The sequence below is a fragment of the Spirillospora sp. NPDC047279 genome (assembly GCF_040643285.1).
Taxonomy (GTDB): domain Bacteria; phylum Actinomycetota; class Actinomycetes; order Streptosporangiales; family Streptosporangiaceae; genus Spirillospora.
The window spans coordinates 56,197-112,429 of sequence record NZ_JBEYUA010000013.1; the positions used below are offsets into that span (position 1 = coordinate 56,197).

The window sequence follows — 56,233 nt, forward strand, 5'->3', positions numbered from 1 at the left end:
CACGCCCCGTACTGGTGGATCAAGTGCGCGGTCGGCGTCGACAACAACGAGCACCCGCTCGTCAAGGCCTACCACCAGGTCCTGGTCTGGGACATCATGAAGCGCCCGCTGGCCACTCGGCTCGCCGAGCGCGCGCTCAACCCGCTCATCGGCAAGAGCGTGGTCGTCTACTTCACCAAGCCCGCAACGCCGAGCACGCCGGTCGCCGACCGGGAGAAGGCCGACGCGGTGGAGACGGCCGATGCGGTCTGAGGGCCCCGCGCACGTGTCCCCACCGCACTCGATCGTGGCTCCCTCGGTCTCCGGCGTGGTGACCTCGGACGACGTGCTGGCCACCGCGCGGAGCATCGTGGCGCAGCAGGAGGAGTCCGGGGCGATCCCGTGGTTCTCGCCCGTCGAGGGCGTCCCGGGCCACGTGGACGCCTGGAACCACGTCGAGGCCGCGATGGCGCTGACCACGGCGGGGCTCTCCGCCCCGGCGCGGCGCGCCTACGAGTGGCTGCGCTCGGTCCAGCGGCCGGACGGCTCCTGGCCCGCCAAGTGGATCCTCGGCGAGGTCACCGAGCCGGGCGGCGAGTCCAACCACGCCGGCTACGTCGCGGTCGGCGTCTGGCACGAGCTGCTGATGACCGGCGACGAGGCGTTCGCCCGCGCGATGTGGCCGACCGTGCGGCGCGCGATCGAGTTCGTGCTCACCCTGCAGACCCGCCGCGGCGAGATCCTGTGGATCCGGCACGAGGACGGGCGGGACGCCGACCACGCGCTGCTCACCGGCTGCTCGTCGATCTACCAGTCGCTGCGCTGCGCGGTGGCCCTGGCCGAGCACCTGGGCGAGCCGCAGCCGGACTGGGAGCTGGCCGCCGACCAGCTCGGCCATGTCGTGGCCGCGCACCCGGAGGCGTTCGCCGACAAGAGCCGCTGGTCGATGGACTGGTACTACCCCGTCCTCGCCGGTCCCGTGCGCGGCGACGACGCCGCCCGCCGGCTGGCCGCCTCGTGGGACACGTTCGTGGTCGACGGCCTGGGCTGCCGCTGCGTGAGCGACCAGCCCTGGGTGACCGCCGCCGAGAGCTGCGAGCTGGTCATGGCGCTGGACGCCGCGGGCGACCGCGACCGCGCGCTGGAGCTCTTCCGCACGATCCAGCACCTCCGCCACGACGACGGCTCCTACTGGACCGGCTGGCAGTTCGAAAACCAGCGGCACTTCCCCGGGGACCGCTCCACCTACACCGCGGCGGCCGTCGTCCTGGCCGCCGACGCGCTGGAGGGCGCCTCTCCGGGGTCGCGCCTCTTCAAGGAGATCGCCGGGCGGCCGCTGGGCCCCTCGGCCGCGGCCGATCCGGTCGCCTGCGGCTGCGGCCTGGTCTCGGTCGCCAATCCCGTCCGCACCCGCCTCTAGAACGGGCACCACCTGGCGGGGCACGCCCCCCAGAACGGCGACGCCGCCCGGGCAAAGGCGCCCAGGCGGCGGCCGAAGGCCCGCGACGGTCAGCGGGCTCCGTCCTCCGTCAGGCGGTCGTCAGGGGGTCTCCAGCGGGTCGGCGTCACCGACCCGCTCCAGGACGCGCAGGGAGCCCTCCACGCGGCGTTCCTCGAACGCTCCGCTCGCCAGTGCCCGCCGGTAGACGTGGTACGGCGCCTGGCCGCCGTCCGCCGGGTCGGCGAAGACGTCGTGGATCACCAGGGCGCCGCCCGGCGCCACCCAGGGCGCCCAGCCCTCGTAGTCGCCCTGCGCGTGCTCCTCGGCGTGCCCGCCGTCGATGAAGAGCAGCGAGACCGGCGTGCGCCAGAGGCGCGAGACGGTCCGCGACTGGCCCACGATCGCCACCACGACGTCCTCCAGGCCCGCGGCCTGGATGTTCTTGCGGAACGTCGGGAGCGTGTCCATGCGGCCCGTACAGGGGTCGACCAGGGACGGGTCGTGGTGCTCCCAGCCCGCCTGGTTCTCCTCCGAGCCGTGGTGGTGGTCCACGGTGATCACGGTGGCGCCGGCCAGCCTGGCGGCCGCGCCGAGGTAGATCGCCGACTTGCCGCAGTAGCTGCCGACCTCCAGGAAGGTGGCATCGGGCGACCCGTAGGCGACGGCGGTCTCGTACAGCGCCTGGCCCTCGGGGAGGGGCATGAAGCCCTTGGCGGACTTCGCGGCGCGCAGCAGGTCACCGGGCATCGGGGCGGTGGTCGTCCCCGCGGGGGTGGACGCCATGGTCTCTGTCATTGATCTCCTCCGCCGCGCACTTTATCCGTACTCGCACACCTCTGGTCCAGCCCGTCCCCACTCGGGCGCGACGGCACGCTCACCCGGGCGCGTCATCTTGATCCCCCAGATGAGACGCGAGTCTTGCCCGAGCATACTGAAACGTGTTCTACTTTTGCGATGGGCGAGGGCACCCGATCGCCACAGGCGGGCGGGGCGCTCATTTACGGACAGGCTGAAGTAGTGACCGATCCGAACCGGGTTCGGTAAGGTCACCGGCAACCAGGCCCGGAGAAACGGAGAACCAACGATGCCGACCGTCCGAGTCGATCCGCTCGTGTGCGAGGCCAACGCCGTGTGCGTCGGGCTGGCCCCGGAGGTCTTCGACCTCAACGACGACGACGAGCTCACCATCCTGCTGCCGGAGCCCCCCGCGGACCAGCTCGACAAGGTCCGGCACGCGGTCCGTTCCTGCCCCAAGGCCGCGCTCACCCTCGACGAGTAGCGGGCACCCGCCCAGGCCGCCCGTCGTCACGCACCACCCCAAACCACCCCTTCCAGGACGTTGACAGCCCGCTGCCGGCGTCCGCCCCTCAATGTGGAGGCAGCCATGGCACGCGCCGCGGTCCTGCATGCGGTCGGCGACAAGGAACTCGACCTGCGCGACGACGTCACCGCCGTCGACCCGGGTCCCGACCAGGTGAAGGTGAAGATCAAGGCGACCGGGGTCTGCCACTCCGACCTGTCGGTCATGACCGGCGTGCTGCCGATGCCGATCCCGGTCATCCTGGGGCACGAGGGCTCCGGCGTGGTCACCGAGGTCGGCGACCACGTCACCAACGTCCAGGTGGGCGACCACGTCGTCGTCAACTGGAGCCCCGACTGCGGCAGCTGCGCCGAGTGCCTGCGCGGCGAGCCGTACCTGTGCATGACCTTCATCGGGCAGACGTTCACCGAGCCGCGGTTCACGAACGACGCGGGCCCGGTCTTCGGCATGGCGGGCTGCGGCACCTGGGCCGAGGACATCGTGGTGCCCTACCAGGGCGTGGTGAAGATCGCCGAGGACGTGCCGTTCGAGTACGCCGCGCTGCTCGGCTGCGGCGTCCCGACCGGCATCGGCGCGGTCTTCAACACCGCGAAGGTGGCGCCCGGCGCCAAGGTCGCGGTGGTGGGCGCGGGCGGCGTGGGCCTCTCGGTCATCCAGGGCGCCAAGATCGCCGGTGCGTCCACGATCCTGGCGATCGACCCGAACGAGGCCAAGCACCCGATCGCCGAGCGGTTCGGCGCGACGCACACCACGACGCTGGACGACCTCGACGAGACCAAGGGCCTGCTGACCCTGGGCCAGGGCTTCGACTACGTCTTCGAGGTCGTCGGCAAGTCCGCGGCGATCCAGACCGCCTGGGCCGCCACCCGGCGCGGCGGCGACGTGATCGTGGTGGGCGCGGGCGCGGCCGACGACAACTGGCAGCAGAGCGCGTTCTCGCTGCTGTTCGAGGGCAAGAGCCTCAAGGCGTCCCTGTACGGCGGGTGCGACCTCAAGCGCGACATCCCGCTCTTCGTCGACCTGTGGCGGGCCGGCAAGCTCGACATCGAGGGCCTCATCACACGGCGCATCGCGTTCGACGACCTCAACGACGCCGTCCGGGCGCTCAACGACGGCGACGTGATCCGCCAGGTCGTGCTCTTCGACTGAGATCCGCGCCTGAGATCCGCGCCTGAGATCCGCGACTGAGATCTCCTCCCGAGATCCCCGGCGAGATCGTCCCCCGCACCCGGCCACGGTGGTGGCCCGGAGATTTTTCCGAATCGGGCCGGGTGCGGGACTCCGGTGGCGCGCCCGGCGTGGGATCCTGCTGCGGTGTTCGATGGGACTTTCGCGTTCCGGGCATTCACGGTCGGAACGGTCCTCGCCCTGCTGCCCGTGCTCCCGGCGCACGCGGCCGCCGCGGCGGCTCCGCGCATCCGTCACGTCCAGGGCGCGGGCCACGAGTCGCCCCTCTCCGGACGGACCGTCGCGGGCGTCACCGGCGTCGTGACGGCGGTGACGGGCAACGGCTTCTGGATGCAGGACCCCTCCCCCGACCGCGACGACGCGACCTCCGAGGGCGTCTTCGTCTTCACCCGCACCCGTCCCACGGCGGTCGCCGGCGACGCGGTGCGCGTCGCCGGGAAGGTCAGCGAGTTCCGTCCCGGCGGATCGTCCTCGGCCAACCTCAGCCGCACCGAGATCGACGCCTCGGCCACGGTCGTCGAGGCCCGCGGCCGGCCGCTGCCGGCGCCGGTCCTCGTCGGGCCCGGCGGGCGGCGCGCGCCCGGCGCGGTCAAGCGGGCCACCGACGCCTTCGAGCCCGGACGCGACGCCCTCGACTTCTACGAGTCGCTGGAGGGCATGCGCGTCCGCGTCGCCGACCCGGTCGCGATCGGCCCGACCCGCGACGGCGAGATCCCGGTGCTGCCCGCCGGCGGCGCGGGCGCGGGGCCGCGCAGCAAGCGCGGCGGGCTCGTCCTGCGGCCCGACGACCCCAACGCCGAACGGCTGCTGCTCACCGACTCGCTGGCGCCGCTCCCGGCGCTCGACGTCGGCGACCGGCTGCCGGGCCCGCAGGACGGCGTCCTCGACTACGGCTACGGCGACTTCACGCTGCTGCTCACCGCCACACCGCGCGCCGCTGCCGGCGGCCTCGCCCGCGAGACCGCGCGCCCGGCCCGTCCCGGCGAGCTGTCGGTGGGGACGGCCTCCATGGAGGGCCTCAACCCCGACACCCCGCCCGAACGGTTCCAAGCCTTCGCCGCCGACATCGTGGAGGGGCTCCAGTCCCCCGACCTGGTCACGGTGTCGGGCGTCCAGGACAACACCGGCCCCGACGACGACGGCACGGTCGTCGCCGACCAGACCGTCGCCGAGCTGATCGCCGCGATCAGCGCCGCGGGCGGGCCCGCCTACGACTGGCGTTCGATCGCGCCGCGCGACAACTCCGACGGCGGCGAGCGGGGCGCCAACAGCCGGATCGGCTTCCTCTTCCGCACCGACCGCGGGCTGGGCTTCGTCGACCGGCCGGTGCTCGACGGCGCCGAGGGCGCTGACGGCACCGGGGGCGCCGGCGGCGGTGACGCCACCGGGCTCGACGACCCGGCGGGCCAGGCCGCCGCCGAGCGGGCCACCACGGCCACCACCGTCCTCAAGGAGGACGGCGGGGCGCGGCTGTCGCTGAGCCCGGGCCGGGTCGCCCCGGGCGACCCGGCGTGGGGCGGCACGCGCAAGCCGCTCGCGGCGGAGGTGACCTGGCAGGGCAGGCGGCTCATCGTCATCGCCAACCATTGGTCGCCGCGGAGCGGCGACGACCAGCCGGTGTTCGGCCGCCGGCAGCCGCCGCTGCGGCCGACAGAGTGGCGGCGCGAGGCCCAGGCGCGCGTCGTGGCGAACTTCGTCAAGTCGCTGCGCGCCACCGACAAGGACGCGGGCGTCATCGTCGCGGGCAACCTCAACGAACGCGACTTCGCCGCTCCCGTCACGGTCCTGACCGAGGGCACCGGTCTCACCGACCTGCCCGCCACGCTTCCGCAGGACGAGCGCTACACCGCCGTGACCGGTGGAAACTCGCAGGTGCAGGACCACGTCCTGCTGAGCCCGTCGCTCGGCGGACGCCCGCACGAGTTCGACGTCGTGCACCGCGCGTCCGAGTTCGCCGACCGGGCCGGCGACCACGATCCGGCCGTCGTGCGCATCGAGTTTGGGCACGCCCCATAGATCGTCACAGAGCCCCACCGAAAAGTGCCGGTGTTTCCTTTTGTCCGCTGTGGGCACCGCTCAGGCGTCAGTCAGCACATTGGAAGGAGACGCCCCCATGGCGTACCGATACGGCGGCCGCGGCATCGGCCTCATCGGGATCATCTACATCATCATCGGCGTGTTCGTCGCATGGGACCGCGGCTACATCTACGAGGACCTGCTCCGGCGCGTCGGCAGCGCGCTGCTCGCCATATTCCTGTGGTTCCTCGTCCTGCTCGAGGTCGATCTGCACATCAACGCGTGAGCCGAACCTCGCGTTCGGGCCATAGTCCCCGAGTCCGCCCGGAGGTACGTTCCGTCCATGGCCAAAGGTGGATGCAGTTGTGGACACGGCGGTAGTTGCTCATGCCCGAAGGGATGCTCCTGCGGCTGCAACGGCTGACCGCTACCGCCCGGTGAAGACGTCCGGATAAACGAAGAGCCCGGGCGAGCCCCCCGTGTGCCAGAACACGACGGTCTCGCCCGGGCCGATCTCTCCCGACCGCACCATGCCGACCAGGGCCGCCGCGGCCTTCCCCGAATAGACCGGGTCCAGCAGGACCCCCTCCGTACGGGCGAACAGCCGCACGGCCTCGGTCATCTCCGGCGTGGGCACGCCGTAGCCGGGGCCGAACCAGTCGTCGCGCACGCTCCGGCCGCCGGCGCGCGGTTCGACGCCGAGCAGGGCGGCGGTCTCCCCGAGCAGCGTGTCGAGCTCGGCGGCGGTCTCGTCCGCCGGCCGGTAGACGCAGGCCGCCTCGACGACGGCCGGCAGCCGCGCGTGCTCGAGGCCGAGCAGCAGCCCGGCGACGGTCCCGGTGGTGCTGGAGGCGACCACGATCCGGTCGACCCCGCCGATCTCCGGGCTCCGTTCCGCCTGCCCGGCGAACTCCAGCGCGGCGGCGACGTACCCGAGGGTGCCGACGGCGTTCGAGCCGCCCGGCGGGATCACGAAGGCGGGCCCGATCTCCTCCAGCGCCGCCAGCGTCTCGTCCATGCCGTCCACCACGCGCACGCGGGCGCCGAGCACCCCGTCGAGCAGCACGTTGCCGGACGTCTCGTACAGCGTGTCCGTGCGCGGCACCGAGCGGCTGAGCAGCAGCTCGCACCGCAGGCCCAGGCGCGCGCACGCGGCGGCGGTCTGCCGTGCGTGGTTGGACTGCACCGCGCCGAACGTGACGACCGTCGTGTGCCCCTCGGCCAGCGCCTGCCCGAGCAGGAACTCCAGCTTGCGCGTCTTGTTGCCGCCGAGCGCCAGGCCGGTGCAGTCGTCGCGCTTGATCCAGATCCGGGTGCCGCCGCCCAGCTCCGCCGCGAGCCGCGGCGCCGGCTCCAGCGGGGTGGGCCAGTGCCCGAGGACGGTGCGCGGATGCGGGGCGAGCAGATCGATCATGGCGCCATTCTGCGCCACAGGGTCGGCGTCTCGCCACGGTGCCCGGCGGTGACGCCGACGGCGACGATCTCGGTGGCGTGCGTGGTCAGCACGTTGATCCGCTGGTCCCCCGGGCCGTCCAGCCCGGTGCCGGTGGCGGGCACCCGCGTCCAGGCGGCGCCGTCCGGCGAGCTCCACACCGTCACGTCCCGGCCGCCGGGCTCGCCGGTGACCCCGGCGAGCACGAAGCCCCGGGCCGTGCTCACGACCGCCGTGGCCCCGGTCGCGGCGGCCCCGGCCGGCGCGGTGGTCTGCCAGGTCAGCCCGCCGTCCGCCGAGACGACCGCGCCGCCCGCCGTCGTGAGCGCGACCAGGCGGGCGCCGTTCGCGGCCACGTCGGTGAGCACTCCGGTGCCCTCGGGCGCGCGCCGCACCGTCCACTTCAGTCCGTCGGCGGAGGTCCAGACGGCCGCCCGGGCGGTGCCCTTGCCGTCCATGGAGCCGCCGACCGCCGCGTAGCCGGCGGGCGTCGCCGTGACGTCGCGCATCCACATGCGGCGGTCGAGCCCGGCGGCCGGCGTCCAGGTCCTGAGGTCGGCCGACCGCCACGCCGCCGCCGACCCGCGCGACGCGCCGACCACGACATAGCCGCCGGCACCCGCCGCGGCGGCCATCAGGCTGCCGTCGCCAGCGATGGTGGCGGGCCTCCAGGCCGTCCCGTCCGCCGAGGTCAGGGCCAGCGGACGATCCCTGTCGCCGCGGCCGACGGCGACCCAGCCCGCGCCGCCCGACGCGACGTCGCTCAGCGCCCCCTTGCCGAACGTGCCCTGCGCGCGGGCCCAGCCGTCCGGGGTCGCGGTGGTCCAGACGGCCGCCCCGCCGTTGGTGCCGCCGACGGCGACCAGGCGCCCGGCGGCGCCGGACGCGATGGCGGCGACCGAACGTTCCGGCTGGACCGCTCCCGCCACCGGCCGCAGATCGACGGCCTGGCCCGACACCGCCAGGAAGGGGTCGTCGCCGCGGTGCCCGGCGACGACCGGGACGCCGCCGTCGGCCACGGTGACACCGTTCGCGGCGGCGCCGCGAACGTCCCCGGCCGGCTGCCACGCCCTGCCGTCCGTGCTGCGCATCAGCCTGCCGCCGGCGAGCGCGGCCAGCCCGGCGGCCGAGCCGCCGGCCAGCCGGTCGAGCACGCCGGTCCGCGCCAGGGCGGTCCAGGACGAGCCGTCCGGCGAGTGGAACACGACGGTGAAACGTTCCGTCCTGCGCTTCTTCTTGGGCCCGGTGACGCGCTTGCCCGCCCGGATGGCGAAGAACCCGCCCGGTCCGGTGACCAGGCCGGAGGCCGCTCCGTACGAACCCTGGCCATGAGGGACGTAGGCCCGCGCCCACGTCCTCCCGCCGTCGGCCGACCGCCAGAGCGCGGGCTCGCGGACGGTGGTCCTGCGCTTCTTCGCGCCCTTGCCCTTGGTGGCCGTCCGGCTGATCTCGCCCCGCGCCAGAACCGTGTCGCCGGAGGCCACGACCCGGTCGAAGGCCACCACGCCGGGCACCCTGGGACGTTCCAGGCGCTGCCAGGAACGGCCGTCCACCGACGTCCACAACACCGCGTGGTCGCCCGTGCGCCCGACCGCGACGAAACCCGACGCGGCGCGGGCGAGCCCGGTCACCTCGTCCTTGGGCTGGACCGGGATCGTGGCGCGGGTCCAGGTCCGCGCGTCGCCGCTGGACCAGGCGGCGCCGCCGTCGCCGAGGGCCGCCCAGGCGCCCTGCCCTCCCGCGACGTGGCGGGGACGGTCGCCGGGCGCGGGCTCGCCGCCGTCCGCGGCGCGGATGCTCGCGAGCCGCCAGGTCCGTCCGGCGTCGGCGGAGACCAGGAACTGGGCGCGGGCCGCCGCCTCGGTGCCCTCGGCGCCCGCCGCGACCACGGTCGGGCCCGCGGCGGCCACGGCCGCGAGATCCTGAACGCGGCCGTCGGTGGTCGCGGCCGGGTCGACGGCGAAGAACCCGTCGGCGAGTTCGGCACCGGGGATCGCGGCGGCGCGCCCTTCCTCCTCGCCGCCGGTCACCGCGTACACGCCGCCGCCCACGACCACCACGGCGGCAACGGTCACCGCTGCCGCCCTGCCGACCCGGCGCTTCCTCCGCGCCGGAGCCGCCTCGGCGGACTCGACCGGTCGGGCCGGGGTCGCGGGCTTGGCGGAGGCGGCGGCTCTGGGCGCGGCCGAGGGCTTCGCGGCCTTGGGGGCGGTCGCCGCGGGCTTGGCGGGGCCGGGCTTCGCCTTGACCGTCTTGACGGCCTTGGACGCCTTGGCGGGCTGAGCCTGCTTCACCGGCTTCGGCTTGGCCTTCTTCGCGGGCTTGGCGAGCTTCGCGGACTTGGCGGGGACGGCCGGAGCGGCGGCGGCGGCGCCCGGCCAGGGCACGTCGGCCTTGCTCCAGGCCTGGTCGGCCTGCTGCCACGACGACCCGGCCGGTGTCGCCCGTACCACCGCGTCCGTGGTCCGCGCGGCGGCGTCGGCCGCCCGCGCGGTGTCGAACGTCAGCCGCCGCCGGATCTCCCGGGAGCCCTGCGGGTCCGAAAGCTCAGGGGTCCTCGCCGTCACTCGCGCTCCTTCGCCTGTGCGATGGCTCACCATCAAACCGTGCCGCATCCACCTTCGTGCGGAGATCGGTCCGATCGGCAGCCGATCAGGCTGCGGGAGCGTTCATATCACCTCATGAACGTTCATGGCCGGGCGGATAATCTTTTACATCGATCCGTCCCTTATAGGCGATTCCGCGCACCTGCACGACCTGCGGATCCGCGTCGGCCGGACCGCTCAGGTCGGCCGAGACGCCGACGCCGCCGACCTCGACCCGGACGCCCGGCGGCACGATGATCTCGACGGTCGACTTGTAGGCGACCACGAGGAGCGTGGTGACCCGGCCCGTCCACTCCGCGTCGCGCAGGTCGAGCAGGCAGCCGCCCTTGTAGGCGGCCGACGCGTACGTCTCGGGCACCCGCCAGCGGCCCGACCGCCGGACGGACTGCTTGCAGGCCAGCTGGAACCGTGTACCGAGACCCGTGCGGGCCACCGGCACGGGGCTCGGGCCCTTCGCGGTGCCGGGCGCCGGCGGCAGGTCGGCGGCCAGCCGGTCGAGCTCCCCGTGCGTCCTGGACGCCAGGACCAGGTCGATGCGCTCGTCCAGCTCGCGCTCGGTGAGGCGCCCCTCCGCGTACGCGGTGTGCAGGCGCACCAGCAGGGCGTCCCGATCGCGGTCCGATGCGCGCAGGGCGGGTTCCGCCCGTTCCTGGCCCATGGTTCCTCCCTCGCGGCGGAGGCGAATCGAGATGTATCTTAACCTGCTCATCGCTCGCTCTTCGAGAGGTACGGCACATTCCGGCCAGGCCGCCACGTCACCCCGTCTCCCCCGGCGGACTCGCCCTCGGCGCCTACCGGCCCGGCCAGGGCTTTTCCACTAGATTCGGCCTCGTGGTGAGCAGCATCGTCGGGCACGCCCACGGCCCCTACACGCTCTATGACCTGGACGCCATGCCGGACGACGGCAGGCGGCACGAACTCGCCGACGGCTGGCTCACCGAGCTGCCCGCCGACATGTGGCACGACCACGCCGCCGAGCGCCTCAAGGAGATCCTCAAGGAGGCCGCCCGGCAGGCCGACGCGGACATGCACGTCGCGGGCTTCCCGCAGGACGTCACCACCCCGGCCGGGGTCCGCAAGCCGGACGTCTTCGTGGTCAACAGGGACGTCGCCCGCACCGCGCTCGAGAGCCGGACCCGCCGCACCTACTACGGCCCCGACCTCCTGCTGGTCGCCGAGGTCGTGTCGCCCCGTACGGGCAGCGAGGTGACCGACCGGGTCACCAAGGTCGGCGAGTACGCGGGGATCGGCATCCCGCACTACTGGCTCATCGACCTGGAGCCGCGCCCCAAGCTGACGGTCCTGGAGCTCACCGCGTCGGGATACCGGATCACCGGGCGGGTCAAGGCGGGCGAGCCGTTCGTCACCCGGACTCCCTTCCCGGTCGACTTCGACCCGGCGCGGCTCTCCGAGATGGAGTGAGCCGGGGGACGGAACGAGCGGGGGCCGCCCGCTGGCCGGATCCTTTCGGTCAATGACGATCAGGCCGCTGTCGGGCGGCCGCCGGGCGCGGGCAGGCTGGACGGCATGACCACTCTCATGCGCGCCATCGGCCAGGACGTCCTCGGCGGCCCGGACGTCCTCGAGGAGATCGAGATCGACCGTCCCGAACCGGGGCCGACGGAGGTCCTGGTGCGCGTGCGCGCCGCCGGGGTCAACCCGACCGACTGGAAGCACCGCGCCACCGGAGGGCTGCTGGGCGCGCCGCCGTTCGTGCTCGGCTGGGACGTCTCGGGGGTGGTGGAGCGGACCGGGCTCGGCGTGGCGCTGTTCAAGCCGGGCGACGAGGTCTTCGGCATGCTGACGTACCCCGGCGGCCACGGCTCGCACGCCGAGTACGTCGCCGCGCCCTCCCGCCACTTCGTCCGCAAGCCCGCCGGAATCGACCACGTGCAGGCCGCGGCGCTGCCGCTGGCCGCGCTCACCGCGTGGCAGTCGCTGGTCGACGTCGCCGGCGTCCAGGCCGGTCAGCGGGTGCTGGTGCACGCCGCGGCGGGCGGGGTCGGGCATCTGGCCGTCCAGATCGCCAAGGCGCGCGGCGCGTACGTCATCGGCACCGCCAGCGCGGCCAAGCACGGCTTCCTGCGCCGCGTCGGGGTGGACGAGCCGGTCGACTACCGGACGGCCGACTTCGCCGAGACCGTCCGGGACGTGGACGTCGTGCTCGACACGATCGGCGGCGGCTACGGGCCCCGCTCGGTGCGGACCCTGCGGCCGGGCGGCCTGATCGTGTCCCTCGTGCTGAGCGCCCTGGAGGAGTTCGACACCACCGGCGTCCGGGCCGAGAACGTGCTGGTCGAGCCCGACCACCACGCCATGAAGGAGGTCGCCGCGCTCGCCGCGGCCGGCCGGCTGCGGGCCGAGATCGACACCGTGCTGCCGCTCGCCGACGCCGCCAGGGCCCACGAACGCGGCGAGACCGGCGCGGTCACCGGAAAGATCGTCCTGACGGTGTGAACGTGTGAACATGTGATCGCGCCACCGGAAGGCCCCGCGGCCGTGGGAGGAAGAGAAAGAAGGAGGGCTGGGCGGGTGACCCGGGCACCCCGCTCCCGTGCCACCCGCCATGGGCACGGGCCAGACGACGCCCCGTCCTGAACCGTGCCGGAGACCAGCATGACCGGCCCCGATCAACAACCGATCAGCAGCGGATGAATAGGCTCGTACCGTGCTGCTGCTCACCACGCTGGAAGCCTGGCGGAACGGCGAACCCGATCCGCGCTTCGTCCTCGCCGACGCCGGGGCCGTCTGGGCGCCCGACGACGGCGCGGCCGCCCTGGCCGTCGCCGACGACGTGTTCCCCGCCGGGCAGGTCGTCGCGGTCACCTTCGACGGCCCGCCGCACGGGACGGTCGACCGCACCGCCGCGTCGGACGTCCGCTACCTGCGCCGCGCGCCCGGCGGCCGCCACAGCGCGCTGCTCGAACGCCCGGAGACCGCCGCCGCGCTCGACCTTCTCCCCCACCCCGAGGGCGGGTGGTACCGCGAGACGTGGAAGACCTCGGCGTCCTTCGCCCCGGACGGCTACCCCGGCGAACGCGCCAGCGCGACCGGCATCTACTTCCTCCTGCCGCCGGGCGAGGAGTCGATGTGGCACGCCGTCCGGTCCGACGAGGTCTGGCTGTGGCACTCCGGCGGCCCGCTGACGTTGCTGCTCGGAGGTGACGGCGATCGTCCCGACGAGACCCGTCCCGGCGGGACGACGGCCGTCACCCTCGGCGCCGACCTGCGGGCGGGTCAGGTCCCGCAGGCCGTCGTCCCCGCCGGAGCGTGGCAGGCGGCGCGTCCCGCCGCCGCCCGCGAAGTGCTGGTCAGCTGCGTGGTCTCCCCCGGATTCGACTTCGCCGACTTCCGGGTCTGAGGCCGCGTCCGCACCTGCCCGGCCGGCGCCTACTCGCCGCCGAACGCCGCGTCGAACGACGTGGTGGGCGGCGTGATGGAGTTGAGCGCGCGGACGTACTCCAGCGCCTCGGGCGCGCCCTGGAGCCGGTCCATGCCCGCGTCCTCCCACTCGATCGAGATCGGGCCGTCGTAGCCGATCGCGTTGAGCGCGCGGAAGCAGTCCTCCCACGGCACGTCGCCGCGTCCGGTGGACACGAAGTCCCACGAGCGCCGCAGGTCCGCCCACGGCAGGTGCGACGACAGCCGGCCCCGGCGCCCGTCGCGGGCGCGCAGCTTGGTGTCCTTGCAGTCGACGTGGTAGATCCGGTCGCTGAAGTCGGCCAGGAAGTTCACCGGGTCGACGTCCTGCCACACCATGTGCGACGGGTCCCAGTTGAGCCCGAACGCCGGGCGGTGGCCGATCGCCTCCAGCGTGGCGACGGTCGTGTGGTGGTCGTAGGCGATCTCGCTGGGGTGCACCTCGTGCGCGAACCGCACGCCCACCTCGTCGAACACGTCCAGGATCGGGTTCCAGCGGGCGGCGAAGTCGGCGTACCCGCGTTCGATCATCCCCGGCGTGACCGGTGGGAACATCGCGACCAGATGCCAGATGGACGAGCCGGTGAAGCCGACGACCGTGTCGACGCCGAGCTTCGCGGCGGCCCGCGCGGTGTCCTTGATCTCCTCCGCGGCCCGCCGCCGCACGCCCTCGGGCTCGCCGTCGCCCCAGATGCGGGCGGGCAGGATCGCCTCGTGCCGCTCGTCGATCGGGTCGTCGCAGACCGCCTGCCCGACGAGGTGGTTGGAGATCGTCCACACCTTCAGGTCGTGCTTGGCCAGCGTCTCCAGCTTGCGCGGCACGTACGAGTCGTCCGCCAGCGCCTTGTCGACCTCGAAGTGGTCGCCCCAGCAGGCGATCTCCAGCCCGTCGTACCCCCACTGGGAGGCGAGCCGGCAGACCTCCTCGAACGGCAGGTCGGCCCACTGCCCGGTGAACAGGGTGATCGGCCGTGTCATCTCATCAGCTCCCCTCGACGGCGGCCCAGCCGCTGCCGCGTTCCGCGCTGTCCTGGACCGCCGCCAGCACTCGCTGCACCTGGAGCCCGTCGGCGAACGAGGGCCGCGGGTCGGTGCCGTCGGCGATGGCGGCCAGCAGGTCGGCGATCTCATGGGTGAAGGTGTGCTCGTACCCGAGCACGTGTCCCGGCGGCCACCACGCGCCCGCGTACGGGTGCGAGGGCTCGGTGACCAGGATGCGGCGGAACCCGGCGGTCTCGCCGTCGTCGGTCCCGTCGTGGAACCACAGCTCGTTCAGCGACTCCAGGTCGAACGCGAGACTGCCGCGGGAGCCGTTGACCTCGATGCGCAGCGAGTTCTTGCGGCCGGTCGCGAACCGGGTCGCCTCGAACACCGCCGTCGCGCCGCGCCGCGTCCGCCCGATGAACAACGCCGCGTCGTCCACGGTCACGCGGGCGGTGCCACCGTCCGGGTGGGGCCGTTCCGGCACGAACGTCTCGGTCAGCGCGGAGACCCCGGCGACGGTGTCGCCGGTGATGAACTGCGCGGTGTCGATGATGTGCGCCCCGATGTCGCCGAGCGCGCCCGACCCGGCGCGGTCGCGGTCCATCCGCCACGTCCACGGCGACCGCGGGTCGCTGAGCCAGTCCTGAAGGTACTGCGCCCGGATGTGCCGGATGGTGCCGAGGCGCCCCTCCAGCACGAGCTTGCGGGCGAGCGTGACCGCCGGCACCCGCCGGTAGTTGAACCCGACCATCGACTTCACCCCGCGGGCGGCGGCGCGTTCGGCGGCGGCGACCATCGCCTCCGCCTCGGCGACCGTGTTGGCCAGCGGCTTCTCGCACAGCACGTGCTTGCCCGCGTCGAGCGCGGCGACCGCGATCTCGGCGTGGCCGTCGCCCGGCGTGCAGATGTCGATCAGCCCGATGTCGTCGCGGCGGAGCAGTTCCTTCCAGTCCGTCTCGGCCGACGCCCAGCCGAGCCTGTCCGCCGCCGCGCGCACCTCGTTCCCGGTGCGGCCCGCCAGCGCGGCCATCACGGGCCGCACCGGCGGGTCGAAGAACGGCACGACGCTACGCCACGCCTGGGAGTGCGCGCGTCCCATGAACGCGTACCCCACCATCCCGACCCCGACCGTGGTCATACGTCTCCCTTCCAGTACTCGCCCTCAGGACACCGCGTACGGAGACCGTCAGGACTCGAAGCCGAGCGGCAGGTAGCGGTCCACGTTGTCCTTGGTGATCGTCTCCGATGCCAGGGTGATGGACTGCGGGACCTGGAGCTCGACCAGGTCGCCCATGCCGCGGCCCTGGCCGAGCAGGCGGGCCACCTTGATGGCCGAGCCTGCCATGGTCGGGCTGTAGGTGACGGTCGCCTCGAGGACGCCGCCGGCCTTGATCTCGCGCATCGCGTTGGCCGAGCCGGCGCCGCCGACCATGAAGAACTCCTTGCGGCCCGCCTGCTTGATGGCGGCGAGCACGCCCACGCCCTGGTCGTCGTCGTGGTTCCAGAGAGCATCGATCTTCTTGTGCGCCTGGAGCAGGTTGCTGGCGACCTGGTTGCCGCTCTCCACCGTGAACTTGGCGTCCTGCTTGGCGGTCACGCTGAAGCCGTAGGTCTTGAGCGCGTCGGCGAAGCCCCTGCTGCGGTCCTGGGTCAGCGGCAGGGTGGCGATGCCCTGGATCTCCAGGATGACCGGCTTGGCCACGCCCTTGTCCTTGAGCTTCTTGCCGACGTAGTGCCCCGCCGCGACGCCCATGCCGTAGTTGTCGCCGCCGATCCAGGACCGGTACGAGAGCTTGTCGGGGAAGATCCGGTCGAGGTTGACGACCGGGATGCCCGCGTCCATCGCCTTGCGCGCGACCTGGTTGAGCTGCTCGCCGTCGTTGGGCAGCAGCACCAGCACGCCGACCTTCTGCGAGATCAGCGACTCGACCGCGGAGATCTGCTGGTTGATGTCGTTGGTGGGCTCGACCGGCTTGTACGTGACGTCGGAGTACTGCTTGGCCGCCGCCTGGGCGTTCTTGGCGATCGCCCCGATCCAGCCGTGGTCGGCGGCGGGCGCGGAGAAACCGATGGTCACCTGCTTGCCGGGCTTGTCGTTGTCGCCGCCCGCGTTGCCGACCTGCGCGGCCGGCGCCGGGTCCTTCTCGTCGTTGCTGGTGCAGCCCGCCGTGAGGGCGCCTGCTCCGATCATCGCGCCGCCGAACAACACTCCGCGACGGCTGAGACGGCTTTCGGTCATGTCCTGCTCCAGGGGTGGGGGGTGATCTGGCCGATCGACGGGGGGCGATATGGGTCAGGTGCGCTGGGCTATGTGGGAGTGCGCAGGGCACGGCGCTGCAGCAGGACGGCGATCACGATGATCACGCCCTTGGCGATCAGCTGGTCGCTGGTCTGCAGGCCGTTGAGGATGAACAGGTTGGTGATGAGGGTGAAGACGAGCACGCCGAGGATCGAGCCGACGAGCGTGCCGCGTCCCCCGGTGAGCAGCGTCCCGCCGATGATGACGGCGGCGATCGCGTCCAGCTCGTACAGGTCTCCGTGGGTGCTGGAGCCGGTGGTGGTACGGGCCATGATGATGATCGCGGCGATGCCGCAGCAGAGCCCCGACAGCCCGTACAACATCAGGGTGTGCCGCCGGATGTCGATGCCCGCCAGCCGGGCGGCCTCGGGGTTGCCGCCGACCGCGAAGGTGCGGCGGCCGAACGTGGTGCGGTTGAGCAGGATCCAGCCGGCGACCGCGACGGCCGCGAACATGTACACCACCAGCGGCAGGCCGAGCACCTTGGTGGTGGACAGCGCCTCGATCACGTCGTTCTCCGGCCGGATCAGCTGCGTCTTGCGGTCGGACATGCGCTGCGCGAGGCCGCGGGCGGCGACGAGCATGGCGAGGGTGGCGATGAACGGCACCATCCGCCCGTACGAGATCAGCAGCCCGTTGACCAGGCCCGCGCCGGTGCCGACGAGGACGGCGCACACCATCATCACCCACGGTCCGTACGACTGGGTGGCCACGGTGGTCGCCCACACCGACGCCAGCGCCATGATCGCGCCGACCGACAGGTCGATGCCGCCGCCGATGATGACGAAGGTCATGCCGACGGTGATGACGCCGATCGTCGCGGCGAGCGCGAGGATGCCGACCAGGTTGCTGGACGTCGCGAAGGTGTCGGGCTCGGTGATCAGCCCGACGATCGCCAGCAGCACCAGGGCCGCCACGAGCCCGACGTGCCGGACCTCGCCCATGCCCTGCCAGGCGCGGCGAGCGCCGTTGGCCGGTGCGGGGGCCTTCTTGACGGAGGTGGCGTCGTTCACGGTGTTTCGCCCCCTTGGTTGTGCCCCGCCGCCCCCATGGCGCTGCCCTCCATGAGCAGGTTGAGTACGCGGGATTCGTCGAGGTCGCCGGCCGGCGCCTCGTGGATGAGGTGGCCCTCCCGGACCACCAGAACGCGGTCGGCGAGCCCGAGCACCTCGGGGACCTCGCTCGACACGAGCAGGACGGCGATGCCCTCGTCGGCCAGCCGCCGGATGACGCCGTAGAGCTCGGACCGGGCGCCGACGTCCACGCCGCGGGTCGGTTCGTCCAGGATGAGCAGCTTGCGGCCGTTGAGCAGCCAGCGGGCCAGGATGACCTTCTGCTGGTTGCCGCCGGACAGGGTCTTCACCGGCCGGCGCGGGTCGGGCGGCCTGATGTCGAGCGCCTTGATCTGCTCGACGGCGTCCACCTGCTCGCGGCGCCGGTCCATCCAGCCCGCCTTCGCGTACCGGCCGAGCCCGGCGAGGCTGATGTTGGCGGCGACGGTCTCGTCCAGCAGCAGCGCCTGGCTCTTGCGCTCCTCCGGCGCCAGGCCCATCCCGCGCCGCACCGCCGCGCTGGTGTCGCCGTGCCGCACCGGGCGCCCGTCCATCAGCACCCGGCCGGACGTGGGCCGGCGCGCACCGTAGATCGTCTCCAGGATCTCCGAGCGGCCCGCGCCCACCAGCCCGGCGAGGCCGACGATCTCGCCGCCGCGGACGCTGAACGAGACGTTCTCGAAGGCGCCCTTGAGCGTGAGGTCCTCGACCCGCAGCACCTCGGGCCGGTCGTCGGCGGGCGCGCCCCGCCCGGGGAACGCGTACTCCACGTCCCGGCCGGTCATCAGCGCGACGACCTGGCCGGTGGGGGTGTCGCGGGCGGGCAGGTTGCCCGCCACCGAACGGCCGTCCTTGAGCACCGTGACGCGGTCGCCGATCTCGCGGATCTCGGCGAGGCGGTGCGAGATGTAGACGACCGCCACCCCGGCGGCGGTCAGCTCCCGGATGATGCGGAAGAGGTTCTCGACCTCGTCGTGGGCGAGCGCGGCGGACGGCTCGTCCATGATGATCAGGCGCGCCTCGTGCGACAGCGCCCGCGCCATGCTCACGACCTGCTGGCCCGCGGCGGGCAGCCGGCCCACCTCGCGGCGCGGCGGGATCTCCGGGTGCCCGAGCCGGGTGACCAGGTCCCGGGCCCGCCGTTCCACCTCGCCGCGCTGCGTGAAGCCGAACCGCGCCCGTTCGTGCCCCAGGAAGATGTTGTCGGCGACCGACAGGCCGGCGACCAGGTCCAGCTCCTGGTAGATGGTCGCGATCCCGGCGCGCATCGCGGCGGTCGGGTCGGCGAACCGCTGCGGGACCCCGTCCAGCTCGATCTCGCCCTCGTCGGGCCGGTGCGCTCCGGCCAGCACCTTGATGAGGGTGGACTTGCCGGCGCCGTTCTGGCCGAGGAGGCAGTGCACCTCGCCGGCGCGCACCTCCAGGTCGACGCCGTCCAGCGCGCGGACGCCGGGGAACTGTTTGACGATCCCGCTCATCCGCAGCAGCGGTGGCGAGCTGGCTTGGCCCACGGGGCCTCCTCGGACGGGGGTGGGGAACGAGGGTCGGGCGGTGCGTGTCGGGCGGTGCGTGTCAGGCGTGCGTGTCAGGCGTGCGTGTCAGGCGGCGGAGAAGACGTGGTCGCTGATGAGGCGGGTCGCGCCGACGACGCCGGCGGTCCCGGGGAGCTCGGACAGGACGATGGGCAGGTTGCCGGTCGCCAGCGGCAGCGACCGGCGGTAGACGACGCTGCGGATCTCGGCGAGCAGGGTGTGGCCGAGACCGGCGACCCCGCCCGCGATGATGACCAGGCCCGGGTTGAAGAAGCTGACGAGCCCGGCGAGCACCTGGCCGACGTGCCGGCCGCCCTCGCGGACGAGCCGGACCGCCTCCGGGTCGCCCGCGGCGGCGGCCTCGGCCACGTCGCGGGCGGTGATCTCGGCGCCGCTCTCCAGCCGCCGCGCCAGGTACGGCGACCGGCCGGAGCGGGCGGCGGCGAGGGCGTCGCGGGTCAGGGCCGCGCCGCCGAAGTAGGCCTCGAGGCAGCCCGCGTTGCCGCACGCGCAGATCGGGCCGTCGTCGTCGATGCGGATGTGGCCGATGTCGCCCGCGCTGCCGGAGACGCCGCGGTAGATCGTGCCGTCGACGACGATCCCGCAGCCGATACCGGTACCGATCTTGAGGAGCAGGAAGTCGTCCACCGCGCGGGCGAGGCCGGCGTGCAGCTCGCCGAGGGCCATGATGTTCACGTCGTTGTCGACCAGCACCGGGCAGCCGAGCTCCTGGCCGATCGCGTCCCGGACCGGGAAGCGGTCCCAGCCGGTCATGATGGGCGGCACCACCGGCATGCCGTCGCGGAAGCTGACCGGGCCGGGCACCCCGATGCCGGTGCCGTGCACCTGCGGGATCAGGCCCTCGTCGCGCAGCTTGCCGAGCAGGTCGAGCGCCCGGTCGAGCACGACGGTGGCGCCCTGCCGCACGTCGCACGCCTCGGTGACGTGCCCGAGGATCTCCAGCTCGCCGTTGGTCACCGCGACGTCGATCGAGGTGGCTCCTATGTCGAACGCGACGAAGCGCAGGTTGGGCGAGAGGCGCACGATGCCGGACCGGCGGCCGCCCCGGGAGGCCGCCAGACCGGCCGTCTCGATGAGCCCGGACGCGACCAGCAGGTCGAGCTCCTGGGCCAGCTTCGAGCGGGACAAGCGGACGACGTCACCGAGCTCGGCCCGGGACCGGGGGCCCTCGTCGCGCAGCAGCCGCAGCAGGCGTGCCTGATGCGCGTTCGCAGGCCGAGCCGTCATCCGCATCACGCCGTCCTTCCTCGGGGCCCCGCGCGGGGGTTGTGGCGAGAACGTAACGCGCTTTCGCCGGATTGAGAAGACCTTTCCGTCGATCTCGTCAAACTTTCTCCACTCGCAGAACAAAGCCGGACATGACAACGCCGGCCCCGCAGGTCACGGGGCCGGCGTCAGGAGGCGCGGATCAGTCGCGCGCCGGTGCTCGCGTCGTCGACGCTCGCGCCGGTGCGTGCGCTCGTGCGTGCGCTCGTGCGCGCGTCAGTAGCTGACGGCGCTCGGGTCTCGGCGTCCGCTCATCGTGCGCATGATGTGCTCGACGAGCGTGATGAGCACCTGCTTGGCCGACTCGCGGTCGCGCACGTCGCAGTTGATCACCGGGATGTCGGGCGACAGGTCGAGCGCGTCGCGCACCTGGTCGGGCGTGTGCAGCCCGGCGCCCTCGAACCGGTTGACCGCGATGATGAACGGCAGCCCGCGGCGTTCGAAGTAGTCGACCGACTGGAAGCAGTCGGCCAGCCGGCGCGTGTCGACCAGCACGACCGAGCCGAGCGCGCCCTTGGCGAGCTCGTCCCACATGAACCAGAACCGGTCCTGGCCGGGCGTGCCGAACACGAAGAGCACCAGGCCGTTCGGCAGCGTGATGCGGCCGAAGTCCATCGCCACCGTCGTGGTCGTCTTGTCGGCCACGGCGCTGGTGTCGTCGACGCCGATGCTCTTCTCGGTGAGGGCCTCCTCGGTGCGCAGCGGCCGGATCTCACTGACCGCGCTCACCAGGGTGGTCTTGCCGACGCCGAAACCGCCGGCCACGAGTATCTTCACGGTCAGCGCGGACTCGCCCTGAGGGGCGCCCGCGTCAGAGCGCACGTATTCCATCGATCACTTCCTTGAGTACGCGCTCGCTGGGGAACTGTGCCACCGGCGCGGGACGTCGGACGACGATGAGCGATTGGTCGAGCAGGTCACCGAGCAGCACCCGGACGACCCCGAGGGGGAGTTCGAGCTCCGACGCGACCTCGACCACCGAGAGCGGACTGCGACAGAGCCCCAAGATCATCTCATGCTCGGGCTCCGGCGCCCACCGGTTCGACCGCATTCCCAGAGGTCCGGGCCGTTCCGGCTCCTCCTCGGCGGGCTCCTGGGTGACGATCAGGGCCACCAGGTCGAACTCGGCGGCGTCATAGTGGGTGCGCCCGCCGGTGAGCGCGTACGGCCGGACCACCGGACCGGCCTCGTCGTCGAACCAGTCGGGCATCTCAGGCGCCCCCCGGTTCGGCGCCGGATCGCGGCCCGGCCGACAGATGCTGGCCGACCCGGGTCACCAGCATCGCCATCTCGTACGCGATGACGCCCAGGTCGGCGTCCGCGTCCGCCAGCACCGCCAGGCAGGCGCCGCGCCCGGCCGAGGTGACGAAGAGGAAGGCGTTCTCCATCTCGACGATGGTCTGCCGCACGGGACCGCCGCCGAACGACTCCCCCGCGCCGCGCGCCAGACTCTGGAAGCTCGCCGCGACCGCCGAGAGGTGGTCGGACTCCTCGCGCGCCAAGCCCTGGGACGCCGCGATGCGCAACCCGTCGCTGGACAGCACCGCCGCGTTCTGCACCTGCGCCACCCGCTGGACCAGGCTGTCGAGCAGCCAGTTCAGCTCCCCGTTCGGAGCCGCGGTCTCCAGACCGATCTCCTGGGCTTCCGTCATGAGTCCTCCTGCTCGGCTTGGGCGGCCTCGTCACGGCCGCGCTGCCAGCCTCGCTGCATGGCAGTCATCATCGATCGCATGGCTTCGGGGGATCGCGCCGGATCCTCGTCGGGTCTGGCCTGCTGGTCTCCTGGGGGAACGGGTGCCGCGAGCGGCTCCGCGGGCGTCCGCACGGATGCCCGCCGCTGCGCGGCCCCGTCCGCACGCCGCTGTGCGGCCCCGTCCGCACGCCGCTGTGCGGCGAGGTCGGCGTCCACCCGTTCCTTCAGCTGGGGCGCCAGGTGGGCCTGCCGTCGTCGCTTGGGGAGGCCGCCGTTCGCCAGGTCGGGCGCGGGCGGAGGCTCGGCCTCGGCCCGCGGCACCGGCTCGGACTGCGGCGCGGGCACGGGCTCGGCCTGCGGCACCGGCTCGGGAACGCGCTCCCGCTCGGCCTCGGCCGGCACCGGCAGGGCCGCGGGCGGCTCCCGCACCGGCCGGGGCGGTGCGGGCTCGGCGACCAGCCGGACGACGCCGTTGGAACCTTCCCGGCCCGGCTCCGCGCCGGCGTTCGACGGCAGGGCGCGCATCGGCCCCGTGTCGTGCGTGCGGCGGGCGCCCGGCTCGGGCTCGTCGACCTCGGCGATGAGCGCGGTGGGGATGAGCACGATCGCGGTGGTGCCGCCGTACGGCGACGGCCGCAGCGTCACCAGGACGTCGTGGCGGCGCGCCAGCCGCGCGACCACGAACAGGCCCAGCTGGGCGCTGTCGGACGGGTCGAACTCGGGCGGTTCGAGCAGCCGGGCGTTGGCCCGCTCGACCTGCTCGGGCGACATGCCGAGGCCGCGGTCCTCGACCTCGACGACGAAGCCGCTCGCGACCGGGTGCCCGGCGATGCGGACCGGCGCGGTCGGCGGCGAGTACGCGGTGGCGTTCTCGACGATCTCGGCGAGCAGGTGGATGACGTCGGTGACCGCGGCGCCGCGCAGCGCCAGCCGCGGCAGCGGCTCGACCCGGACCCGCGGGTAGTCCTCGACCTCGGCGACCGCGCCGCGGACCACGTCGACCAGCGGCACCGGACGGCGCCAGCCGCGCCCGGCCGACTTGCCGGCCAGGATGACCAGGCCCTCGGCGTGCCGGCGCATGCGAGTGGCCAGGTGGTCGAGCCGGAACAGGTCGCCGAGCTCGGACGGGTCCTCGGTGCGCCGCTCCATCGTGTCGAGCAGGCTGAGCTGGCGGTGCAGCAGCGCCTGGTTGCGCCGGGCCAGGTTGACGAAGACCTCGCTGATGCCCTGCCGGGCGGCCACCTCGCCCGCCGCGGCGACCATCACGGCGTCGCGGGCGCGGTTGAACGAGTCGGCGATCTGCCGGATCTCGTTGATCCGGTAGTCGACGTCCGGCAGCTCGTCGGCCGGGTCGGCGGGATCGCCGTCGCGCACCTGCTGGGCGAGCATCGGCAGCCGCAGCTGGGTGAAGTCGACGACGCGGGCCGCGAGCGTGCGGCACTCGCGCAGCAGGCGGCGGGCGATGCGGTAGGCGATGTAGGCCGAGGCGATGAGCGCGATCAGGCCGAGCCCGCCGGCGACGGCGAGCCGCAGGAACACCCCCACCGCGATACCGGTCGCCCGTTCGGTGACGCTGTCGAGCACGGCGTTCTCGAACGCGAACAGCTTGGCGTCGGCGGCGTCGGCCGTGGTGCGCCACGTCTGGGGGTCGACCGGGATCGCGGAACGGGCGGGCGCCTCGACACGGCCGGTGGCCGGGCGGCCCTGCGCGCCGTTCCCGCGTCCCGTTGCGGCGCCGGCGCCCGTGCCCTGGGCGGGCTCGGTGCTGGTGATCACCCGGTCTTCGAGCGCGCGCAGCCGGACGAACTCCGACGTCTGGGCGACCGCGCGGAACTTGGCCAGGTCGTCGGGCGGGAGGTTGGGCGCCGTATCGGAGTAGAGATACCGCTGGGCGCCGGCGAGCTGGGCGAACGCGCCGCGCTCGTTCGCGGTGAACCGGCCCGCGGCGATGGCCCCGGAGAGCAGCGCGTCCTCGCGGGAGAGGAACTCCCTGGCGCGGCCCAGCGTGGTGAGCGTGCGGGCGTCGGTCGCGATGGTCCCGTTGGCGGGCGCGACCGAGCTGTAGATCCCGTACCCCGCGTCGATCATGGCGTTGTACTCGTCCATGATCCGCGTTCGTTCCGGAGCGGAGGCGTCGACCGAACGGCGCACCGCGTCGAGCGCGCCCATGCGCGTCACGAAACCGTCGAGCCGCTGCCTGACCTTGGGCAGGATCGCGCCGCGCAGTCCCGAGTCGGCGGCGGACCGCTGGATGCGCGAAAGGGCCTTGTCGGTCGCCTGCCGCTGCACCGTCAGCACCGCGCGGTCGGCGGACCTGGCGCCATCACCACCCGCCTGCCACATCGACAGCCGGCGCTCCTTCTGGAGCGATCCGAGGAGGTCCTGCGTGGGCAGCACGACCTCGTCCTGGAACTGCTTGCCGACCATCAGCTGCCTGGCGTCGCCGTAGGTGATGCCGGTGACGAACGCCCACAACGCGATGAGGGCGAGCATCGGCACGAGGACCAGCAGCGTGATCCTCATCCTGATCGATGATGCGATGCGCCGGAACATCACCGCTCGCTCACCCGTCGCGCGAGCGCGGTCGTAAGCGGTCGGTGGAACGACATGCGGGGAAACCTTCCGATACGGGGGAAACGACGGAGGTCTACGGATCTGCCGGAGCCTACTACGACAGGTGAGATCACCGAGGCGGCGGACCGGTGGCGGTGCCCGCCCGGTGGGGCGTCAGCCGGCCGGCGCCGCGGCGCCCGCGGGTCCCGGCTCGGTCTCCGACCAGGACAGCACATGCTCCACGAGCGAGATCAGCACCTCCTTCGAGGAGTCGCGTCTGCGCACGTCACACAGCAGAACGGGGATGCCGGGGTCGAGATCGAGCGCGACGGCGATGTCCTCCGGCCGGTGCCGGTCGGCGCCGTCGAAGCAGTTGACCGCGACGACGAAGGGCGTGCCGCGGCGTTCGAAGTAATCGATGGACGGGAACGAATCGGTCAGCCTTCTGGTGTCGGCCAGCACGACCGCACCGAGGGCGCCGAGCGCGAGCTCGTCCCACATGAACCAGAACCGTTCCTGGCCCGGCGTGCCGAACAGGTAGAGCACCAGCCGGTCGGTCAGGGTGATGCGGCCGAAGTCCATCGCCACGGTGGTGGTGCTCTTGCGCTCGACGCCGGACACGTCGTCCACGCCGACGCCGCGGTCGGTCAGCGGCTCCTCGGTGCGCAGCGGCCGGATCTCGCTGATCGAGCCGACCATCGTCGTCTTGCCGACGCCGAACCCGCCCGCGATCAGGATCTTCGTGGTGACCAGCGGCGGATCTCCCGGCTCAGAGTGCCCGAAGGCCATTGAGCACCTCCCTCAGCACGCCCTTGTTGGGCCGATCTCCCACGGGTTCGATCGCGGCGAGCGCGACCAGGCCCTGGTCGCGCAGGTCGCCGAGGAGCACCCGGATCACGCCGAGCGGCAGGCCGATCTCGGAGGCCAGGTCGACCACCGACACCGGCTCCGCGCAGCGGCGCAGGATCCGCACGTGCTCCGGGCTGTAGCGCAGCCGGTCGCCCGGGCGTTCCCCGGTGGCCTCGACCACGGCGATCAGGTCGAACGTCTCGCCGCGCGGACGAGTCCGGCCGCGCGTCATCGCGTACGGCCGGACGACCGGACCGGCCTCCCGGTCGAACCACCGGTCACCCCGTGCGTTCATGGCGCATCAGTTTCCGTCGAAGCCCACGGCGCCGCCGGACCGCGGGGTGGCACCCCCGCCCGCGCCGGAGGCGAAGCGCGGGTGCGCCTGGAGGTGCTGGCCGACGCGCTTGACCAGCACGGCCATCTCGTAGGCGATGAGGCCGGCGTCGGCGTCCGCGTCGCTGAGCACCGCCAGGCACGTACCGTCGCCCGCGGCCGTCACGAACAGCAGCACCGAATCCATCTCGATGATCGTCTGCCGCACGTTACCGCCGTTGAAATGCCGCCCGGCACCGCGCGCCAGGCTCTGCACCCCGGCCGCCAGCGCCGACAGATGCTCGGCGTCCTCACGGCCCAGCTCCTGCGACGCCGCGATGGCCAGCCCGTCACGCGACAGGATCACCGCCTGCCGTACCGCCGGAACCCGCCCGGCGAAGTCGTTGAGCAACCAGTTCAGTTCACCGGTGGCGGTGCTGTTGTGCATCATCGGGCTTCCTCCCCGCTCAAGTCCGAGCCGCTGTTCGCGTCCCGATCGCTCGGTTCCGTCTCCGCCGGGGGTTCGCCCCCGGTCCCACCGGCGTCCCGCCCGCGCCGCCATCCCTTCTGGATGGACGACATCAGCGAACGGGCCTCCTCGGGCGAGCGCGCGACCACGCCGTGCGCGCTGTCACCGACCGCCGGAGGCGGCTGGCGGTTCTCGGCGCGCAGTTGCGGGGCCAGGTTCTCCTGCCGGCGCCGCCGCGGCAAGCCCGCGTAGGTGTCGGGTTCCTTCTCCTTCTGCGCGGACCCGTCGCCGTTGCCACCGTGGCCTGCGCCGTTGCCGTTGGTCGGCGGCTGGCTGGCGAAGTGCTCGGGACCCGTCGACTCGTCGAACCACGGGTTGCCCGCGCTCATCCCCGCGGCCGCGGCGGCGGCCCTGCCCTCGGGCGTGCCCCAGGGGCCCTCCGCGGGGACCTCGGACGGGGTCTCCGCCGGGGTCTCCGCCGGGGTCTCCGCCGGGGTCTCCGCCGAGATGTCGGCCGGGGCCTCGGGCTTGGCAGGGGGCTCGGCCGGGGGCTCCGGATCGGTCATCGGAGGGTCGAACACCGGGGGCCGTTCGAACGTCACCGCCTCGGGCGGCGCCGGGACGTCCATGGGCGGCCGCGGCGGCTCGGGCGGGACCGGCTGCGGCACCGTCGTCGTCTCCCAGGGCGCGTCGTAGAGCCCGCGCCCGGGTGAGACCGGAGGCGGCGTCCCGGGCCCGGGACGCGGCTCCTCGGTCACCGGGACCGGTATCCCGAACGGTCCGGACGACCCCGGCGACCTGGACGGCCCGTCCGGCACGGCCGGTCCGGGCGAGGCCGCCGCGGGCTCCGCCGGATCGGCGGGCGTGCCGCGGCGCAGCGCGCCCACGTCGCGCAACGGGACGACGCCGGCGTCCGGCCGCGCGTCGGCGACGAGCTCGGGCGCGGTGTCCGGCGGTTGCTTGTCGAAGTCCTCGACCGGCACGACCAGCTCGTGCGGCAGCAGGACGATCGCCGTGGTGCCGCCGTACGGCGACGGCCGCAGCGAGACCTTGATGCGGTGCCGGGCGGCCAGCCGCGCCACCACGAACAGGCCGAGCTGGTCGGTGTCGACCAGGTCGAACTCCGGCGGGGTCGCCAGCCGCGCGTTGATGCGTTCCAGGGAGGCGGGCCGGACGCCGAGGCCGCGGTCCTCGATCTCGACGGCGAAGCCGCTGCCGACGCGCTCGGCCATGACCCTGACCTCGGTGGTCGGCGGCGAGAACGAGCAGGCGTTCTCCACCAGCTCGGCGAGCAGGTGGATCACGTCGGTCACGGCCGCGCCGAGCAGTCCGTCCTCGGACTCGGTCAGCACCGCCACGCGCGTGTAGTCCTCGACCTCGGCCACCGCGCCGCGCAGCACGTCCACGATGCGGACCGGCTGCCGCCAGCCGCGGCCCGGCGTCGCGCCGGACAGGATGATGAGGCTCTCGGCGTGCCGCCGCATGCGGGTCGTCAGGTGGTCGAGCCGGAACAGGTCCTCCAGGTCGTCGGCCTCCGCCCGGCTCTCCAGCGAGTCGAGCATGGCCAGCTGGCGGTGCAGCAGCGACTGGTTGCGGCGCGCGATGTTGAGGAAGATCCGCGAGACGCCGTCGCGCAGGTCGGCCTGGCCGACCGAGGCCTGGATGGCGGTGCGCTGGACGCTGCCGAACGCCTCGGCCACCGCGGCGATCTCCGCGGTGGTGCCGGACGGGATCGGCGGCGCCTCGGCGGTCACGTCGATGCGCTCGCCGCGGACCAGCCGGGCGACCACGTCCGGCAGCCGGCGTCCGGCCAGGTCCTGCGCGGACGTGCGCAGGCCGACCAGCTCGCGCACCAGGTCGCGGCCGAACCGCACCGACAGCAGGATCGAGCCGAGCACCGCGACCAGCCCGAGGCCCGCGGCGATGACGAGCCGCGTCACGATGGCGCCGCTGGCCTCGTCCTGCTCGGCCCCGAGCAGCTTGCTGTCCTGGAGGGCGGCCTGGGTGAACGCGCCGAGCATCGCCTTGGTGTTGCCGTCCCACTGCCTGGCGTCGACGTCGATCGTGCCCTCGGCGTTCGCGACCTCCTCCTCCAGGGTCTTGAAGCCGGTGTAGGCGGCGGAGGAGAACAGCGGCTCCCAGGCTTTGGTGTAGAGCGCCGGGTCGAGGCTCGCCTTCTGCTCCGACCAGAAGGCCTGCTGCGTCGCGACGAGGCCGGCGAAGTGCCGGTGCTCCGGCGCGCTCATCCGGCCGCCGGTCACGGCGACCCCGGCGACCAGCGCGTTCTCCCGCATGACCATGTCCATGGCGCGGGCGCCGGAGACCAGGCTGGACGCCCAGTAGTGCAGGCGGGCGTCATCGGTGGGCGTCTGCTTGGCGGAGAAGTCGAACAGCGAGTCGATCATGGCGCTGTACGCCTGGAGGGCGGCCAGCCGGTCGACCGACTGCGCCTCGACCGACGCGCGGAGCTGCGGCAGCCGGTCGAGGGCACCGAGCGCCCCGCGCAGCAGCCGGATGCGCTGGGAGGCGGGGTCGGCGGCCTCGTCCATCTCGGTCCTGGCCTGCCGGCGCAGCTCGCCCAGCGCGCCGTCGGTCCGCGGGCGCACCGCGTCCAGCGCGCGGCGCGGCGCGTTCTTGCCCGCGCTCAGGTCGAGGACCGCCGCGTGCCGCTCCATCTCGAGCAGGTACGTCGCCGACTGCAGCGGCCTGGTCATGCGCGACGTCGACTTCTCGCCCCTGCGGTGGTCGAGCGCCTCCCCCAGGGTGAGGCTCGCCGCGAACGCCCACAACGCCACCAGGGACAGCAGCGGAACGAGCAGCAGGACGACGATTCTCGACCGGATCGATCGCGTGCGAGGACTCATGACACCTCGTGGCTGTACGACCCCCCGTACGGCATATGTGGGCCGATCATAGAGCGTCTTTCGGCCTCTCTGGCACAAGTTCCCGACAATTGGGGCGCACCTGTCTCAATGGTCACTGGGAGGCCTGTTCGGGCGTCTCCCACCGCATGACGTGCTCGACGAGGGACACCAGGACCTCCTTCGTCGACTCCCGGTCCCGCGCGTCGCACAACAGGACGGGCACGCCGGAGTCGAGGTCGAGGGCGATCGCGATGTCCTCGGCCCGGTGCCGGTCGGCGCCGTCGAAGCAGTTGACCGCCACCACGAACGGCAGCCCGCGCCGCTCGAAGTAGTCGATGGAGGGGAACGAGTCGGTCAGCCTCCTGGTGTCGGCGATGACGACCGCGCCCAGCGCGCCGAGCGCGAGCTCGTCCCACATGAACCAGAACCGCTCCTGCCCGGGCGTGCCGAACAGGTAGAGCACCAGCCGCTCGTTGAACGTGATGCGGCCGAAGTCCATCGCCACCGTGGTGGTGCTCTTGCGCTCCACCCCGGACAGGTCGTCCACGCCGACGCCGCGGTCGGTCAGCGGCTCCTCGGTGCGCAGCGGCCGGATCTCGCTGATCGAGCCGACCATCGTCGTCTTGCCGACGCCGAACCCGCCCGCGATCAGGATCTTCGTGGTGACCAGCTGCGGCGGGTCAGAGGGCGCGGAGGCCATCCAGCACCTCCCTCAGCACGCCGAGGTTGGCCCGGCCCTCCGACCGTTCGATCGTGGCGACCACCCGCACCAGGCCCTCGTCGCGCAGGTCGCCGAGCACGACCCGGACCACGCCGAGCGGCAGGCCCGCGTCGGACGCCAGGTCGACGACCGACACCGGCCGCTCGCAACGCCGCAGCACCCACTGGTGCTCGGGGCTGTAGCGCAGGGCCTCGCCCGCGGGCTCTCCGGTCGCCGCGACGACCGCGATCAGGTCGAAGGAGTCACCGCTCGGCCGCGTCCTGCCCTGCGTCATGGCGTACGGCCGGACGAGCGGCCCGGCCTCGCGGTCGAGCCATTGATCCCCGGACCGGCTCATCGTGGGGCGAACCTCGGATGCGCCTGAAGGTGCCGTCCCACCCGCTTGACCAGCACGGCCATCTCGTACGCGACGAGTCCGGCGTCCGCGCCCGCGTCGCTGAGCACCGCCAGGCACGTACCGTCGCCCGCGGCCGTCACGAACAGCAGCACCGAATCCATCTCGATGATCGTCTGCCGCACGTTACCGCCGTTGAAATGCCGCCCGGCGCCACGCGCCAGACTCTGCACGCCCGCGGCCAGCGCCGACAGATGCTCGGCGTCCTCACGGCCCAGCTCCTGCGACGCCGCGATGGCCAGCCCGTCACGCGAAAGGATCACCGCCTGCCGCACGTCGGGAATCCGGCCGGCGAAGTCGTTCAGCAGCCAGTTGAGCTCACCGGTCACGGTGTTGTGCGTCATCGCCCGTCCTCACCGTTCACGTCCGTACCGTTCACGTCCGTACCGTTCACGTCCGTACCGTTCACGTCCGTACCGTCCACATCGTCCACGTCCGTAGCGTCCACGTCCGTCCGGCGGCCGCGCCGCCAGCCCTGCTGCATCGACGACATCAGCGAACGCGCCTCCTCCGGGGAGCGCGCCACCGGCCCGGCCGACACCTCGGGCGCCACCGGGCGCTCCTCGCGGAGTTGCGGGGCCAGGTTCTCCTGGCGCCGCCGCCGCGGCAGGCCCGCGTGCGTCCCGTTGGGGTGCTCGCCGCTCAGCCTGGGCGAGTCCGCCGGAGCGGCGGACGCCGGCGCCGGGTCGGCGGGCGGCCGCGCAGGCGCCGCGGGCTGCTGCGCGGGCTCCGGCGAATGTTGCGGCAACTCGGCGGACTCGTCGAACCACGGGTTCGCGTGCCGGGGCGGAGGCGGTGGAGGCGGCGGCGCCTGCGCGGAGGGTGCGGACGGCGCGGGCAGCGCCGGGGGCCGCGCCGGTGGCGCGAGCGGCACCGGCGGCGGAGTGAGCACCGGCGCCGCCGGCGGAACGTTCCCCATGGGCTCCGGCGGCCGAGCCGGGCCCGGCTCGGGCACGCCCCAGGCGCCCCCGACACCGCTCACCGGCGCGGCGGCCAGGTGCCCGTTGGACTGTCCGTTGGACTGTCCGTTGGACTGTCCGTTGGACTGTCCGTTGGACTGTCCGTTGGACTGTCCGTTGGACTGTCCGTTGGACGGCCCCTGCGGCGGAACGCCGAGCTGTACGGCGGGCGGCCCGTCCGGCTGCCCGGGCGGCTGCTCCTCGGCCGCGGCGGCCAGCGCGGCGGCCATCTGGTCGGAGGGCACGACGAGCTCGTGCGGCAACAGGACGATGGCGGTGGTACCTCCGTACGGCGACGGATTGAGCGAGACCTTGATGTTGTGCCGGGCGGCCAGCCGCGCCACCACGAACAGGCCGAGCTGGTCGGTGTCGACCAGGTCGAACTCCGGCGGAGCGGCGAGCCGCGCGTTGACGCTCGCCAGCAGCTCGGGCTCCACGCCCAGCCCGCGGTCCTCGATCTCGACCACGAAGCCGCTGCCGACGCGCTCGGCCAGCACCCGCACGTCGGTGTTGGGCGGCGAGAAGGCGACCGCGTTCTCCACCAGCTCGGCGAGCAGGTGGACGACGTCGGTGACGGCGGTGCCCACCAGGCCGTCGGCGGAGTCGGTCATCACCTTCGCGCGGGTGTACTCCTCGATCTCGGCGACCGCGCCGCGCAGCACGTCCACGATCCGCTGCGGCTGCCGCCAGCCGCGGCCCGGCGTCGCGCCGGACAGGATGATGAGGCTCTCGGCGTGCCGCCGCATGCGCGTGGTCAGGTGGTCGAGCCGGAACAGGTCGTCCAGGTCGTCGGCCTCGGCGCGGCTCTCCAGCGTGTCCAGCATGGCCAGCTGGCGGTGCAGCAGCGACTGGTTGCGGCGCGCGATGTTGAGGAAGATCCGCGAGACGCCGCGGCGCAGGTCGGCCTGGCCGACGGCGGCGTCGACCGCGGTGCGCTGCACCGACGCGAACGCCCGGGAGACCTGGACCACCTCGGTGATCCTGCCCTCGGTGCGGAACGCCGGGACCTCGGCGGCCACGTCCACGCTCTCGTTGCGGCGCAGCCGTTCGACCACGCCCGGCAGGTTCCGCTCGGCCGTCTCCTGCGCGGACCTGCGCAGGCCGACCAGCTCGCGGATGAGGCCGCGGCCGAACCGCAGCGACAGCAGGATCGACACCAGCACCGCGAGCAGGCCGACGCCGCCGACGACGCCCACCCGGACGTAGGCGCCGCGGCCGAGGTCGTCGGCGTGCTCGCCGGCCCGCTTGGAGTTGCCGAGCACCATCTTGTTGATGTCGAGGACGAGCGGCTGCGCGGTCGCCTGCCATTCGGCGGGCGAGATCGGCATGCTGCGCGGCCTGTCGGCGATGCGGTCCTCCATCGACTTGAAGACCTGGTACTGCTGCGACGCGAAGACCTGCGCGGTGCCGGTGTCGTAGATCGCCGGGTCGAGCAGCGACCGCTGCTTGACCCACTGCTGGCGCTGCTCGCCGACCGCCTCCACGAACACCCGGTGCTCGGCGGCGGTCATCCGGCCCTTGGTGACGAACGCCCCGGCGACCAGCGCGTTCTCCCGCTGGATCAGCTCGAGCGCCCGGCCGGCGGCGCGGGTCGACAACGTCCAGTTGTAGAGCGCCGAGTCGTCGATGACGACCAGGCTGTCGTACGCGCGGTGCATGGCGTCGACCATGCGGTTGTAGCTCTGGATCGACTCCAGCCGGTCGATGGTGCGCTCGTCCACGGCGGCCCGCGCCCGGGCGAGGGTGCCCAGCTCGGCGAGGACGTCGGCGACGCGCTGTTCCATGGCGGCGTTGGTGGCGCCGCGCGCGACGTCGCTGCCGGACTCCTTGCGGAAGAACGCGACCGCGGCGTCGACCTTGGCGCGCTGGGCGCGCAGCTCGGCGGGCACCTGGGGCGCCGCCGGCTCGGGCGTGCTCAGGAAGATCGCCGAGGCGAGCCGTTCCTTGCCCAGTTCGATCAGCACGCCCTGGCCGCTGGGAGCGAACTTGCGGTCGAGCGTGTGATAGCGGCGCTGGTCGAGCGCGTCGCTGATGGTGACGCTCGCGGCGTAACCCCAGAGAGCCACCAGGGAGAACAGCGGCACGAGCAGGAGAACGGCGATCTCGGTACGGATCGACCGTGTGCGGGGGGATTTCACAAGAACCTCTAGCACCTGTGGGACCAGGATCCTCGATCATAAAGGCCGCCCCGAATGCCCGTGCAAGTCCCCCCGGGCGGTTTTCGCTTCCCTGGTCGCCATTCGACCTGGTTCGAATGGGTCTGACCGAAACGAGTGGCCCATAGTGATCATGCTGGTCGGAACGCGTGGCGCGAACCAAAGGGCCGCCGGCGGGAGGGCCGCGCACCGGCACCGCACCGGCGCGACACCGGCGCGACACCGAAAAATACCCTGAATCAACAGCAACCCGCTGTCAGAGCCTCAAACGGTGCGCAATACTCGGCAGATCCTTGATGATCAGCTTGGGAGCGGAGGCATCGCGAAGGTGAGCACCGACACCGCGGCGAGCACGACGGCGAGCACGACGGCGAGGGCGCTCGCGGCGGAGACGCTCTGCGCGGCGTACCAGATCACGTCCGCGGAACGCGCCGGCCAGATCGCGGTCCGCGCTCACGACGGGGCGATCGAGCTCACCCACGCCGAGCTCGCCGCGCGCGTCCGGGACCTCGCCGCGGGCCTCGCGGCGCGCGGCCTCGGCCACGGCGACCGGCTCGCCCTGATGCTCACCAACCGGCCGGAGTTCCACCTGGCCGACACCGCGGCCATGCACCTCGGCGCCGTCCCGTTCTCGATCTACAACACCAGCGCGCCCGAGCAGATCGCGCACCTGCTCACCGACGCCGCGCCGCACGTCCTGGTGACCGAGCGCCTGTTCCTCGACGCCGTCAAGGCGTCCGGGGTCGAGGTCCCGCACCTGGTCGTCGTCGACGGCGAGGGCGGCGAGCCGACGCTGGCCGGCGTCGAGGCCGAGGGCGCGCTCGACCCCGGCTTCGACTTCGAGGGCGCCTGGCGGGCGGTCACGCCCGGCGACGTGCTGACGCTCATCTACACCTCGGGGACGACCGGCCCGCCCAAGGGCGTGGAGATCACGCACGCCGCGATGATGGCCGAGATCCGCGGGCTGGACGAGGCGATGCCGGTCACGCCCGGCGGCGGGCTCATCTCGTACCTGCCGTCCGCGCACGTGGCCGACCGCTGGACGTCGCACTACTCGGGACTCATGACGTGGGGCCTGACCGTCACCACGTGCCCCGACCCCAAGATGCTGGTCGGGCTGGCCGCGCAGCTGCGGCCGACGTTCTTCGGCGGCGTGCCGCGCATCTGGGAGAAGCTCAAGGCCGCGCTGGAGATGCTCTTCCCGGCCGAGCTCGCGTCCGACGACCCGGCCGGCCACCAGAAGATCAGGGAGTCGATCGGCCTCGACCGGGCCGAGGTGTTCCTCACCGGCGCCGCGCCGACGCCGCGCGACGTCCAGGACTTCTTCGCCCGCATCGGCATCCCGCTGCTCGAAGGCTGGGGCATGAGCGAGACCAGCGGGTTCGCGGTGGTCAACCGGCCCGGCGACCCGCGGCCGGGTTCGGTCGGCCGCGCGCTGCCCGGCGTGGAGGTCCGGCTCGCCGACGACGGCGAGCTGCTCTGCCGCGGCGCGGTCGTGATGCGCGGCTACCGCAACCGGCCCGACCTCACGGCCGAGGCGCTGGACGCCGACGGCTGGCTGCACACCGGCGACGTCGCGACCATCGACGAGGACGGCCACGTCACGATCGTCGACCGCAAGAAGGAAATGATCATCAGTGCGGGCGGCAAGAACATGTCCCCCGCCAACATCGAGAACGCCGTCAAGGCGGAGAGCCCGCTGATCGGGCACGCCGTCTGCGTGGGCGACGGCCGCCCGTACAACGTCGCGCTCATCGTGCTCGACCCGGAGACGGCCGCGGACCGGTCCCCCGCCGATCCCGCGACGCTGGCCGAGGTCACGGCCGCGGTCGAGCGCGCGAACGCCAGGCTGGCGCGCGTCGAGCAGGTCAAGCGATTCACCCTGCTCGCCGACGACTGGGCGCCCGGCGGGGACGAGCTGACGCCCACGATGAAGCTCAAACGCAAGCCGATCGCCACCCGCTACGCGAAGGAAATCGAAGATCTCTACCGACAGGGTTGAGGCCTCCGGACCGACAGTCGAGCCCAGGAGCGTTAACATTCCGGCCGTGAGTCCCGAAAGCCAGGCATCCGAGGCACTTCCGTCGCGACGCCGCCGAACCCCCCGTGGCGGGCGGCATCGTGGCGCCGAGTCATATCTGCTGCCACCCGGCTCCCCCGTCCTCATCCTCGCCGCTCCCGGCCCCGCCGGGGCTCCCGGTGGCGACATCGCGCGCGAGCTCGCCCGGCTGGTCGAGCTGGAGCAGACCGGCCAGCCGGCGCTGGTCGGCCATCTCGAAGGCGCCGACCTTCATCTCGGCGGCGTGCTCGCCGGGCTGCGCCCGCAGCGTGAGGACGAGCCGGCCGCCGTGGTGGTGCCGCTGACCACCGGGCCCGACCCCGACGTGGAGGCCGCGGTCCGCAAGATCGTGGCGGACGCCCCGGTGCGCGCGGTGGCGACCGAGGCACTCGGCCCGCACCCGCTCATCGCCGAGGCGCTGCACGAGCGGCTGGCCGAGGCCGGGCTGGCCCGCGCCGACCGCGTGCGCATGATGACGATGGTGACCGCCGCCAGCGGCGTCGTCGTCGTCACGCCGGGCGACCACGAGGCGGTCCGGCAGGCCGAGGTCACCAGCGTGCTGCTGGCGGCCCGGCTGGCCGCGCCGGTCTTCACCGCCGCGATCGGCGACGAGGCCGGCATCGCGTCCGCCGCCGGCCAGCTGCGCGCGTCCGGCGCCTCGCGGCTCGCGGTGGCGCCGCACCTGATCGGCCCGGAGATCAGCCCCGAACGCCTGCACGCCGCGGCCCTCGCCGCGGGAGCGGAGCACTCGGCGCCGATCGGCGCGCACCCGGCGCTGGCCCAGGTGGCCGCGCTCCGCTACGTGGAGGCCCTGGCCAACGCCCTCGCCGACTGACCGGGCGAGGGCCGGCCGGGCCGGCGGCGGGGCTGATCAGCGAGGCCAGATGGCGGGGCCGGTCAGGGGCGGTCCGGCTCGACGAGCCTGGTGCGCAGGTCGCGCAGCGTGCCCGCGCCGACTCCGACGGAGGCGAGCAGCGCGGCCATGTCGCCGTGCCGGGCGCGCAGGTCGGCGATCAGCTCGCCCATCGTGGCGTTCTCGGCGGTCATCGCGTCCCGCGGCACGAAGGCGTAGCTCTTCTCGTACGCCGCGTGCCGCCGCAGCCGCGCCTCGATGCCCGAGAGGTTGCGCCCGGTCATCGCGTAGTCGGCGACGACGTCCTCGTTGGAGACGCCGAGCACGCCCAGCACGACGGCGCTCACCATGCCGGTGCGGTCCTTGCCCGCGGCGCAGTGGAAGACCGCGCCGCCGGGCGCCTCGGCGATCGCGGCGACCGTGTCGGCCAGCGCGGTGCCGGAGGTCTCCATGATGCGGGCGTACCGCTGCGCCAGCGTCAGCGAGGTGTCGCCCATGACATGGCCGTTGCCCTCGTTGATGATCGGCGCACGGACGAGCTCGACGGCGCCGTCGAGCGGATGCGGGCCGCCGTCGTAGGACCGCTCGAAGTCCGACCGCAGGTCGATCACGGTCCGGACGCCGAGGTCGCGGACGGCGGCCACGTCCGCGGCGGTCAGCTCGTGCAGCGCGTCGCTGCGGAAGAGCCGCCGCCACCGGACGTGCCCGCCGTCGGCGCGGTAGCCGCCGAGGTCCCGGAAGTTGACACAACCCTCGAGGGTGATCTCCCGCGCCACCGCGGCCTCTCCCGTCAACGGTTCTTGAACGCCGGCCGGCGCTTCTCCATCGTGGCCGACATGCCCTCCACCAGGTCCTCGGTGAAGAACGCCATCGTCTGGATCCCGGTCTCGACCGCGAGCTGCTGCCGGAGGCCGGGCGCGTCCAGGGACATGTTGAGGAGCTCCTTGGTGCGGCGGAGCCCGTACGGCGACTTGGTCAGGAGCTCGTCGGCGAGGGCCTGGGCACCCTCCAGGTCCTTGCCCTCCTCGGCGAGCTCGGTGACGAGGCCGAGCTCGTTCGCCCGCGTCACGTCCAGGCGCTGGGCCCGGTAGAAGATCTCGGCGGCCTTCGCCGGGCCGACCAGCCGCGGCAGCAGCCAGGACAGCCCGCAGTCGCCCGCGGACAGCCCCAGATCGACGAACGGGACGACGAACCTGGTCGTCGGGTCGGCGACCCGCAGGTCGCAGGCCAGCGCCCAGGAGACGCCCATGCCCGCGACCGGGCCGTGCAGCGCGGCGATGACCGGCTGCGGGATCTCGCGGAGCCGCGCGGTGACCTCGCCGCCGCGCGTGATGCCTCGGTAGATCCGCTGGATGCGCCCCTCGTCGCCGCCGCCCGGGTCGCCGCCCTGGAGGTCCATGCCGGAGCAGAAACCGCGCCCCTCGCCGGTGAGGACCACGACCCTGGTATCGGCGTCGCGCATCAGCTCGTTGAGGACGTCGAGCATCTCCTCGGTGACCGCCGCGGTGACGGCGTTGAGCCGCTCCGGGCGGGACAGGGTGATGGTGAGCACCCCGTCCCGCCGGTCGAGCTTCAGGTCTCCCATGGGGATCCCGTCATGAGGTGAGCTGCTGGATGAGGGGGCCCATCTGCTCGCCGACGTTCTTGAAGACGGTGAGCGGGGAGTCGGCGTTGATCGCGGCCCAGTTGTCGCGGACCGACTCGACCGAGAAGGTCTCCTTCTGGCCGTAGCCGGGGCCCTCGGCGACGAAGATCTTGGCGATCCGGCCGCCGCCGACCGTGTAGACCTGGCCGGAGTCCTCGATGCTCTCGTGCACGAGGTAGGCCACCAGCGGCGTGACCTGGTCGACGCCGAGCTTCTCGGAGAAGTCGGCGGGGAGCAGGTCCTCGGTCATGCGGGTCCACGCGACCGGGGCGATCGCGTTGGCCTTGATGTTGTACTTGGAGCCCTCGTGGGCCAGCGTCTTGGTGAAGCCGACCAGGCCCATCTTGGCGGTGGCGTAGTTGGCCTGGCCGAAGTTGCCGAAGAGGCCGGCCGGCGACGAGGTGTTGACGATGCGGCCGTAGCCCTGCTCGCGCAGGTGCGACCACGCGGCCGACGACACCAGGAACGAGCCGCGCAGGTGCACGGCGATGACCGAGTCGAACTCGTCGGGGCTCATGTTCTTGAACGACTTGTCGCGCAGGATGCCCGCGTTGTTGACGACGATGTCGACCTTGCCGAACGTGTCGAGCGCGGTCTGGATGATCGCCTGGGCGCCCTCGGGGGTCGCGACGTTGTCGGGGTTGGCGACGGCCTCGCCGCCGTTCTTCTTGATCTCCTCGACGACCTCCTGGGCCGGGCCTGCGGAGGCGCCGGAGCCCGTCCGGTCCCCGCCGAGGTCGTTGACCACGACCTTCGCGCCGCGGGCGGCCAGCTCCAGAGCGTGCTGCCGGCCGAGACCGTGGCCCGCTCCGGTGACGACGGCGACCCGACCGTCGTAGCGCAGTTCCGACATCCTGTCTCCTCAGATCGCACCGACTGCTGCCCCGGCCGAATAACCAGGGGGTTACTTTAGTACCACGAAGACCGAATCGCGCTCGGATTCGACCCCCGCTTCAGGTCCGGTTTCGCGCCGCCTACAGGCGGTTATCGTACCGACGGGGGACGGCCCCGCCGGATCCCCGTGCGCGGACGCCGGTCCGCCCCACCGAGGAGGCAGCGGATGATCACCCGGGAGATCACGGACGGCCGTTTCGTCCGGCAGCCCAACAGGTTCACCCAGATGATCACCGCCGACGGCTCCAGCGGGTTCCCCGCGGAGTCGGGCCGGTACCGGCTGTTCGTCTCCTACGCCTGCCCGTGGGCGCAGCGCACGCTGATCGTGCGCGCCCTGCTCGGGCTCGAGGAGGTCATCGGCGTCGGGGTGGTCGACCCGATCCGCGACGAGAAGGGCTGGCGGTTCCCCGACCGCGACGAGGTCACCGGCGCGGAGTACCTCTCCGAGCTCTACCTGGCGACCGACGCGTCCTACGAGGGCCGCGTGACGGTGCCGTGCGTCTGGGACACCCGGACGGAACGCATGGTGACCAACGACTTCCCCAACATCACGACGATGCTCGAGACGCAGTTCACCGACTACCACCCGACCGGCGCGCCCGATCTCTACCCGGTGGACCTGCGGGCGGACATCAACGAGCTCAACGAGCTCATCTACGCGACCGTCAACAACGGCGTCTACAGGGCGGGCTTCGCGACCGACCAGGGCGCCTACGAGGACGCGGTGGACGCGCTGTTCGCCACCTTCGACCGGCTGGAGGAGCGGCTCGCCGGCCGCCGCTACCTGTTCGGCGACCGGCTCACCGAGGCCGACATCCGCCTCTACCCGACGCTGGCCCGCTTCGACGCGGTCTACCACGGCCACTTCAAGTGCAACCTGCGGCGGCTGGCCGACTACCCGCACCTGTGGGGCTACGCGCGCGACCTCTACCAGCGGCCCGCGTTCCGCGGCACCACCGACTTCGACCAGATCAAGCGGCACTACTACGTGACGCAGCGCAACGTGAACCCGTCCGGCGTCGTCCCCAAGGGGCCGCTCACCGACTGGGACGAGCCGTCCGGCCGGGAGGGGCTCACCTCGAGCTGAGCAGGACGAACAGCGAGCCGAGCAGCAGGAGCGCCATCCCGGAGTACGCGAACACCCCGCCGAGGCGCCATGACGCCTCCCCCGGGCCACGGCGGGGCACGGCCACCTGGACCTGCGTACGTTCCACGTCCGCTCCGGCACCGACCCCTGCGGCGGTCACGGTGACGTCCCCGGCGGAGGGCCGAGCGGCGTCCCCGGTACCGCCGCCGGTGGCCTGGGGAGGGGCCACCGGCGGCGGTTCCGGCAGGCGCACGCGCCCCGCGGGCGCCTCGGTGATCGCGAGGAGGACGGCCTCCGCGACCCCGATCGTCATGCGCGCTGCCGGGTCCTTGTGGAGCAGCCCTTCGAGCACCGGGCGCAGGGCCTGGGCCTCGGGCGGGATGCGCGGCTCGGCGTTGAGGACGGCACCGAAGACCGCCACCGGGTCGGCGCGGTGGAACGGCGACCTGCCGGTGAGGGCCGCGTAGAGGGTGACGCCGAGGGCCCACAGATCGGACGGGGGCAGGGCGCGCTCGCCGCGGATGCGCTCCGGCGCGATGTAGGCCGGGGAGCCCAGGACCCCGCCGGCCTGGGTCAGGGTGGCGTCGCCCTCCATGAGCGCGATGCCGAAGTCGGTGAGGACGGCCCGGTCGCCCGCGGCCAGCAGGACGTTCCCCGGCTTGACGTCGCGGTGCAGGATGCCCACCCGGTGCGCCGCGCCGAGCGCCCCGAGGATCTGGCGGCCGATCCGGGCGACCCGTTCCGGCGGCAGCGGCCCGTCCTGCTTGATCACCTGCTGGAGGGACCGGGCCTCGACGTACTCCATCACCACCCAGGGACGCCCGGCCTCCTCGACCACGTCGAAGACCTTGACGACCGACGGGTGCGACATCCGGGCGGCCGACCTGGCCTCCCGGATGGCCCGCCGCGCGGCCTGGTCGGAGGGCGTCAGGACCTCCTTGACCGCGACCTGGCGGCCGAGGACGGTGTCCTCGGCGCGCCACACGACCCCCATGCCGCCGCGCCCGAGCTCGCCCAGGAGCCGGTAACGCCCGGCGATAACCTGCTCAACGCCCATCACATGAACCATTCGGCGCCGGCGCGCGTCTGGATTGCCGTGAGTGGGTGGAAGTTCAGACCTTGTCCGACCTCGGCACTAAGCTGACCCCCTCCCCCCGCGAACATTCGATCTCACAGACGTGAAGGGCCCCTGAAATGCTGCGCAGTTCGTTCTTCAACAACATGGAGCAGGGGCAGACCCCCGGCCACTTCGTTCTTCAGAACTCCAAGATGCTCCGGATCCACCTCAACGGGGAGGCCCTGGCCCGGCAGGGCTCCATGGTGGCCTTCCAGGGCCAGATGGAGTTCGACTACGAGGGCTCCGGCGGCATGGGCAAGTTCCTCAAGAAGGCCCTGACGGGCGAGGGCGTCCCGCTGATGCGGGTGCGGGGACAGGGGCTCCTGTTCGTCGCCAACGACGCCGACGACATCCACCTGTTCTACCTGGAGAACGACGGGATCACCGTCAACGGCTCCAACATCCTGGCGTTCGACCCCACGCTCCAGTCGGACATCCAGCGGGTCCAGGGCGCGGGCATCGCGGCCGGCGGCCTGTTCAACACCACGCTCACCGGCACCGGCTGGGTGGCGCTGACCTCGCACGGGACGCCGGTCATGCTGGACGCCGGGCGCGCCCCCACGTTCGCCGACGGGCAGTCGGCCGTGGCCTGGAGCACCAGCCTCCAGGTCGGCGTCAACAAGACGTTCAAGGCCGGCGCCCTCATCGGCCGCGGCAGCGGCGAGGCCATGCAGCTCGCCTACCAGGGCCAGGGTTTCGTGCTCGTGCAGGCGAGCGAGGGCCCGACCGTGCCGCACCACACCCACTGATCAGCCCCGGCACGCCCACTGATCAGCCCGGCACGTTCCTGATCATGGACGCCCCCCACATCGGCCGATCTTGCCGAAACCGCCCGACCGGGTTGGGCAAGATCGGCCGGATTGGGGGGTGGCAGGCGGTGGAACGCACGTCGCTTGCATCTGCGACACGGAAGTGCGAGTAGCCTTGACTCGTCTCAGAACTCACCTGCGAGCTGCGGAAGAGGGCGATCTCCGCCGTGTCGACAGAGTCGTCGCATACAAGTGCCGACCCCAAGCACACCGATTTCGGCGCCAACGAGTGGCTGGTCGACGAGCTGTACCAGAAGTACCTCGAAGACCCGAACTCCGTTGACGAAGCCTGGTGGAACTTCTTCGCGGACTACCAGCCGGACACCCGGCCGTCCGCGACCCCGGGCGTGAGCCCGGCCACCGACGGGCAGGCGGTCAAGACCGCCAACGGCACGGCAGCCCCGCCGACAACGCCGGCGCCACCGGCGCCCAAGGCCGCCCCGGCCAAGCCCGCACCGGCCAAGGCCGACGGCAGGCCGACCAAGGCCGAGAAGGCCGACAAGGCCAAGCCCGCCCCGCCCCCGGTGCCCGCCGGCGCCGAAGAGGTGCGGTTGCGCGGCGTCGCGGCCCGCACGGCCACCAACATGGAGGCCAGCCTCACGGTCCCGACCGCGACCAGCGTGCGCGCGGTCCCGGCCAAGCTGTTGATCGACAACCGCATCGTCATCAACAACCACCTCAAGCGCGGGCGCGGCGGCAAGGTCTCGTTCACCCACCTCATCGGCTACGCGATCGTCAAGGCCCTGGCGGCGATGCCGGAGATGAACGCCGCGTTCACCGAGGTCGACGGCAAGCCGGTGCTGGTCAAGCCCGAGCACGTCAACTTCGGCCTGGCCATCGACCTGCAGAAGGACGACGGCCAGCGGCAGCTGGTGGTGCCGAGCATCAAGGCCGCCGACACCCTCGACTTCCGCCAGTTCTGGGCGGCCTACGAGGAGATCGTCCGCAAGGCGCGCAACAACAAGCTGACGCTCGACGACTTCCAGGGCACCACGATCAGCCTGACCAACCCGGGCACCATCGGCACCGTGCACTCGGTGCCGCGCCTGATGCCGGGCCAGGGCACGATCATCGGCGTGGGCGCCATGGAGTACCCGGCCGAGTTCGCCGGCGCCTCCGACGAGGCCGTGGCGCGCATGGGGATCAGCAAGACCATGACGCTGACCTCCACCTACGACCACCGCATCATCCAGGGCGCGCAGTCCGGCGACTTCCTGCGCCGCATCCACGCCCTGCTGCTGGGCGAGGACGGCTTCTACGACGACATCTTCGAGGCCCTGCGCATCCCCTACGAGCCGGTGCGCTGGGTCAAGGACATCTCGGCCAGCCACGAGGACGACGTCGCCAAGGTCGCCCGGGTCCACGAGCTGATCCACGCCTACCGGGTCCGCGGCCACCTGATGGCCGACACCGACCCGCTGGAGTACAAGCAGCGCCGCCACCCCGACCTCGACATCCTCAAGCACGGCCTCACCCTGTGGGACCTCGAGCGCGAGTTCGCGACCGGCGGGTTCGGCGGCAAGCCGACCATGAAGCTGCGCGACATCCTCGGCGTGCTGCGCATGGCCTACTGCCGCACGGTCGGCATCGAGTACATGCACATGCAGGACCCCGAGGAGCGCGCCTGGATCCAGGAGCGCGTCGAGGTCCCGCACGACAAGCCCTCGCGCGACGAGCAGCTGCACGTGCTGCGCCGCCTCAACAGCGCCGAGGCGTTCGAGACGTTCCTGCAGACCAAGTTCGTCGGCCAGAAGCGCTTCTCGCTGGAGGGCGGCGAGTCGGTCATCCCGCTGCTCGACGCGGTGATCAGCTCGGCCGCCAAGGCCAAGCTGGACGAGGTCGTCATCGGGATGGCCCACCGCGGCCGCCTCAACGTGCTGGCCAACATCGTCGGCAAGTCCTACGCGCAGATCTTCGGCGAGTTCGAGGGCAACCTCGACCCGCGGTCCGCGCAGGGCTCCGGCGACGTGAAGTACCACCTGGGCGCCGAGGGCGACTTCGTCGCCGAGGACGGCTCCAAGATCCACACCGAGCTGGTCGCCAACCCCTCCCACCTGGAGACGGTCGACCCGGTGCTGGAGGGCGTCGTCCGCGCCAAGCAGGACATCCTGGACGTCGGCGAGGCGGGCTTCACGGTCCTGCCGGTGCTGATCCACGGCGACGCCGCGTTCGCCGGCCAGGGCGTGGTGGCCGAGACCCTCAACCTGTCGCAGCTGCGCGGCTACCGCACCGGCGGCAGCGTGCACGTGATCATCAACAACCAGGTGGGCTTCACCACCGCGCCGGAGTACTCGCGCTCCAGCGTCTACGCCACCGACGTGGCGCGGATGATCCAGGCACCGATCTTCCACGTGAACGGCGACGACCCCGAGGCCTGCGCCCGGGTCGCCCAGCTGGCGTTCGAATACCGCCAGACGTTCAAGAAGGACGTCGTCGTCGACATGGTCTGCTACCGGCGCCGGGGCCACAACGAGGGCGAGAACCCCTCGTTCACCCAGCCGCTGATGTACGACCTGATCGACGCCAAGCGTTCGGTCCGCAAGCTCTACACCGAGGCCCTGATCGGCCGTGGCGACATCACGGTCGAGGAGGCCGAGGCGGCGCTGCGCGACTACCAGGAGCAGCTGGAGCGCGCGTTCACCGAGACCCGCGAGGCGGTCAAGCAGCCGCCCGCGCCGGGCTCGGTCGTCAAGCCGGACGTCGAGGAGCGCATCCCGATCGACCACGGCTCGGCGGGCACCGCGATCCCGCAGGAGGTCGTGAAGCGCATCATCGAGACGCAGGTCAACCTGCCCGACGGCTTCACCGTCCACCCGCGGCTCCAGCCGATCCTCCAGCGCCGGGTGCAGTCGATCGACGACAACGCGATCGACTGGGCGACCGGGGAGCTGCTGGCCATGGGCTCGCTGCTGATCGACGGCCACCCGGTGCGCCTGGTCGGCCAGGACACCCGGCGCGGCACGTTCGGCCAGCGGCACGCGGTGCTCGTCGACCGCAAGACGGGCGAGGAGTACACCCCGCTGCGCCAGTTCGGGCAGGGCATCTCCAAGTTCTACGTGCACGACTCGCTGCTCAGCGAGTACGCGGCGATGGGCTTCGAGTACGGCTACTCGATGACCCGGCAGGACGCGCTGGTCGCCTGGGAGGCCCAGTTCGGCGACTTCGCCAACGGCGCCCAGTCGATCGTCGACGAGTACATCTCGTCCGGCGAGCAGAAGTGGGGCCAGCGCTCGGGCGTCGTGCTGCTGCTTCCGCACGGCTACGAGGGCCAGGGGCCCGACCACTCGTCCGCGCGGATCGAGCGTTACCTCCAGCTGTGCGCGCAGGACAACATGACGGTGGTCTACCCGACCACGCCGGCCAACTACTTCCACCTGCTGCGCTGGCAGGTGCTGTCCGACCGCCGCAAGCCGCTGATCGTCTTCACGCCCAAGTCGCTGCTGCGGCTCAAGGCGGCGACGTCGAGGGTCGAGGAGGTCACCGGCGGCGCGTTCCAGGCGATCATCCCGGAGAGCAACCCGGACATCCGGCCGGGCGGCGTCAAGCGCGTCCTGCTGACCACCGGCAAGATCTACTACGAGGTCGCCGGCAAGCGCGACTCGCTCGGCGCGACCGACACCGCGGTGATCCGGCTGGAGCGGCTCTACCCGCCGCCGATCGACGAGCTCAAGGCCGAGCTGGCCAAGTACCCGGCGGACGCCGAGCTGATCTACGTCCAGGACGAGCCCGCCAACATGGGCGCATGGCCGTTCCTGGCGTTGAAGCTCCAGCCGCACCTGGACGGCCGCCTGGTCAAGCGGGTGTCGCGTCCCGCGTCGTCCAGCCCGGCGGTCGGCTCTGGCAAGCTGCACGCGGCCGAGCAGGAAGCCCTGCTCGACCGGGTGTTCGGCGAGAAGACCGAGAAGAAGTAGGCACGACCCTCCCGAGGGCCCCGGCGCGGTGCGCCGGGGCCCTCGGGCCTTCACGAGGAGACCCACGCATGTACTTCACCGATCGGGGGATCGAGGAGCTCGTCGAGCGGCGCGGCGGCGAGGAGGTCAGCCTGGCGTGGCTGGGCGACCGGCTGCGCGAGTTCGTCGACCTCAACCCGGAGTTCGAGACGCCGGTGGAGCGGCTGGCGACGTGGCTGGCGCGGCTGGACGACGAGGACGACGAGTAGCGGGCGGGCGAGCGGGCCGACGGACCTGGGACGGCGCGGCAAACGCGACATATCTTGACTTTGCCGAGACGCGACATATCGTGTTAACTGGCAATGGGACGTGAGTCTCGTAGGTCGAACGGAGACGCGGATGTCACGTTGGACGATCGAAGAGCCGGCCACCCTCGGCTTCGACGGCGTGGTCGCGCTGAAGGCGACGTTGATCGCGGGCAACATCTCGGTGCTGGCCACCGAGGACACGCCCTCGATCCAGATCAGCGAGGTGGACGGGCCGCCGCTGGTGATCACCCATGAGGCGGGCATGCTGACCGTCACGCACGAGCGGATCTGGGAGGGCGTGCTCGGCTGGCTGCAACGCCAGAAGGTGTCCGCCACGGTCACCGTGACCGTCCCGCGCCAGTGCCCCGTCACGATCAACCTGGTGTCCGCGGACGCCGTGATCGCCGGGCTGGCCGCGCGCGCCTCCCTCAAGAGCGCCACCGGCAACGTCACGCTCGACGGCGTGGCCGGCGACATCGACGCCAACACCGTGTCCGGCGCGTTCGAGGCGCAGGGCGTGGACGGCAAGGTCACCTTCACCTCGGTCTCCGGCGACCTCGCGCTGGCGGGCGGCACGATCGACCGGCTCGCCGCCCGCACCGTCAGCGGGCGTGTCGCCGCCGACGTCGACCTGCTCGAGGGCGGCCGGGTCGAGGTCGCCACCGTGTCGGGCGAGGTCGCGCTGCGCGTGCCCGAGTCGGCCTCGGCCGCCGTGTCGCTCACCTCGGCCGCGGGTCACATCGAGGCCTCGTTCCCCGAGGTCGCCCGGCAGGACCGGCCGGTGGGCAGGGGCCAGGGCGGCACGATCGGCGACGGATCCGGCAGAGTGTCGGTCAACACGGTGTCGGGTGGCATCACCCTCCTCGGCCGTCCCGAGGAACCCCGGAATGGAGAGATCACGTGAGCCCCGTCTTCGGCCATGGCCGCCTCCGGCTCTACCTGCTCAAGCTGCTGGAGGAGAGCCCGCGGCACGGCTACGAGGTGATCCGCCTTCTCCAGGACCGCTTCCTCGGCGTCTACTCGCCCTCTCCCGGCACGATCTACCCGCGCCTGGCCAGGCTGGAGTCCGAGGGCCTGGTCAGCCATGAGCTGATCAAGGGCAAGAAGGTCTACTCGCTCACCGACAAGGGCCGCGCCGAGCTCGAACGGCGCATGGACGAGCTGGCCGAGCTGGAGGAGGAGATCTCCGCCTCCGCCCAGGAGTTCGCCCGCGAGGTGCAGCAGGACGTCCGCCAGACCGTGCGCTCGCTCCGCGAGGAGCTCACCCAGGCCGCCCGCGACATGCGCGACCACACGCACACCGCGTCCAAGGACGCCTGGAAGGACACCACCGAGGGGCCGCGCGACGAGTGGCGCCGCCAGAAGGACCACTGGCGCGAGCAGAAGCAGGCGTGGAAGGAGGAGTGGCGGCGCAACTGGGACGACGCCTGGAAGGCCGCCACCGGCAGCAAGGACGACATCGCGCGGCTCAAGCTCGAGCGCGCGCTCCGCACGTTCGTCGAGGACGTCCGCGGGGCGGCCAAGGACTCCCGCCTGAGCGACGACGACCTGGCCGCCGTTCAGGCCCTCCTCGAGGAGACCCGCGAACGCCTCCGCACCGAGATCCTCGACCCTCCTACGGAGTGAAGACGATCTTGCCGAAGAGCTCGCCGCCGGCCATGGCCGCGAAGCCCTCGGCCGCCTGGGCCAGCGGCAGCACCCGGTCGATCCGCGGCCGGACGCCGCTCTTCACCAGGAACCTCGCCAGCCGCTCCAGCTGGTCGCGCGTGCCCATCGTGGAGCCGACGACCGACAGCTGGAGGAAGAACACCCGGTTGAGCTCCGCCGGGGGCACCTGACCGCTGGTCGCGCCGGAGACCACGATCCGCCCGCCCGGCCGCAGCGACTTGAGCGAATGCGACCAGGTCGCCTCGCCCACCGTCTCCATGACCGCGTCGACCCGCTCGGGCAGCCGCGCACCCGGCTCGAAGACCGCGTCGGCGCCCAGCTCCAGCGCTTGCTTGCGCTTGCCGTCACTGCGGCTCGTCGCGTACACCCGGAAGCCGGCGGCGGCCCCCAGCGCGATCAGCGCCGTGGCCACCCCGCCTCCGGCGCCCTGCACCAGCACGCTCGCGCCGGGCGAGAGGCCCGCCTTGTCGAAGAGCATCCGGTAGGCGGTGAGCCAGGCGGTCGGCAGGCAGGCGGCCTCCTCGAACGACAGCTCGGCCGGCTTGGGCACCAGGTTGCGCCGCGGCACCGCGACCTTCTCGGCGAACGTGCCGTCGTGCGTCTCCGACAGCAGCGACCGCTTGGGGTCGAGCGTCTCGTCCCCGCCGCCGCGGCCCGGATCGCCGATCACCGAGTGCACGATGACCTCGTTGCCGTCCTCGTCGATCCCCGCGGCGTCGCAGCCGAGGATGATCGGCAGGCGGTCCTCCCGCAGCCCCACCCCCTTGAGCGACCAGAGGTCGTGGTGGTTGAGGGCGGTCGCCCTGACGGTGACCGTCGTCCACCCCTCCGGCACCTGCGGATCGGGCCGCTCCCCCAGCGTCAGCCCGTTCAGCGGATTGTCAGCGTCGAACCCGGAAGCCGTTACAGCGAACATGCCCCGCACCCTACCCCCGCGCTGATCGACGCCCGCTCACGAGTCCCAGCGCCGCAGCACCGGGAACGACACGACCGCCACCAGCAGGGACAGCACGCCGCCCACGAGCCAGGGCGCGACCAGGCCGAACTCGCCGGCCACGAAGCCGCCGGCGAGGGCGCCGAGCGGGGTCGCCCCGTAGGCCAGCATCCGCCCGGCGCTGGTGACCCGGCCGAGCAGCTCGTTGGGGATGAGCCGCTGCCGGACCGACACCGACACCACGTTCCACATCGCCAGGGCGACCGAGAACACGGTGAACAGGCCGACGACGACCAGGGCGTTCCGCCCGAACACCCCGATCGCCAGCCAGGCGCTCGGGCTGATCACCTGGACCGCGATGGCGACCTCCCGGGCGCCGAACCGCGCGACCACCCAGCCGCTGACGAGACTGCCGAGCACGCCGCCCGCGGCCATCGCGGCCAGCAGCACGCCGAAGCCGACGTCGCCGAGGCCCAGCACGTCGCGGGCGAACAACACCAGCAGCGACAACGCCATCGCCTCGGCGAAGTTGCCCGCCGCGGCGATCAGGGTGAGGGCGCGCGGCAGCCGTGCCTTGGCCAGCCAGCGCAGCCCCTCGCCGATCTCGGCGAACATGCCCCGCGGCACCGGTCCGTCCGGCACCTGGCGGGGCAGGGGCTCGGGCGTCCGGATCCGGGTGATCAGCACCATCGAGGCCAGGAACGTCACCGCGTCCACCCAGAACGGCGTCGGCATCGCGAACGCGAACAGGGCGGCGCCCAGCGGCGGGCCGAGGAACTCGCGCGACACCGACTCGGCGGCGATGAGCCGCCCGTTGGCCTTCTCCAGCTCCTCGGGCCGCACGATGGCGGGCACGAACGCCTGGCTGGCACCGGTGAACAGGATGTCCCCGCAGCCGATCCCGAACGCGAAGACGTAGATCATCCAGATCTGGGCCAGGTCGGCGGTGGCGACCAGCGCGATGAGCGTGACCAGCAGCAGTTGCCCGATCTGCGTCCCGATCATGAGGCGGCGCCGGTCGACCCGGTCCACGATCACCCCGCCGAACAGGGCCAGCACGAGCCAGGGCAGCCGCCCGGCGAACACCACCCCGGCGATCAGCCGCGGATCGCTGGTCATGGCCGCGGCCATGAGGGGCAGCGCCGCCAGCAGGACGCCGTCGCCGAGCGTGGAGATCAGGCTCGCCGACCACAGGTGCGCGAACGCGCGGCGCTCGCGGCGGCGGGCGGTGCCGGCCGGTGCCGGCGTCAGTTCGCTGGTGCTCATGCCGCCTCTCCTTCATGGTCGTGGTGGTAGACGACGGCCGAACGGGTGCCGGCGTTGCCGCTGATGCCGATGACGGCGCTCTCCCCCGCCGGAAGCGTCCGGGCCTCCAGGCCCGCGTGTCCCAGCGGGGTGTAGAAGAACCCGTAGACGGCGTTCCAGATGCGTTCCGCGCCGGTGACCGGGTCGAGCACCGTCTCCGGGCGCGGGACGACGCGTTCCTGCACGACGCACCCGTCCACGGCCTTGGCCCGCAGCAGCGGCAGCCAGTCCCGCTCCGCGACCTTCCAGCCGGGCACCACCCCGTAACCGCCGTACCGCCCGTTGGGCTTGACGATCAGGCTCCGGTGCCGGCGGCGGCACTCGTCCACCAGGTCCGGGTCGCGGTCGAACGTGCCCGCGTCCAGGACCCGCGTCCAGGGCAGCACCCGGTCGATCAGCTCCCGTTCACGGGTGGTGAACCGCTCGCGCGCGGCGGGCTCCGACATGAGCGCCATGCAGGTCTTCTCGCAGAAGATGTTGCTCTCCAGCGGGGTCCACAGGACCGCGCGCCCCTCCTCGTGGGCCCGGAAGACCAGCTCGGCGTACCGGACGGCGTCGGGGTCGCCGGCGAGCTGGTCGGCCTCGAACCCGCGGTAGACGACGTCGATCGGCCTGCCGCGCAGGCACAACCGTCCCCGCCGTTCGGACAGCTCGGTCACCTCGCCGATGTGGAAGTCCAGCCCGAGCCAGCGCATCTGGTCCTGGAGCACGCGCCAGCTGTGGCATCCGGCCAGCGCGCCGGGGCCTTCCAGGAGCGCGACCACCGGGTCCCGGCCGGGCGCCACGGTGGCGCCGAGCTGCCGCAGCAGCCCGGCCAGGTAGCGGCCGTGGTGGGTGTAGCCCAGCCCGTGCTCGTCGGCGAACGCCGCGAACTCCCGGTCCCCGAGCAGGCAGCGGCACATCTCCCCGGCGCGGTCCCAGCCGCCGAGCTCGCTGCCGGTGCCGAACTCCAGGACCTTCATCGACGTGCCGTCGTGGTAGACGTCCGCACGCCCGCACAGCGGCGCGGTGGTGGCCCCGAGCCGGCGCATCAGCGCCGCCCGCTCGCCCGTGACGTGCACGGCCGCGCAGAAGCGGTCCATGTCGCCGTCGAACAGGCGCTCGGGCAGGGCCATGAGCAGCCCGGCCAGCCGCTGGAGGTCGGCGGCGAACGACCGGACCTCCCGGCGTCCGAGGAAGAGCGGCCGGGGCAGGTAGTCCCCGGGCCAGCGCTCCAGCGTGGGGTGCTTCTCCAGGCGCTCGGTGAGGTCGAGGAACCGGCTCCCCCGCGACAGGGCCCGCGCGTTGAAGGCCGCCGCGACTCGATCGGCCGCCATGTCAGGCCCCCTTCGACCAGAGCTCGGGAACGCGGGCCCAGGTCCCGCAGCCCGCGCGCCCGATGGGCTCGGCGACCAGCTCGTACCGCCGCATGACCTCCAGCACCGCGCGGCGCACGACCGCGTGGCCGGAGCCGCGCAGCCGGAACCGGCCGCCGATGTGGTCGTAGCCGCCGGCGCCGTCGAAGACCGCGCCGGCGTCGGGCACGACCTCGGCGTACACCTCGGGCACGACGCCCAGCATCGACGTGCGCGACACCACCCGGCTCGGCAGCGGCCGCGGTTCGGGGACGCTGACCCAGCCTCCGCCCCCGGCGTCCGGCCGGAACGCCGTGCGCGGGGTGAGCGGCGGCAGCCCGAGCGTCGCGCGGAACGCCTCCCCGAACAGGTCGATCCCGAACAGGTCGCGGTGGACGAAGGCGACCTCGGCGCCGCCCGGCCGCAGGCCGATCTCCAGGAAGACCAGCTCGCCGCCGGGCCGCTCGAAGACCTCGAGATGGAACGGGCCGTCCCGGAGCCCGAAGGCGTCCAGGCAGCGCGACGCGAACGCGATCAGCCGGTCGCGCCGGGAACCGTCGTCCAGCAGCACCGAGCCGAGCGGGACGCCGGCCATGAAGTCCAGGCAGGTGTTGACGTAGGCGGACGCGCTGACGAAGTGGAACAGCCCGCCGCGCCGCACGCCGTCGACGTGGTGGATGTCGCCCGCCACGTACTCCTCGGCCTCGTGGCCCGCCGGATCGACCTCGGCCAGCCTGCCGGCGAGCGCCGCCGCCGTCCACGCCAGGACCACGCCCTGCGAGCCGGCGCCGTCCCGCGGTTTCAGGACGACCGGCAGGCCCAGCTCGGCCACGACGTCCTCGGCGCGCACGCCGTCGGCGAGGGTCAGGAAGCGCGGCACCGGGATCCCGGCGGCCGCGACGACCTCCTTCATCCGGGGTTTGTCGCGGAAGGCGCGGACGAAGCCGGGACGCCATCCCGGCAGGTCCAGGGCCTCGCGCAGCCGCGCCGCCGTCAGCACGTCGCGTTCGGAGATCCCCACCACGCCGTCGAACGGCCCGGCCGTGGCGTGGAGCCGCCGGGCGACCGGCAGCACCGTCTCCAGGCCGAGGTCGCCGACCACGACCGTGTCGAGCGCGCCCGCGGTGTCCAGGGGCGCCAGCCCGTGCCGTGACGTGATGTACGCCAGCCGGTGGTCGCCGGGCGGCACGAACCGGTGGTACTCGCCGAACTCGTCGTCGAACCGGTTGAGGACCAGGTACCTAGCCATGGTCGGCCTCCCCGAACCGCACCGAGCCGGTGATCTCGTGCCAGCGCGCGACCGCGTCGGCGTACGAGTCCGCCGTGTAGATCACGTGACCGAGCCGGGACCGGAAGTCCTCCAGGGGAGGCACCGGATCACCGGGCGACACGTACAGCTCCGCGTCGAGGACGTCGCCGGCCGCGCGCCACCGCTCCCAGCCGGTCACCGTGCCGAGCCTCGCCACGCCCGGCGCGATGAGCAGGGCTATGCCCGCGTACTTGGCGCGCGGGGCGCGGGGCGGGGCCACCGTGGCGAGGTCCAGGCCGGTGGCGGCGGCCAGCATGACGGCGGGCAGCGAGACGCCGGTGGCGAGCTCGACGAGGTCGACGATGTGACCGCCGGGCAGCCGGGCGCCGATCTCGATCAGCACCGGCTCCCCGTCCACGAGCCGCAGCTCGCAGTGGAACGGGCCGAGCGTCAGGCCGAGCGCCGCGCACAGGTCGCGGACGTAGGTCTCGACGGCGTCCCGCTCGGACCGCGGCAGGTCGGCCTGCGCGATGTGGCCGGTCTCGACGAACGTGGGCTCGGGGCCGAGGAACTTGGCCGTGACGGACGCGATGACGACCGAGCCGTCCGCCACGTACCCCTCGACGGTGAGCTCGGGGCCGTCGAGATACTCCTCGACGACCGCCCGGCCGTCCATGCCGCGTCCGAGGTCGGTGCGCGGATCGCCGGTCATCCGCTCGTAGGCGCGCAGCAGGGCCGCCGCGTCGTCCGCGCGGGAGACGTGCACGCTGCCCGCCGAGTCGCGCGGCTTGAGGACGAGCGGGTAGCCGACGCGTTCACCGGCGGCGCGCAGCTCGCCGGCCGTCGAGACCGTGGCGAGACGGGGCACGCGCAGCCCGGCGGCGGCGGCCTTCGCGCGCATGGCGGCCTTGTCGCGCAGCCCCGGGGCCGCCGTCACCGGCAGGCCGGGCAGGCCGAGCCGTTCGGCGAGCCCGGCCACTGCCTCCACGTAGAACTCGAAGCCCGCGATGATCCCGGTGAGCGGGCGTTCGGCGTGCAGGCCGAGCACCGCCCGGGTGAGCGCCTCCTCGTCGTTGGCGTCCAGGACCACCAGGCGGTCGGCCGCCGCGCGCACGGCGTCCGGCAGCAGCCGGTCGCCCTCGTCGTGGGAGACGACGATCGTCTCCAGGCCCAGCTCCCGCGCCCGCAGCAGCACGCCGAGGCAGGCCAGGGCGGGCTCGACCAGCAGGACGCGTCCGCGTCCGCTCTCTCGTACCTGTGCCGCGCTCACAGGTCGACCACCAGATCCGTCGCCGGCTGGGACACGCACAGCAGGACCTCCCCGTTGTCGGGCTCCACGTCGGGAGCCATGTGATAGACGACCGAGCCCTGTTTCAGCCCGGTGGCGCAGGTGCCGCAGACCCCGGCCCAGCACAGCGACTCCACCTCGACATCGCGGCCCTCGGCGAACCTCAGCAGCGAGTCGTCCTCCCAGTCCCACTCGTACTCGTCGCCGGTCCGGGCGAAGCGCACCCGCGGCGCGGTGAGCGCCTCCAGCACCTCACCGGACCCGAGCGGCGGGATCGTGCGGCGCAGCAGCGTCGACTCGCGGGACGCGTCGAGCAGGGACAGCCGGCCGGCCGGCAGCACGGCCGGGTCCGCGGGCGTGAATCCCTGCCGGGCGAACCATCCGGTCGTCGTGCGCGAGAACAGCACGACCTCGGCGTAGCCCTCGCGGCGGGCGGCGCCGACCATGCAGGCCAGCAGGATGCGGCCGAGGCCGAGCCCCTGCCACTGCGCCGTGACGGCCACGTTGTAGATCTCGGCGGTGTCCCCGACCCGGCTGAGCCCGGCGCAGCCCGCGAGGTCCCCGCCGGCCTCCAGGACGAACAGCTCTTCGGCGTGCTCGCCGAAGAACTCCCGGTCGCGGGGAATCAGGGCGCCCGACGTCATGAACGGCCGGGACAGCGCGTACAGGCCGTCCAGGTCGCCGCCGGCGGCGGTCCGGAACCGTACGTCGACGGTGTCGGCCCCGCCCCGGCTCAGGACGAGCTCGACGTCGCGATGCTCGATCTCGCGGTGTTCGGAGGCATGGCCGGTCATCGGCGGCGCCTCCCCTCGACGTAGGACTCCAGGACGCCGCGGCGGCGGACGTCGAGGCTGCAGCAGTGGAACCCGCCGCCGAACGTGCGGCCGTGCCGGTACGGCACGGGCACGACCGTGAGCCCCTCCTTCTCCAGCAGCCGCATCAGCCCGGTCTGCGCCTCGGGCACGATCACGGTCTCCCGGTCGACCGAGACGACGTTCATGCCGATCCAGGTCGAGGCGCGGGGCCAGTCCAGCCCGTGGCCGTCGTCGGCGGGCTCGTCGAACCAGAGCGTCTTCCAGGACCGCAGCGGCGCCGGGACGTCGCCGGGGCCGAGCCGTCCGGCGTTGGCGAGCAGCAGGCCGGGGCGCAGCAGATGGAGCGTGGTCCCGACGTGGTCGTCGCTGATCTCGATCTCGTGCACGGTGAAGCCGTCGCCGAGCGCGCGGGCGAGCCAGCGCGCCGCGAGCCGGTTGCCGGTGTTGCTGACGTTGAAGAACAGGTCGGTGCCGCACCGGATGACGTTGGCGGCGTCGAACAGCGGCTCGGTCTCCGCGAGGACGGGCCGGCCGTCCGGCGCGTAGCGATAGGTGTCGTCGGCCAGTTGCGGGCGGGGCGCCGCGAGCCACCTCGCCCCGGCCGCGAAGTACTCGATGAGCAGCTCGCGGAACGGGAAGGTCTCGGCGTAGCGGGCGCGCACCGGCATCGGCGCCTCGATCACCGTCGAGCCGACCACCAGCAGGCAGTCGCGCGGCATGAGGGCGTGGTTGGCGGTGCTCTCCCAGCCGGGCAGCGCGACCGGTTCGCCCAGGCCGGTGGGCGCGGCCCACGGCTCGGGCCGCCGGACGCGCACGCCGAGCTCGATCAGGGCGGCGGAGAAGGCCGCGAGGTCCTCCTCGGTCTCCTCGACGACGCGGGCGAGGCGCGCCGCGTCCACCCGTTCGGCGAGCTCGGGACCGCCGTCGCGGATCTGGAAGAAGTGGCGCAGCGAGGTGTCCACCGCCGGGAGGTGGTAGCCGTTCGCCGTTCCGACGACGATCTCCTCCAGCGGGTCGAAGTCGTTGTAGGAGCTGACGAGGCCGGTCATCGGTCGTCCTTTCGGCGGGTGAGCGCGAGGCCGTAGGGCTGGTCGAGCGCCATGAGCTCGATGTGGTTGACGTTCACGTGCGCGGGACTGCGGTAGGCCCAGACCACGGCCTCGGCCACGTCGCCGGGGGCGAGCGGCTCGATGCCCGCGTAGAGCGCGGCGGCGCGCTCGCCGTCGCCGCCGAAGCGGACCGTCGCGAACTCGCTGCGGACCATGCCGGGCGCCACGCAGGTGACCCGGACGCCGCTGCCGTGCACGTCCACCCGCAGGTTGTCGGTGAGGTGGTGGACGAACGCCTTGCTCGCGGCGTACACGTTGCCGCCCATGAACGGGTACTCGGCCGCGAGCGAGCCGATGTTGACGATGTGGCCCCGGCCCGCCGCGCGCATGCCGGGCAGCACG

Annotated in this window: 51 protein-coding genes (2 of these 51 running past the window's edge); 17 read left to right on the forward strand and 34 right to left on the reverse strand. The window is 72.8% G+C overall.

Going from position 1 to position 56,233, the window contains the following annotated elements; translation table 11 throughout:
• Nucleotides 1–252, forward strand: partial view of a methyltransferase domain-containing protein gene (locus ABZ810_RS30405; RefSeq protein WP_358409531.1) — the end only. The gene continues 525 nt to the left of window position 1, outside the view; only the last 252 of its 777 coding nucleotides appear in the window; its start codon lies beyond the left edge, outside the window; its stop codon occupies nt 250–252.
• Entirely contained in the window at nt 242–1,399 is a 1,158-nt protein-coding gene (locus ABZ810_RS30410; RefSeq protein ID WP_358409180.1) for a prenyltransferase, read from the forward strand. The genes ABZ810_RS30405 and ABZ810_RS30410 overlap by 11 nt, the downstream gene beginning before the upstream one ends.
• Before the next feature lie 120 nt (nt 1,400–1,519).
• Here the strand turns inward: ABZ810_RS30410 and ABZ810_RS30415 are convergent, their stop codons facing one another.
• Nucleotides 1,520–2,215 carry a class I SAM-dependent methyltransferase gene (locus tag ABZ810_RS30415; RefSeq protein ID WP_358409181.1) on the reverse strand — a complete coding sequence of 232 codons (696 nt, stop codon included), beginning with the start codon at nt 2,213–2,215 and terminating at the stop codon, nt 1,520–1,522.
• Nucleotides 2,216–2,504: 289 nt separating this feature from the next.
• On the opposite strand from ABZ810_RS30415, the gene ABZ810_RS30420 reads away from it, so the two are divergent.
• From ABZ810_RS30420 to ABZ810_RS30435, 4 genes are all read left to right on the forward strand, one after another.
• Nucleotides 2,505–2,699 carry a ferredoxin gene (locus ABZ810_RS30420; protein WP_358409182.1) on the forward strand — a complete coding sequence of 65 codons (195 nt, stop codon included), beginning with the start codon at nt 2,505–2,507 and terminating at the stop codon, nt 2,697–2,699.
• Between the two features lie 105 nt (nt 2,700–2,804).
• Nucleotides 2,805–3,890 (forward strand): Zn-dependent alcohol dehydrogenase, encoded by a 1,086-nt coding sequence (locus ABZ810_RS30425; protein ID WP_358409184.1) that lies wholly within the window; start codon nt 2,805–2,807, stop codon nt 3,888–3,890.
• A gap of 165 nt (nt 3,891–4,055) precedes the next feature.
• The gene (locus ABZ810_RS30430) at nt 4,056–5,945 is read left to right on the forward strand and encodes an endonuclease/exonuclease/phosphatase (protein WP_358409185.1); all 1,890 of its coding nucleotides are present in this window, start codon (nt 4,056–4,058) and stop codon (nt 5,943–5,945) included.
• Nucleotides 5,946–6,042: 97 nt separating this feature from the next.
• Nucleotides 6,043–6,231 carry a hypothetical protein gene (locus ABZ810_RS30435; protein WP_358409186.1) on the forward strand — a complete coding sequence of 63 codons (189 nt, stop codon included), beginning with the start codon at nt 6,043–6,045 and terminating at the stop codon, nt 6,229–6,231.
• A 141-nt stretch (nt 6,232–6,372) separates the two neighbouring features.
• Here the strand turns inward: ABZ810_RS30435 and ABZ810_RS30440 are convergent, their stop codons facing one another.
• From ABZ810_RS30440 to ABZ810_RS30450, 3 genes are all read right to left on the reverse strand, one after another.
• A complete protein-coding gene (locus ABZ810_RS30440; protein ID WP_358409187.1) occupies nt 6,373–7,359 on the reverse strand; it encodes a D-cysteine desulfhydrase family protein in 987 nt (328 codons plus the stop codon).
• Nucleotides 7,356–9,944: a hypothetical protein gene (locus tag ABZ810_RS30445; protein WP_358409189.1), complete on the reverse strand. Its 2,589-nt coding sequence runs from the start codon at nt 9,942–9,944 to the stop codon at nt 7,356–7,358. The genes ABZ810_RS30440 and ABZ810_RS30445 overlap by 4 nt, the downstream gene beginning before the upstream one ends.
• Nucleotides 9,945–10,056: 112 nt before the next feature.
• Complete coding sequence (locus ABZ810_RS30450) at nt 10,057–10,641, reverse strand: DUF1707 domain-containing protein (RefSeq protein WP_358409191.1); 585 nt, start codon at nt 10,639–10,641, stop codon at nt 10,057–10,059.
• A 173-nt stretch (nt 10,642–10,814) separates the two neighbouring features.
• Here ABZ810_RS30450 and ABZ810_RS30455 point away from each other — a divergent pair, with 173 nt between their 5' ends.
• The 3 genes from ABZ810_RS30455 to ABZ810_RS30465 all read left to right on the forward strand — a co-directional run bounded on the left by ABZ810_RS30455 (nt 10,815) and on the right by ABZ810_RS30465 (nt 13,344).
• Nucleotides 10,815–11,405 (forward strand): Uma2 family endonuclease, encoded by a 591-nt coding sequence (locus ABZ810_RS30455; RefSeq protein WP_358409193.1) that lies wholly within the window; start codon nt 10,815–10,817, stop codon nt 11,403–11,405.
• Between the two features lie 105 nt (nt 11,406–11,510).
• Nucleotides 11,511–12,440 carry an NADP-dependent oxidoreductase gene (locus ABZ810_RS30460; RefSeq protein WP_358409195.1) on the forward strand — a complete coding sequence of 310 codons (930 nt, stop codon included), beginning with the start codon at nt 11,511–11,513 and terminating at the stop codon, nt 12,438–12,440.
• Nucleotides 12,441–12,651: 211 nt separating this feature from the next.
• A complete protein-coding gene (locus ABZ810_RS30465) occupies nt 12,652–13,344 on the forward strand; it encodes a cupin domain-containing protein (RefSeq protein WP_358409196.1) in 693 nt (230 codons plus the stop codon).
• Between the two features lie 29 nt (nt 13,345–13,373).
• Here the strand turns inward: ABZ810_RS30465 and ABZ810_RS30470 are convergent, their stop codons facing one another.
• The 18 genes from ABZ810_RS30470 to ABZ810_RS30555 all read right to left on the reverse strand — a co-directional run bounded on the left by ABZ810_RS30470 (nt 13,374) and on the right by ABZ810_RS30555 (nt 33,509).
• Complete coding sequence (locus ABZ810_RS30470; RefSeq protein WP_358409198.1) at nt 13,374–14,381, reverse strand: sugar phosphate isomerase/epimerase family protein; 1,008 nt, start codon at nt 14,379–14,381, stop codon at nt 13,374–13,376.
• A 4-nt stretch (nt 14,382–14,385) separates the two neighbouring features.
• Nucleotides 14,386–15,525 (reverse strand): Gfo/Idh/MocA family oxidoreductase, encoded by a 1,140-nt coding sequence (locus ABZ810_RS30475; protein WP_358409199.1) that lies wholly within the window; start codon nt 15,523–15,525, stop codon nt 14,386–14,388.
• 48 nt (nt 15,526–15,573) lie between these two features.
• The gene (locus ABZ810_RS30480; RefSeq protein ID WP_358409201.1) at nt 15,574–16,626 is read right to left on the reverse strand and encodes a substrate-binding domain-containing protein; all 1,053 of its coding nucleotides are present in this window, start codon (nt 16,624–16,626) and stop codon (nt 15,574–15,576) included.
• A gap of 68 nt (nt 16,627–16,694) precedes the next feature.
• A complete protein-coding gene (locus tag ABZ810_RS30485; protein ID WP_358409202.1) occupies nt 16,695–17,699 on the reverse strand; it encodes an ABC transporter permease in 1,005 nt (334 codons plus the stop codon).
• The gene (locus tag ABZ810_RS30490) at nt 17,696–19,249 is read right to left on the reverse strand and encodes a sugar ABC transporter ATP-binding protein (RefSeq protein WP_358409204.1); all 1,554 of its coding nucleotides are present in this window, start codon (nt 19,247–19,249) and stop codon (nt 17,696–17,698) included. The genes ABZ810_RS30485 and ABZ810_RS30490 overlap by 4 nt, the downstream gene beginning before the upstream one ends.
• Before the next feature lie 87 nt (nt 19,250–19,336).
• Nucleotides 19,337–20,518 (reverse strand): ROK family transcriptional regulator, encoded by a 1,182-nt coding sequence (locus tag ABZ810_RS30495; protein ID WP_358409206.1) that lies wholly within the window; start codon nt 20,516–20,518, stop codon nt 19,337–19,339.
• A 255-nt stretch (nt 20,519–20,773) separates the two neighbouring features.
• Nucleotides 20,774–21,388, reverse strand: coding sequence for an ATP/GTP-binding protein (locus tag ABZ810_RS30500; protein ID WP_358409208.1), 615 nt, complete (start codon nt 21,386–21,388; stop codon nt 20,774–20,776).
• Nucleotides 21,369–21,767, reverse strand: a complete 399-nt coding sequence (locus ABZ810_RS30505) for a DUF742 domain-containing protein (protein WP_358409209.1) — start codon at nt 21,765–21,767, stop codon at nt 21,369–21,371. Before ABZ810_RS30505 ends, ABZ810_RS30500 begins: the two co-directional genes overlap by 20 nt.
• 1 nt (nt 21,768) lies before the next feature.
• Nucleotides 21,769–22,209, reverse strand: a complete 441-nt coding sequence (locus ABZ810_RS30510) for a roadblock/LC7 domain-containing protein (RefSeq protein ID WP_358409211.1) — start codon at nt 22,207–22,209, stop codon at nt 21,769–21,771.
• Nucleotides 22,206–24,773 carry a nitrate- and nitrite sensing domain-containing protein gene (locus ABZ810_RS30515; RefSeq protein ID WP_358409213.1) on the reverse strand — a complete coding sequence of 856 codons (2,568 nt, stop codon included), beginning with the start codon at nt 24,771–24,773 and terminating at the stop codon, nt 22,206–22,208. Before ABZ810_RS30515 ends, ABZ810_RS30510 begins: the two co-directional genes overlap by 4 nt.
• 204 nt (nt 24,774–24,977) lie before the next feature.
• Nucleotides 24,978–25,592: an ATP/GTP-binding protein gene (locus tag ABZ810_RS30520; RefSeq protein ID WP_358409215.1), complete on the reverse strand. Its 615-nt coding sequence runs from the start codon at nt 25,590–25,592 to the stop codon at nt 24,978–24,980.
• Complete coding sequence (locus ABZ810_RS30525; protein WP_358409216.1) at nt 25,573–25,947, reverse strand: DUF742 domain-containing protein; 375 nt, start codon at nt 25,945–25,947, stop codon at nt 25,573–25,575. Before ABZ810_RS30525 ends, ABZ810_RS30520 begins: the two co-directional genes overlap by 20 nt.
• A 6-nt stretch (nt 25,948–25,953) precedes the next feature.
• Entirely contained in the window at nt 25,954–26,415 is a 462-nt protein-coding gene (locus ABZ810_RS30530) for a roadblock/LC7 domain-containing protein (protein WP_358409218.1), read from the reverse strand.
• Nucleotides 26,412–29,297, reverse strand: coding sequence for a nitrate- and nitrite sensing domain-containing protein (locus ABZ810_RS30535; RefSeq protein ID WP_358409220.1), 2,886 nt, complete (start codon nt 29,295–29,297; stop codon nt 26,412–26,414). Before ABZ810_RS30535 ends, ABZ810_RS30530 begins: the two co-directional genes overlap by 4 nt.
• Before the next feature lie 112 nt (nt 29,298–29,409).
• Nucleotides 29,410–29,997 (reverse strand): ATP/GTP-binding protein, encoded by a 588-nt coding sequence (locus tag ABZ810_RS30540; protein WP_358409222.1) that lies wholly within the window; start codon nt 29,995–29,997, stop codon nt 29,410–29,412.
• Nucleotides 29,978–30,355: a DUF742 domain-containing protein gene (locus tag ABZ810_RS30545; protein ID WP_358409223.1), complete on the reverse strand. Its 378-nt coding sequence runs from the start codon at nt 30,353–30,355 to the stop codon at nt 29,978–29,980. Before ABZ810_RS30545 ends, ABZ810_RS30540 begins: the two co-directional genes overlap by 20 nt.
• The gene (locus ABZ810_RS30550) at nt 30,352–30,756 is read right to left on the reverse strand and encodes a roadblock/LC7 domain-containing protein (RefSeq protein WP_358409225.1); all 405 of its coding nucleotides are present in this window, start codon (nt 30,754–30,756) and stop codon (nt 30,352–30,354) included. The genes ABZ810_RS30545 and ABZ810_RS30550 overlap by 4 nt, the downstream gene beginning before the upstream one ends.
• Nucleotides 30,753–33,509 (reverse strand): nitrate- and nitrite sensing domain-containing protein, encoded by a 2,757-nt coding sequence (locus ABZ810_RS30555; RefSeq protein WP_358409227.1) that lies wholly within the window; start codon nt 33,507–33,509, stop codon nt 30,753–30,755. The genes ABZ810_RS30550 and ABZ810_RS30555 overlap by 4 nt, the downstream gene beginning before the upstream one ends.
• A 346-nt stretch (nt 33,510–33,855) precedes the next feature.
• On the opposite strand from ABZ810_RS30555, the gene ABZ810_RS30560 reads away from it, so the two are divergent.
• Together ABZ810_RS30560 and ABZ810_RS30565 are read left to right on the forward strand one after the other, a co-directional pair.
• Nucleotides 33,856–35,529 carry an AMP-dependent synthetase/ligase gene (locus ABZ810_RS30560; RefSeq protein WP_358409229.1) on the forward strand — a complete coding sequence of 558 codons (1,674 nt, stop codon included), beginning with the start codon at nt 33,856–33,858 and terminating at the stop codon, nt 35,527–35,529.
• A 46-nt stretch (nt 35,530–35,575) separates the two neighbouring features.
• Nucleotides 35,576–36,421 (forward strand): hypothetical protein, encoded by an 846-nt coding sequence (locus ABZ810_RS30565; RefSeq protein ID WP_358409231.1) that lies wholly within the window; start codon nt 35,576–35,578, stop codon nt 36,419–36,421.
• Nucleotides 36,422–36,483: 62 nt separating this feature from the next.
• On the opposite strand, the gene ABZ810_RS30570 is transcribed toward ABZ810_RS30565, so the two are convergent.
• The 3 genes from ABZ810_RS30570 to ABZ810_RS30580 are packed head-to-tail and all read right to left on the reverse strand — an operon-like array spanning nt 36,484 to nt 38,937.
• Complete coding sequence (locus ABZ810_RS30570; RefSeq protein ID WP_358409232.1) at nt 36,484–37,215, reverse strand: tyrosine-protein phosphatase; 732 nt, start codon at nt 37,213–37,215, stop codon at nt 36,484–36,486.
• Between the two features lie 14 nt (nt 37,216–37,229).
• Nucleotides 37,230–38,024 (reverse strand): enoyl-CoA hydratase-related protein, encoded by a 795-nt coding sequence (locus ABZ810_RS30575; protein WP_358409233.1) that lies wholly within the window; start codon nt 38,022–38,024, stop codon nt 37,230–37,232.
• Between the two features lie 10 nt (nt 38,025–38,034).
• Complete coding sequence (locus ABZ810_RS30580; protein WP_358409234.1) at nt 38,035–38,937, reverse strand: SDR family oxidoreductase; 903 nt, start codon at nt 38,935–38,937, stop codon at nt 38,035–38,037.
• 207 nt (nt 38,938–39,144) lie between these two features.
• Between ABZ810_RS30580 and ABZ810_RS30585 the strand changes: the two genes are divergently transcribed.
• Nucleotides 39,145–40,065: a glutathione S-transferase C-terminal domain-containing protein gene (locus tag ABZ810_RS30585; protein ID WP_358409236.1), complete on the forward strand. Its 921-nt coding sequence runs from the start codon at nt 39,145–39,147 to the stop codon at nt 40,063–40,065.
• Here the strand turns inward: ABZ810_RS30585 and ABZ810_RS30590 are convergent.
• Nucleotides 40,052–41,122 carry a serine/threonine-protein kinase gene (locus ABZ810_RS30590; RefSeq protein WP_358409237.1) on the reverse strand — a complete coding sequence of 357 codons (1,071 nt, stop codon included), beginning with the start codon at nt 41,120–41,122 and terminating at the stop codon, nt 40,052–40,054. The genes ABZ810_RS30585 and ABZ810_RS30590 overlap by 14 nt on opposite strands.
• A 137-nt stretch (nt 41,123–41,259) precedes the next feature.
• On the opposite strand from ABZ810_RS30590, the gene ABZ810_RS30595 reads away from it, so the two are divergent.
• From ABZ810_RS30595 to ABZ810_RS30615, 5 genes are all read left to right on the forward strand, one after another.
• Nucleotides 41,260–41,931 carry an AIM24 family protein gene (locus tag ABZ810_RS30595; RefSeq protein WP_358409239.1) on the forward strand — a complete coding sequence of 224 codons (672 nt, stop codon included), beginning with the start codon at nt 41,260–41,262 and terminating at the stop codon, nt 41,929–41,931.
• Between the two features lie 227 nt (nt 41,932–42,158).
• Nucleotides 42,159–45,902 (forward strand): multifunctional oxoglutarate decarboxylase/oxoglutarate dehydrogenase thiamine pyrophosphate-binding subunit/dihydrolipoyllysine-residue succinyltransferase subunit, encoded by a 3,744-nt coding sequence (locus ABZ810_RS30600; RefSeq protein ID WP_358409240.1) that lies wholly within the window; start codon nt 42,159–42,161, stop codon nt 45,900–45,902.
• 68 nt (nt 45,903–45,970) lie between these two features.
• Nucleotides 45,971–46,150, forward strand: a complete 180-nt coding sequence (locus tag ABZ810_RS30605) for a DUF6104 family protein (RefSeq protein ID WP_358409242.1) — start codon at nt 45,971–45,973, stop codon at nt 46,148–46,150.
• A gap of 130 nt (nt 46,151–46,280) precedes the next feature.
• Nucleotides 46,281–47,093: a DUF4097 family beta strand repeat-containing protein gene (locus tag ABZ810_RS30610; protein WP_358409243.1), complete on the forward strand. Its 813-nt coding sequence runs from the start codon at nt 46,281–46,283 to the stop codon at nt 47,091–47,093.
• Entirely contained in the window at nt 47,090–47,815 is a 726-nt protein-coding gene (locus tag ABZ810_RS30615; protein ID WP_358409244.1) for a helix-turn-helix transcriptional regulator, read from the forward strand. The genes ABZ810_RS30610 and ABZ810_RS30615 overlap by 4 nt, the downstream gene beginning before the upstream one ends.
• Here ABZ810_RS30615 and ABZ810_RS30620 read toward each other — a convergent pair.
• The 8 genes in view from ABZ810_RS30620 to ABZ810_RS30655 are tightly spaced (at most 36 nt apart) and all read right to left on the reverse strand, a layout consistent with a single transcriptional unit that may run on beyond the window.
• Nucleotides 47,805–48,773 (reverse strand): zinc-binding dehydrogenase, encoded by a 969-nt coding sequence (locus ABZ810_RS30620; RefSeq protein WP_358409246.1) that lies wholly within the window; start codon nt 48,771–48,773, stop codon nt 47,805–47,807. The two genes, ABZ810_RS30615 and ABZ810_RS30620, sit on opposite strands and share 11 nt — an antisense overlap.
• A 36-nt stretch (nt 48,774–48,809) precedes the next feature.
• The gene (locus ABZ810_RS30625) at nt 48,810–50,057 is read right to left on the reverse strand and encodes an MFS transporter (RefSeq protein ID WP_358409248.1); all 1,248 of its coding nucleotides are present in this window, start codon (nt 50,055–50,057) and stop codon (nt 48,810–48,812) included.
• A complete protein-coding gene (locus ABZ810_RS30630; RefSeq protein WP_358409250.1) occupies nt 50,054–51,412 on the reverse strand; it encodes a hypothetical protein in 1,359 nt (452 codons plus the stop codon). Before ABZ810_RS30630 ends, ABZ810_RS30625 begins: the two co-directional genes overlap by 4 nt.
• 1 nt (nt 51,413) lies before the next feature.
• On the reverse strand, nt 51,414–52,679 hold the full coding sequence (locus ABZ810_RS30635) for a hypothetical protein (protein ID WP_358409252.1): 1,266 nt from the start codon (nt 52,677–52,679) through the stop codon (nt 51,414–51,416).
• A complete protein-coding gene (locus ABZ810_RS30640; protein WP_358409254.1) occupies nt 52,672–53,949 on the reverse strand; it encodes an ATP-grasp domain-containing protein in 1,278 nt (425 codons plus the stop codon). The genes ABZ810_RS30635 and ABZ810_RS30640 overlap by 8 nt, the downstream gene beginning before the upstream one ends.
• Nucleotides 53,946–54,761 carry a GNAT family N-acetyltransferase gene (locus ABZ810_RS30645; RefSeq protein WP_358409256.1) on the reverse strand — a complete coding sequence of 272 codons (816 nt, stop codon included), beginning with the start codon at nt 54,759–54,761 and terminating at the stop codon, nt 53,946–53,948. Before ABZ810_RS30645 ends, ABZ810_RS30640 begins: the two co-directional genes overlap by 4 nt.
• A complete protein-coding gene (locus tag ABZ810_RS30650) occupies nt 54,758–55,831 on the reverse strand; it encodes a glycine amidinotransferase (protein ID WP_358409258.1) in 1,074 nt (357 codons plus the stop codon). Before ABZ810_RS30650 ends, ABZ810_RS30645 begins: the two co-directional genes overlap by 4 nt.
• On the reverse strand, nt 55,828–56,233 hold the 3' portion of the coding sequence (locus ABZ810_RS30655) for an SDR family NAD(P)-dependent oxidoreductase (RefSeq protein WP_358409260.1). 356 nt of this gene lie beyond the right edge of the window; the window shows 406 of its 762 coding nt (coding positions 357–762); its start codon lies beyond the right edge, outside the window — the gene reads right to left on this strand; its stop codon occupies nt 55,828–55,830. The genes ABZ810_RS30650 and ABZ810_RS30655 overlap by 4 nt, the downstream gene beginning before the upstream one ends.

What these genes read in the sequence shown, in the direction of transcription:
- ABZ810_RS30410 (WP_358409180.1), top strand. Translation starts at nt 242, where the DNA reads ATGCGGTCTGAGGGCCCCGCGCACGTGTCCCCACCGCACTCGATCGTG.
- ABZ810_RS30415 (WP_358409181.1), bottom strand. Translation starts at nt 2,215, where the DNA reads ATGACAGAGACCATGGCGTCCACCCCCGCGGGGACGACCACCGCCCCG.
- ABZ810_RS30420 (WP_358409182.1), top strand. Translation starts at nt 2,505, where the DNA reads ATGCCGACCGTCCGAGTCGATCCGCTCGTGTGCGAGGCCAACGCCGTG.
- ABZ810_RS30425 (WP_358409184.1), top strand. Translation starts at nt 2,805, where the DNA reads ATGGCACGCGCCGCGGTCCTGCATGCGGTCGGCGACAAGGAACTCGAC.
- ABZ810_RS30435 (WP_358409186.1), top strand. Translation starts at nt 6,043, where the DNA reads ATGGCGTACCGATACGGCGGCCGCGGCATCGGCCTCATCGGGATCATC.
- ABZ810_RS30440 (WP_358409187.1), bottom strand. Translation starts at nt 7,359, where the DNA reads ATGATCGATCTGCTCGCCCCGCATCCGCGCACCGTCCTCGGGCACTGG.
- ABZ810_RS30450 (WP_358409191.1), bottom strand. Translation starts at nt 10,641, where the DNA reads ATGGGCCAGGAACGGGCGGAACCCGCCCTGCGCGCATCGGACCGCGAT.
- ABZ810_RS30460 (WP_358409195.1), top strand. Translation starts at nt 11,511, where the DNA reads ATGACCACTCTCATGCGCGCCATCGGCCAGGACGTCCTCGGCGGCCCG.
- ABZ810_RS30470 (WP_358409198.1), bottom strand. Translation starts at nt 14,381, where the DNA reads ATGACACGGCCGATCACCCTGTTCACCGGGCAGTGGGCCGACCTGCCG.
- ABZ810_RS30475 (WP_358409199.1), bottom strand. Translation starts at nt 15,525, where the DNA reads ATGACCACGGTCGGGGTCGGGATGGTGGGGTACGCGTTCATGGGACGC.
- ABZ810_RS30480 (WP_358409201.1), bottom strand. Translation starts at nt 16,626, where the DNA reads ATGACCGAAAGCCGTCTCAGCCGTCGCGGAGTGTTGTTCGGCGGCGCG.
- ABZ810_RS30495 (WP_358409206.1), bottom strand. Translation starts at nt 20,518, where the DNA reads ATGACGGCTCGGCCTGCGAACGCGCATCAGGCACGCCTGCTGCGGCTG.
- ABZ810_RS30500 (WP_358409208.1), bottom strand. Translation starts at nt 21,388, where the DNA reads ATGGAATACGTGCGCTCTGACGCGGGCGCCCCTCAGGGCGAGTCCGCG.
- ABZ810_RS30505 (WP_358409209.1), bottom strand. Translation starts at nt 21,767, where the DNA reads ATGCCCGACTGGTTCGACGACGAGGCCGGTCCGGTGGTCCGGCCGTAC.
- ABZ810_RS30510 (WP_358409211.1), bottom strand. Translation starts at nt 22,209, where the DNA reads ATGACGGAAGCCCAGGAGATCGGTCTGGAGACCGCGGCTCCGAACGGG.
- ABZ810_RS30515 (WP_358409213.1), bottom strand. Translation starts at nt 24,773, where the DNA reads ATGAGGATCACGCTGCTGGTCCTCGTGCCGATGCTCGCCCTCATCGCG.
- ABZ810_RS30520 (WP_358409215.1), bottom strand. Translation starts at nt 25,592, where the DNA reads ATGGCCTTCGGGCACTCTGAGCCGGGAGATCCGCCGCTGGTCACCACG.
- ABZ810_RS30525 (WP_358409216.1), bottom strand. Translation starts at nt 25,947, where the DNA reads ATGAACGCACGGGGTGACCGGTGGTTCGACCGGGAGGCCGGTCCGGTC.
- ABZ810_RS30530 (WP_358409218.1), bottom strand. Translation starts at nt 26,415, where the DNA reads ATGATGCACAACAGCACCGCCACCGGTGAACTGAACTGGTTGCTCAAC.
- ABZ810_RS30535 (WP_358409220.1), bottom strand. Translation starts at nt 29,297, where the DNA reads ATGAGTCCTCGCACGCGATCGATCCGGTCGAGAATCGTCGTCCTGCTG.
- ABZ810_RS30540 (WP_358409222.1), bottom strand. Translation starts at nt 29,997, where the DNA reads ATGGCCTCCGCGCCCTCTGACCCGCCGCAGCTGGTCACCACGAAGATC.
- ABZ810_RS30545 (WP_358409223.1), bottom strand. Translation starts at nt 30,355, where the DNA reads ATGAGCCGGTCCGGGGATCAATGGCTCGACCGCGAGGCCGGGCCGCTC.
- ABZ810_RS30550 (WP_358409225.1), bottom strand. Translation starts at nt 30,756, where the DNA reads ATGACGCACAACACCGTGACCGGTGAGCTCAACTGGCTGCTGAACGAC.
- ABZ810_RS30575 (WP_358409233.1), bottom strand. Translation starts at nt 38,024, where the DNA reads ATGGGAGACCTGAAGCTCGACCGGCGGGACGGGGTGCTCACCATCACC.
- ABZ810_RS30580 (WP_358409234.1), bottom strand. Translation starts at nt 38,937, where the DNA reads ATGTCGGAACTGCGCTACGACGGTCGGGTCGCCGTCGTCACCGGAGCG.
- ABZ810_RS30585 (WP_358409236.1), top strand. Translation starts at nt 39,145, where the DNA reads ATGATCACCCGGGAGATCACGGACGGCCGTTTCGTCCGGCAGCCCAAC.
- ABZ810_RS30590 (WP_358409237.1), bottom strand. Translation starts at nt 41,122, where the DNA reads ATGGGCGTTGAGCAGGTTATCGCCGGGCGTTACCGGCTCCTGGGCGAG.
- ABZ810_RS30595 (WP_358409239.1), top strand. Translation starts at nt 41,260, where the DNA reads ATGCTGCGCAGTTCGTTCTTCAACAACATGGAGCAGGGGCAGACCCCC.
- ABZ810_RS30605 (WP_358409242.1), top strand. Translation starts at nt 45,971, where the DNA reads ATGTACTTCACCGATCGGGGGATCGAGGAGCTCGTCGAGCGGCGCGGC.
- ABZ810_RS30610 (WP_358409243.1), top strand. Translation starts at nt 46,281, where the DNA reads ATGTCACGTTGGACGATCGAAGAGCCGGCCACCCTCGGCTTCGACGGC.
- ABZ810_RS30620 (WP_358409246.1), bottom strand. Translation starts at nt 48,773, where the DNA reads ATGTTCGCTGTAACGGCTTCCGGGTTCGACGCTGACAATCCGCTGAAC.
- ABZ810_RS30625 (WP_358409248.1), bottom strand. Translation starts at nt 50,057, where the DNA reads ATGAGCACCAGCGAACTGACGCCGGCACCGGCCGGCACCGCCCGCCGC.
- ABZ810_RS30630 (WP_358409250.1), bottom strand. Translation starts at nt 51,412, where the DNA reads ATGGCGGCCGATCGAGTCGCGGCGGCCTTCAACGCGCGGGCCCTGTCG.
- ABZ810_RS30635 (WP_358409252.1), bottom strand. Translation starts at nt 52,679, where the DNA reads ATGGCTAGGTACCTGGTCCTCAACCGGTTCGACGACGAGTTCGGCGAG.
- ABZ810_RS30645 (WP_358409256.1), bottom strand. Translation starts at nt 54,761, where the DNA reads ATGACCGGCCATGCCTCCGAACACCGCGAGATCGAGCATCGCGACGTC.
- ABZ810_RS30650 (WP_358409258.1), bottom strand. Translation starts at nt 55,831, where the DNA reads ATGACCGGCCTCGTCAGCTCCTACAACGACTTCGACCCGCTGGAGGAG.